Genomic DNA, 57,671 nt, shown 5'->3' with positions numbered 1-57,671 from the left:
CGGGGCTTACTGCCCAGCATGAAAATCGCCGAACCCGTGGCCTGGGGCGACCAGAAGCCGACGGTTCCAGACGGTTTCAAGGTGTCGGCCATCGCCACCGACCTCAAGGTACCGCGCCAGACCCTGGTGCTGCCCAATGGCGACATTCTAGTGGCAGAAGGCAAAGGCGGCAGCGCTGCCCAGCTCAAGCCCAAGGACGTGATCGCTAGCTATATCAAGGCCCAGGGCAACACCAAGGTGAAAGGTGGCAACCGCCTGACCCTGTTGCGGGACGCCGATGGCGATGGCGTGTACGAAATGAACACCGTGTTCGCTGAAAACCTGAATGCGCCCTATGGCCTGGCGTTCGCCAATGGCAAGGTGTACGTGGCCAATCAGGACGCCTTGGTGAGCTTTGATTACACCGATGGCCAGACCAAGGCAGCCAGCGCGCCCACCAAGGTGACGGACCTGCCCTCCCAGATCAACCACCACTGGACCAAATCACTGGCAGCCAGCCCGGACGGCCGCTTCCTGTATGTGGGCATAGGCTCCAACAGCAACGTGACCGAGCGCGGCATGGAAGTGGAAATCGACCGCGCGCAAATCTGGCAGATCGATGCGACCACCGGGGCACACAGGCCCTACGCGACAGGCACACGCAACCCTACCGCCCTGAAGATTCAGCCAGGTACCGAACAATTGTGGGCCGTGGCAAACGAGCGGGATGAGCTGGGCCCGGACCTTGTGCCGGACTACCTGACCTCCATTCGCGAAGGTGCCTTCTACGGCTGGCCGTACAGCTATTGGGGCCAGAACGTAGACACCCGTGCCCAGCCCCAGAACCCTGAAAAAGTGGCTTCGGCCGTGAAGCCGGACTACAGCCTGGGCTCCCACGTGGCGGCACTGGGGCTGGATTTCTCGTTGCCAGCCATGGGTGATAAATATGCCAGCGGTGTGTTTGTAGGCGAACACGGCAGCTGGAACCGGGACAACCCTGTAGGCTACAAGGTGGTCTTCGTGCCGTTTACCAATGGCAAGCCGTCGGGCGACGCTGTCGATTTCGCCACAGGCTTCCGCGGCCAGGATGGCAAGACCCGTGGCCGCCCGGTTGGCGTGACCGTAGACCCTCGTGGTGCCCTGATCGTGGCCGATGACTTGGCCGGTATCATCTGGCGGGTTACCCGCACGCAGTAACGCCCTTGCCTGAACGGGCGCCTATGCGAGGGCTCGTTCAGGCTATTTCCCCATTGCCTCAGCGAGGCCCCTTTGGCTAAAGACGTCGAAAACCCCTGTACCTCCAATTGCAAACTCAGCGACGGTGTATGCCGAGGTTGCGGCCGCTCCAAGGAAGAGATCAAAAGCTGGAAAAGCCTCAAGCGCCCCGACAAGGCTGCCGTGGTCAAGCGCGCCCATGAGCGGATGAAAGCGATGAAGGGCAAGAAAAAAAAGTAGGGCTCACCCGGCCCTACTTTTCGTAGCGCTATTGGCTATAAGATAGCGGGGTCTTCTACCCTACGGGTGCACCATGGCCACCGATACGTCCAAACTCGACCGAATTCTCGCCGAAACCCAGCGTGAGCGCGAAAGCGGCTACCGCGACAAGGCGCTCAAGATGTACCCCCACGTATGCGGCCGCTGCGCCCGTGAGTTCGCCGGTAAACGCCTGAGCGAGTTGACGGTGCACCACCGCGACCACAACCATGACAACAACCCTCAGGACGGCTCCAACTGGGAGCTGCTGTGCCTGTATTGCCATGACAACGAGCACGCCCGCTATACCGACCAGCAGTATTTCGGCGAAGGCTCCCTCAGCACACCGAAAGTGGCCAAAGCCACCCACAACCCCTTCGCCGCACTGGCGGGGCTGATGAAGAAGGACTAACGCCGCCTGTTCCCCGGCCCTGCCAAGGCAAGCCGGTAACAAGGTTCGTCCGCTGCGCGAACTCCCACAGGTGTACGCGTACCCTGTGGGACCGGTCGTAGCCGAAGGCGGAGGCCGGGAACCGGACGGCCTGGGAACCTCGGCTCAGTAACCGCTACCGCCCTGCGCACCGGTCACAATGGCAATGCCTGAACTGGTCCCTAGGCGGGTGGCACCGGCCTCGATCATGGCCTGTGCCGTAGCGGCATCGCGTACGCCCCCAGAAGCTTTCACACCCAGGTCCGGGCCGACCACACGGCGCATCAGCGCCACATCCTCCAGCGTCGCGCCACTGCGGCTGAAACCGGTAGAGGTTTTCACAAAGGCCACGCCCAGGTCGCGGCAGATTTCACAGGCGCGCACCTTCTGCGCCTCCTCCAGCAGGCAGGTTTCCAGAATCACCTTCAGCGGTACCTCGCCGCATGCCTTCAATACGGCAGCAATGTCGTCGCGCACGGCATCGAACAGCCCGTCCTTGAGCCAGCCAATGTTAAGCACCATGTCGATTTCACCCGCGCCAGCGGCAATAGCCTCCTGGGTTTCATAGGCTTTGCTGGCGGACAACCCGGCACCCAAGGGGAAGCCCACCACGGCGCACACCTTTACATCGGCACTCTGAAGCTGCTCGACCGCGTAAGGCACGTTCGCGGAGTTCACACACACCGAGTAAAACCCGTGAGTGCGGGCTTCGTTACACAATGTGGCAAGCTGGGCGCGGCTAGCGTCGGCCGCGAGCAAGGTGTGATCGATCATCTTGGCGAGTTCAGCGGGGGAATGCGTGGTCATCGGGCGGTCCTGATCAAAGGGCGGACGTGCAAGCACGTTATTTGATTAACATAAGATGTTAGTATTACAACATACATGACCTACGGCTGGAATGCTCAATGGACGTAAAAAAAACCGATCGGATTCGCATGATCCAGCAGGCGCTACAGGACCAGAAAGCCATTCATTTACGTGAAATGGCCGCGTTGCTTGAAGTGTCCGAGATGACACTGCGCCGCGACCTGAGCCGCCACCCCGAGCAGCTACGGCTGTTGGGGGGGTATATCACCCGCGCCCATGACGAAGCAGAGCCTGGGGACTACCGTGTCACTGAACAAGGCACACGGCATGTGGAAGAGAAACGCCGGATTGGCAAACTGGCCGCCAGCTTTATTCAGCCCGGCGACACCGTGTTCTTCGACTGCGGCACTACGGTTCCCTTCGTTGTCGATTTCATCCCGGATGACCTGGCCTTCACTGCGGTATGCAACTCCTTGAACGTGCTGCTCAAGCTGCAGCAAAAGCCCAATTGCACCCTTGTGTTGTGCGGGGGCAGCTTCCACCGGCAGAACCAGGTGTTCGAAAGCCGCGCCGAGGCCAGCATCCTCAACGAGCTGCGGCTGAGCTGGGCGTTCATCTCTGCCGCCGGCGTAAGCCTGGACCTGGGCGTAACCTGCTTCAACTTCCATGAAGTAGGCGTCAAGCAGCAGGTGATGCGCCAGGCACGGCAATGCATGCTGCTGGCGGATCACTCCAAGTTCGATGCAGTGCGTACCGCCCATTTCGGTGCGCTGGAAAACTTCCACTGCGTGGTCAGCGACAAGAAAATCCCCCGGGCCTACCGTGAGGCCATTGAAGCCCAGGGGGCGCAGCTGGTTATCTAGCGTTTTAAATTGCCAGGGCTTGCCGCTCGCTGGCACTCAGGTAGCCGGTGGTCAGGCTGAACACCGCCCGCTCCCCTGGCGCCAGGCTGCGTACCGTGCCTTTGGCGCGCTCGGCGTGGTAACCCTCTGGCTCGCAGGTGGCCGGCAGTATGAAGGCGCCCACCTGCTGGTCCACATTGTGCAATACCCAGCGCGTGGCATGGCTGAACTGTTCGGGGCTGTAACGGGTGTAGAACGCGGCGCCGTTGGGGTGCTCCAGGAAGAAATGCGCCTGGCCCTGTGCATCGGCCTGCACCCCTTCGAAGAAGCTCACCACTTCAGGGTCATACAGTGCTGGCGAGTCCAGCACCTGCAGCCTGGCCGGGTCCGCGGTCAAGTCGGCCATGTAGGCCTTCCAGTGCTCTGTAGGGTGTACATGGGCCGGCACGCTGGTACGCATCCGCTGGCGCTCGAACCCCAATGGCTGGCTGAAGCGCCCACCTTCCACATAGGCATAATTCATGTGGGCCATGTACATCAGGTCCATGGGCTTGCCGGCCTGGTTGAGCACCTGCATACCGATCTCGAACAACCCGCTGTCCGGCCGCAGGGTCACGCTGGGGCTGGCGCGGTAACGGTCGCCGAAGCCCTGTACATAGTCATAGTCCCCGGCCAGGCGAAGGTAGGCGCCCGCCTCGTCTTCGCCCACTTCCAGCCAGGCACGGTCCATGGGCGCACAGGGCATTTCGCCATGCAGGGGGTGATCGTCTTCAGGGGCTGGGCAGCCATTGCGCAGCAAGCCGGCATGGAACATGAAGCACCCATAGGTGCCCATGATGGTCGGAGTAGGCCGTGGCTGGTCGAACAGGTTCAGCATGGTCAGGTTCTGGCCGTCAAACTCGGCAGCCCAGATCATCTGGCCCTGCCATGGGAGCACCACCAACCGGCCTCGGCTGTTTTCCAGGGACAGCGCTTTTACGCCGCTGGGGTAGGTAAAGGCGTGAGCGCTCAAGTGTTCCGATTCCAGAACAGGCTTGGTGGTGTCGCTCCAGAGTTGCGGGTACAGGGGCAAGCGCATCATTTCTTGGCTCATTGGGGCAGCGCCGTCGCCGCACGGGCGACACGAGGCTGGGGTTGACGAAGGCACCGCAGCGCATAGGCCACGATCACCACGAAGCACAGCAGCGGCACACTATAAGCGATTTGCATGTTGCCGCCGTTGGCATCGCTGAGCAGGCCCTGGAAGATGGGAATCACGCCACCACCTACGATGCTCATCACCAGCAGCGAACCGCCCACGCCAGTGTCTTCACCCAGCCCGTCGATGGTCAGGCCGTAAATGGTCGGCCAGCACGGCCCCAGGAAAATGCTCACGCCCACGGCGGCGTATACGGCCGTGATGTTGGGCACCAGAATGGTATAGGCCAGCAACACAATGCACAGTACGCCGTAGAGGGCCAGCACCTTGGCGGGGTGCAACTTGCGCATCAGCAGGTTGGCGACCATCTTGCCTACGAAGTAGGCCGCGAACGTGGTCAGCAGGAACCAGGAAGCACTGCGTTCATTCATACCCCCCATCTGCATGGCCAGGCGAATGGTAAAGCTCCATACGCCCACCTGAGCGCCTACGTACAGGAACTGGGTGAGCACACCGAAGCAGAAGCGCGGGTTTCGACGCAGCCGCCCGAGGCTTTCACCGATACTGGCCTTGGGTGTGGCCTCGGTGCGGTTGCCCTTGCACGCGGGGAAGCGCGTGAAGGCAATAAGCACGAACATCAGGGCCAGCACCGCAATCATCCACTGGTACGGCAACAGGGTGGACTGGATCATCTCCAGCTGTTGTACAGCAGCGTCAGCCGGGGTCATCTGGGTGAGTTGTTCACGGGTGGCGTCGGTGTCCTTGAACATCACGAAGCTGCCCACGTACACGCCGGTCATGGCACCGAACGGGTGGAAGGTCTGTGAAATGTTCAAGCGGCGGGTACCGGATTCCCGTGGCCCCATCAGGGTGGAATAGGTGTTGCTGGCCGTTTCCAGGAACGACAGGCCTGCCGCGATCACGAACAGCGCCATCAGGAACATGCTGTACTTGGCCATGGACGCGGCCGGGAAGAACAGCGAGCAGCCGGCCATGTACAGCACCAGGCCCACCAGAATGGTGGTCTTGTAACTGAACCGACGCACCACAATGGCCGCAGGAATCGCCACGAAGAAGTAACCCAGGTAGAACGCCGACTGTACAAAGGCCGTCTGGAAATCACTGAGCAGGAACGCCTTCTTGAAGTGGGCGATCAACACGTCGTTCATGCTGGCCGCCGCCGCCCACAACGCGAAGATGCAGCACAGCAGGAAAAAGGCAAACCAGGGGGTACGGTTCAGGTAGAACCCGTCCGCCGAGGGTTGCAGCGCAGGCTTGTTCATTATTGTTCTCCGCGAAAAGCAGTTGAGAGGTGTTAGCCGGATCAGGCAGGCAAGGGTGCGCTAAAAAGAGCGAAGGCTGCCGTATCCGGATAGGAAGATTGCGTACCTAGGCCGGTGACTGAGCAGGCCGAATAGGCCACGGCCTGTTGCATGGCACGGTGGATATCGCCGTCCCGGCTCCAGTGATGGGCAAAGCAGCCGATGAAGGCATCGCCTGCACCCGACGTGTCCCGTGCATCCACGCGGTGGCCTTCAACACGCCACTCACCCTGCTCGCCCACGTAGAGTGCACCCTGCTCGCCGAGGGTGACGATCACATGGCGTACGCCCTCCTCCAACAGGCTGCGAGCCGCTTTGGCGGCAGCCTCAGCCGAATCCACGGGCTGGCCAGTGAGCAGGGCCAGCTCGCTTTCGTTAGGCACCAAAAAATCCAGCCGCCCCAGGTGCTGGCGGCTCAGCCCCGCCACCGCAGGGGCCGGGTTCAGTAATACGGGCACCCCCAGCCGATGGGCTACGTCAATGGCGTGGTACACACTGGCCAGCTCGATCTCCAGCTGAAGCACGATCAACGCGCAGTCGCGCAGCAGCGGCTCGGCGCGGTCGATGTCTGCCGGCGTCAGGTGGGCATTGGCCCCTTTGACGATCAGGATGCTGTTGTGGGAATTCTCTTGCACGAAAATGGGCGCCACGCCACTGGACACTCCGGGCACGCGCTCCACGAAGCGGGTGTCGATCCCCAGCCGCTGGAAGTTGGCCAGGGTGGTGTCTGCAAAGGCATCGTCGCCCACCTTGGTCACCATCATCACATGGGCGCCCAGCAAGGCGGCAGCTGCGGCCTGGTTGGCCCCCTTCCCACCACACCCCATGGCAAAGCGTGGTGCTTCCAGTGTTTCGCCCTGCGCGGGCATCCGATCGATGTAGGTGATCAGGTCGACCATATTGCTGCCGATGACTGCAATTTTTTTCATTGTTATGAAGCCTCACACGCTCTGGCAGGTGCACCCGAGCATTGGTATTTGTGTTATTTAAATAACATTTAGTGTGAGTATTCAATCTTTATTTTCTGACGCCTTTACATCGTCGTTGCAGACCTGAGCGGCTGGGGCTACTTTTCCTACACCACCTTGGATGTTTCCTTATAAGCCGTCTGGATGCCCCATGATTACCCTTGAAGACCTCAAGCGCTTTATCGCTAACCCTGAGCTGACCGACGACATCGGCAGAATCTGGGACCTGATCGGTGAGCATTACGCGCAAGCACAGGCCTCCCTTCCCCCCGAGCACGCCATGGCCCGGCGAGAACTGTCTTTTCATGACCACGTGCGGCTGCTGGGCTACCTGGCGCTTTTACTAACGGACGTACCAGGCGATGTCGTCGAAATCGGCGTATGGAAAGGCAAATCCCTGGTGCTGATGAATGAGATCTGCAACCACGAGCGGCGGGTGATCGGGATCGACCCGTTCGTGCTGCCGAGGCAGTTCGAGGAATTCAGCCACTACAAAAACCTGCTGCTGCCCGATGCGCATATTCTGCGTGGGTTCTCGGAACTGTGCGCCGAACGGTTCCAGGCGCTCTCACCCAGGGTCGCCTTGTTGCATATCGATGGCGGCCACGAGGGCCGCAATGTGCTGCTGGACTTTTTGCTCTACGCACCCAGCGTGGTGTCAGGCGGGTTTGTCGTGTTCGACGACTACCGGGACTTCACCCATTCGCCAGAGGTAGGCCCTGCGGTGGACCTGCTGCGGGCCGGCGGGTACTTCAAAGGCTTCAACATTCTCGGCGCCGTCAATGGGTTCGAGAACAGCTACTTGATTCAACGGCTATAACCCAAGCCTGGCCCTTGCACGGCGCAAGGGCCACGGTCACCAACGCGTACCGAACTGCTCCTCCAACTCGGCCAACGCCGCGTCACTCAACGGCGCCGGGCGCGGCTGGGTGCTCAACCAGAGCTTGGCGGTTTCTTCCAACTCTTCCAGGGCATAGCTGGCTTTGCTGACCGAGCTTTCCCATACCACCGGGCCCAGCCGCTCCAGCATTACCCCACGGACCCGTGTCGCGACCTGGGCCACCTGCTCGGCGACCAGGGGTGAACCAGGGCGCTGATAACCCACCAAGGGTATCTGCCCTACTTTCATCACCTGATAGGGCGTGATGGGCGGGAGGATACAGCCAGACTGCCACACCCCAGCAAGGGTCAAGGCCACCAAAGCGGTGGAGTGGGTATGCACCACGCCCCCCACGGTGGGGTTGCGGTCGTACACCTGGCGGTGCAGGGCCAGGGTTTTGGAGGGCTTGTCGCCACTGACCCATTCACCGGCCTGGTTCACCTTTGCAATTCGGGCAGGATCAAGCCGGCCCAGGCAGGCATCGGTGGGTGTAATCAGCCAGCCATCCTCCAGTCGCGCACTGATGTTGCCAGCGCTGCCCACTGTGTAACCGCGACCGTAGAGGCTGTGGCCCACCACACAGATTTCTTCGCGCAGCTGTGCTTCCTGGCTCATGCCCAGTCTCCCGCCAGGCGGCGCAGCGCCTTGTCAAAGAAATCCACGCTACCGAAATTGCCGGATTTAAGTGTCAGCGCGAAGGGCGCCTCTGGCCCCAGCGCCAGGGTTACCGGCACACCAGGGTCGATCTGACGTCCGATCTGCAAGGCCTTTACCCCCAATGCCTGCACCACGGCGCCGGAGGTTTCGCCACCGGCCACCACAAAACGACGAATGCCTTGGGCGTACAGGGCACGGGCGATGTCGCCCAAGGCCTGCTCCACCAGTTCGCCTGCTCGGGCCACGCCCAACTGGGCCTGTACCGCTTTCACTTCATCAGGCTGGCTGGTGGCATACACCAGCACAGGCACTTCATGGGCTGTGGCAAAGGCCACGGCCTCGGCGACCGCGGGTTCACCCGCCGCCAGGGCCAGCGGGTCGAGTTTAAAGCCCGGCCGCCCGGCAGCGAGCCAGACCGCGACCTGGCCATTGGTGGCCTTGGAGGCGCTGCCGGCCAGTACCACCCCAGGACCAGTAGACCCTGGCAGCTCAGAGGCCTCGCCGTTGTTGAGCAGCCCTTTACGGCGGAAGTTGGCTGGCAAGCCCAGCGCTACTCCGGACCCACCCGTGATCAGCCTGAACGCCTTGCAGGCTTCCCCCAGGGTCATCAGGTCGGGGTTGCTGATGGCATCGGCAATGGCCACTGCTACCCCTTCCTGGCGCAACTGCTCGAACCGTGCGGCGACGCCTTTCACCCCTTCGGCAATATGGTCGTAACGCACCAGGCCCACGGCGCCTTGGGTTTGCGCCTGCAGCACCCGAACCAGGTTGGCGTCGGTCATGGGTGTGAGTGGGTGGTGCTCCATGCCGGACTCGCTCAGCAGCGCGTCCTGCACAAACAAGTGGCCGCGGAACACAGTGCGCCCCGCTTCAGGAAAGGCCGGGCAGGCGATGGTAAAGCGTTCGCCCAGGGCCTCCATCAGCGCCTCGGTCACCGGCCCGATATTGCCTTGGGCGGTGGAATCGAAGGTTGAGCAGTATTTGAAAAAGAATTGCTGACAGCCTTGGGCTTGAAGCCACTGCAACGCGTGCAGCGCGGCCTCCACGGCATCAGTGGCCGAAACGGTACGCGACTTGAGCGCAACGACCAGCGCCTGGGCATCAGGTGCAAAGGCTTCACCGGGGGCTGGAATGCCAATGGTCTGGACCGTGCGCATGCCGCCACGTACCAAGATGTTGGCCAGGTCGGTCGCGCCGGTGAAATCGTCGGCAATGCACCCCAGCAGGGGTTGGGTGTGACTGGAGGTCATTGGGGGTCCTCAGGTATACGCTAGGCTTTCACAAATATGCACATCACCACAGGTGAAAACGCTGCTGCCAAGTGCTTATGTAAGGCATGCTACCTTATGACGTTATTATTTGTTAAATAATTTGACTTATATGTTAATTCCTCACTATGGTTAGCCATCGGTTGGCCATCCCTTGTGTGGCTGCCTACTACAACAAGCGCCCTAACGAGGATGCCTATGAATTTCCAGCTGCTGTTTGCCGACCATGCCCGCACCCCTGTGCGCTATGCCCTGACGGGCGCCAAGGGCGGCTTTTCCCGCACGCTGCTGGCGCAGACCCGCCTGATGCCCAACCTGGTGCCTGCCGTGCTGTGCGACCTGGACGTACCAGGTTTGCGGGCGTTGTGCCTGGAGCTGGGCTTCAGTGAGACGCAACTGGTTGAATGCATCAGCGCCCAAGCCGTTGCAGCTGCCGCCGAGGACGCCATTGTGCTGGTCGCCGACGTCGCCCTGCTCGACACCGCGCGCTACGACATTCTGGTAGAAGCCACAGGCAACCCGGCCATCGGCCATGCCTGCGCCGTCACCGCGCTCAACGCCAAACGTCACGTAGCCATGGTGAGCAAAGAAGTGGATTCAGTGGCTGGCATTGCCCTGTCACGGCTGGCAGCCAAACAAGGTGTGGTCTACACCACGGCCGACGGTGACCAGCCTGCCAACCTGATCGGCTGGGTGAGCTGGACCCGCACCCTGGGGCTGGAGATCGTCGCTGCGGGCAAATCCAGCGAATATGATCTGGTGTTCGATCCCGCCACGGGCATGATCACGCAGCTGGATGAGACCTTTGCAGCACCCGCCATGGCCAGCCTGCTGACCTTGGGCGACGACATTCCCGCTACCCTGGCCGCACGCCGCGCTGCCCTGAACGGGCGCAAGACCAGCGCCACAGCGGACTACTGCGAAATGAGCGTGGTGGGCACCAACACTGAGCTGGTGACCGATGTGGAGCTGATGCACTACCCCATTGCCCGCACAGCCGAACTGGCCGATGTATACGCGCTGCGCGAAGACGGCGGCATTCTAGGCAGCACGGGTGTAATCGACGTGTTCAATGTGCTGCGCTTGCCCGAAGAAGCCAGCTTTGCTGGCGGCGTATTTGTGGTGGTACGCACCCACGACTCCCCCACCTGGGAACTGCTGGCGCAAAAGGGCCATGTGGTCAGCCGCAACCGCCGCTATGCCTGCCTCTACCTGCCCTACCACTTCATGGGCGTTGAAACGCCCATCACCCTGCTCAATGCAGTGTTGCACAACAGGGCCTCGGGCAGCGCCACCCCTAGCCAGTGCGTGGTGCTGGCAGGCCGGGCCACCTCGGCCATTACCGCCGGCACCGTACTCAACATGGGCGGCCACCACCACGATGTGACCGGCGTACAAGCCGTGCTGCTGCCCAGGGCAGATGCTCCCGATGATGTCGCACCGCTGTACCTGGCCGCACATGCCACGGCAGCCCGGGACATCGCCGCCGAGGCGCTGATCACCCTGGATGACCTCAAGGGCTACAGCCCGGTGCTGCGAGCCGCCTGGGAGGCGGGCCTGCAACCGGCCTGATTCCGCTGCTTCTGCCGGTGCGCACCCCTGGGTGCGCCTACCCACTGCCTTCAGGTTCTACAACAACATGAATAATGAACTGCTTACCCTGGCCCTTGCGGCTGGCGCGATTGTGGTACTGATCCTGCTGATCACCCGCTTCAAGCTCAACCCTTTTCTGGCCCTGACGTTAACGGCGCTGGGCCTGGGGATCGCCGCGGGCGTGGGTGCCAACGACAGCATCGAGCACTTTGCCAAAGGCTTTGGCGCAGCACTGGCCAAAACCGGCCCGGTGATCGGCCTGGGCACGCTTTTGGGCGGGATATTGCTGGGTTCTGGGGGCGCAGACCGTATCGCCAACGCCTTTATCGGCAAGCGCCCGGTGCAGTACGTGCCCTACGCCGTGTGTGCAGCGGCGCTGCTCATCGGCATGCCGCACCTGTTCGACGTCAGCTTCATCATGCTGGCCCCGCTGGTGTACACCGTGGCCAAGCGCACCCACACTCACCTGCTGTACATCGGCCTGCCCCTGGCGGCAGGCCTGTATACGTCTCACGGGTTGTTGCCCCCACACCCGGCGCCTATGCTGGCTGTGACGGCCTACCATGCCAACACCGGCCTGACCATTTTCTACGGCCTGCTGATCGGTATTCCAGCAGCCTTGTTGACGGGGCCGGTGTTTACCAAGCTGATAGCGCCCTGGTTCGGCCCGGCGCCTGACCTGACCTCAGGCCCGGTGGGCACGCGTGACGACAGTGCCACGGCCAACCCGGTGGGCCTATTGCCGGCCATCGTGGCCGTGCTGCTACCTCCTGGCCTGATGCTGATCGGCACCTTGGGCATGGCCTTTACTGTGAAAGGCACCCTGGCCTATTCGGTTTATACGGGGTTGAACAACCCGATCCTGTCCCTGCTGGCCGCCGTCATCTTTGCCTTCTTCGCGTTGGGGTTGCGGTCTGGCTTCGACCTTGGGCAGGTCGGCAAAATGGCCAACAAAGGCCTGGCGCCCCTTGGGGCCATTCTCCTGATCCTGGGCGCCGGTGGCGGCTTCAAGCAGATGCTTAGCGCCATTGAGCTGGATCAGTTGATTACGCATCACGCCTCAGGCTGGCTGATAAACCCGCTGATTCTGGCCTGGGGCATCGCTGCGCTGCTGCGTATCTGCATCGGCTCGGCCACGGTCGCTACCGTAGCGGCTACCGGCATCGTAGCGCCCTTCGCGCTGGCCAACCCGGGCCTGTCACCGGAGTTACTGGTGCTGGCCACAGCCTCGGGTGCAGTGATGCTGTCTCACGTCAATGACTCAGGGTTCTGGCTGTTCAAGGAATACTTTCAGTTGTCCGTGGCCCAGACGTTCCGCACCTGGACGCTGATGCTGTGCCTGCAATCACTGGTCGGTCTGATTGGCGTGCTGACGATCGAAGCCGTGATCGGCTAACATGGCCGCGCCCCGCAACCCGTGGGGCGCAGGAGCCTACCGCACGTGAAAGACCCTTTGCCCGCCCCGTCCTCCGGCCCGATCATTCCTGATCAACGCCGTGAACAGATACTGCGTCAGCTGCGCCGCCACCAGGTGCTGTCGGTCCATCAGCTGATGGACATGTTCGACTGCTCCCACATGACCATCCGCCGCGACATCGCCGTGCTGGAAAAAGACGGCCAGGCCTATTCGGTGCCTGGCGGTGTACGCATTGCCAGTGCCGTAGCCACCGAACCCAGCCACCAAAGCAAGGCCGTTGCCGAGCTGCCACATAAACAGGCCATGGCGGCGCAGGCGGCACAGGCCTTGCACCCGAACATGACACTTTACCTGGACGCTGGCACTACTACGTTGGCGTTGGTGCCTCACATCTGCGCACTGACCGGCATGACTGTGGTCACTAATGATTTCTCCATTGTGATGGCGCTGGCCGAGGCGCAACACGTCACGGTGATCCATACCGGTGGCGTGTTGGACCACCCCAACCTCTCCGGTGTGGGAGACCTGGCCGCCGAAACCCTTTCACGTATCGCCACTGACGTAGCCTTCATGTCCACAGCATCCTGGGACCTCAAGCGCGGCATCACCACGCCTTCACCCGCCAAAGTGGCTGTCAAGCGTGCTGCCATGGCGGGGGCTTCCAAGCGCATATTGATCGCTACCAGCAGTAAGTACGGCACCTTTGGCATGTACAAGATCGCGCCGCTGCAAGACTTTGACCTGATCATTACAGATGTGGGGTTGGCGGAGGCTGCTGCTGGGGGGGTGGCACAGGAGGGGGTAGAATTGGCTCTGGTGAGCGTGCCTGGGCTCGACTGAGTGTACAACTTCAGGGCCTGTTCCCTGGCTTCGCCAGGTCCCACAGGGCAGGCAATGCCTGGCACTGTGGGAGCCTGCGGCAGCGGGCGAACCTGGCAAACAGGGCAGGCAATGCCTAGCACTGTGAGAGCCTGCGGCAGCAGGCGAACCTGGCAAACAGGGCAGGCAATGCCTAGCACTGTGAGAGCCTGCGGCAGCAGGCGAACCTGGCAAACAGGGCAGGCAATGCCTGGCACTGTAGGAGCCTGCGGCAGCGGGCGAACCTGGCAAACAGGTGGTGCGGCTTATTTGTCAGGCAACGCGTAGGCAATCAACGCATCGCCCATCTTGGTGCCAAACGACCCATGGCCGCCCGCCATGATCACGATGTACTGCTTGCCGTTCATCTCATAGGTCATAGGTGTAGCCTGGCCCCCATAGGGCAAACGCTCTTCCCATACCAGGTCGCCATTGGTCACGTTATAGGCGCGAATGTAGTTGTCCTGGGTCCCGGCGATGAACATCAAGTTGCCTGCCGTGGAGATAGGCCCGCCCAACATGGGTACGCCGATCTTCAAGGGTGGCAGCTGGATGCCTTTGAGGCTGTCGCGGATGGTACCGATACGTTTGCGCCACACCACGTCATGGCTCTTCATGTCCACGCCCGCCACGTAACCCCAGGCCGGCTCTTTGCAAGGCAGGCCAAAGGGTGACAGGAATGCATTGATTTCCACACCGAAAGGCACGCCGTATTGGGGCTGAATACCCAATTCGGTGCCAGTACCCGTACCCGTCAGGCCCTCTTTAGGCCACAGCGGGTTGTTCGGCCCACGCGGAATGAGCTTGGACACGAATGGCAACGCCATGGGGTTCATCAACGCCACTTGGCGGTCGCTGTTCACCGAAATACCGCCCCATTCGAACACACCCAGGTTGCCTGGGAATACCAGGGTGCCCTGCTCCGAAGGTGGGGTGTATTGGCCACGGTACGACAGGCGCTTGAAGATCACCCGGCAGACCATCTGGTCAAACATGGTGGCGCCCCACATGTCCTTGTCGGCCAGGGTCTGGATAGACGTTAGGTTCAGCGCAGAACGTGGCTGAGTCGGGCTTACCCGGTCGCCGGGTGCCGCTTCGCCAGCAGGCACAGGCATTTCCGTCACTGGCACGATGGGTTTGCCATCGCGGCGGTCCAGCACAAACAGGTTGCCGGCCTTGGTGGGCACGTACACGGCCGGCGCTGTTTCGCCTGAAGCCGTCTTTACGTCAGCCAGGGTGGGCTGCGCCGGTACGTCCATGTCCCACAGGTCGTGGTGGGTAGTCTGGAAGCTCCACACCAGTTTGCCCGTGGTGGCGTTAAGCGCCAGAACTGCACTGGCATAGCGCTCCATGTTGGGCGTGCGGTTGCCGCCCCAGATATCGGGCGTCGGGTTGCCTGTTGGCACGTACACAACGTCCATTTTGGGGTCGTAGGCCAGCGGTGCCCAGGCATTGGGCGAGTTGTTCACCAGCGTTTGGCCTGGGCCAGGAATGGCATTAGGGTTTTCGGCGCCCGTGTCGAACACCCACTTCAGCTCGCCGGTGTTCACGTCGTAACCGCGCAGCGCACCCGAGGGCTCATGTACAGACAGGTTGTCCGTGACCGAACCACCAATCACGATAGTGGTACCGGTGATTACCGGGGGCGACGTCGGCTCCAGGCCACCTGGGTAGGTGTAGGGGTGCATCTGCTTGAGGTCCAGCTCGCCGTTGTCTGCGAACTCGCTGCAACGCTGGCCATTGTCAGCGTTGATCGCGAACAGGCGGCCATCGTTGACCGGCAGGTAGACCTTGCGTGGGCAACTGGTCTGGGCAGGCGCCACATTGGCCAGGCTGGCCGCAAATTCAGCGGTATTGGCCTGGTCGTAATAGGACACGCCGCGGCAGGTCAAATGCTGGAAGGAAGGGTCTGCCTTGAGCTTGGGGTCAAAGCGCCATTTTTCCTTGCCGGTAGCGGGGTCCAGCGCCACCAGCACTTGGTGCGTGGTGCAAATGAACATGTTGTCGCCAATCTTGATAGGCGTCAGTTCGTTAGTGGTTTCCCCCGAGTCATTGCTGGTCATGAACTCACCACTGCGGTAAGTCCACGCCACTTTCAGGTCTTTCACGTTCTTTTCGTTGATCTGACTAAGCGGCGAATAACGCTCGCCGGCTTGAGTGCGCCCGTAGGCGGGCCAATCAGCTGGGTTGACCCCTTCAATAGGCTGCGCCTGCTGGGGCTGGGCCGCTGCAAAGCTGCCGTTGATTTCCTGAGGGTCATTGAACATGGAATACACCAGCACGCAGATGGCGAATGCCAAGGTAAACGCAAGGAACCCCTTACCTGCCTTAAGCGCCGGGCCAAACCCTCGCGTAATGGCTGGGATCAGCAGCCACAGGCCGAGCACCCCCAGGATGTCCAGCCGAGGCACCAGCGCCCAGAAGTCCGTGCCGGCTTCCCACAGGCCCCAGCCGACCGTAGCCAGCATCAGCAGGCCATACAGCCACAGCGATGCGGGAGAGCGACGCCCTAGCAGCCCTGCAAAGACCAGCAATACCACACCGGCGATCAGGTAGTACGCCGACCCTCCCAATGTGATCAGCCAGCCACCGCCAATCAGCAATGCCAGGCCAAACAAGGCGGCAATAAAGACGGTGAAATTTCTTAAGCCCGATGGGTTTGACACTGTGTTCATGGGTGTTTTCTCTAATAGCCCTGCTGACTGGACTGCCCCACTAAAACTTGGTTCCAATAATCCAGCCGCCACCAAGAAGGTGGCCAAATGCCTATGCCGCCTCGCTCTCACCTGCCAGGCAGCAAAAGGCATATATTTTGAAACATTTTATTTGACACTGAGAATCGTTCTCACTACCGTTTGCGCTCCGCCTGCGACCTAAACGCGCAGGCCTCACTTTTCGAGCAAGGAGCTGGCCATGCATGAACCCCTGTTCTGCACTACCGAAGAGTCTTCCCTGATCCAGGCTTTTCTGGACAACCGTACGACCCTTATCAAAATTGCCGCTCGTATCACCGGGTGCCGGTCACGGGCCGAGGATGTGGTCCAGGACGCCTTCTTCCGCCTTCGACGTTCCCCTTCGGCAGCGTCCATTCGTGGGCATTTGAGCTACCTCTATCAAACGGTCCGCAACCTGGCGATCGACCACTACCGCAAGCAGGTGTCGGAAAAACGCTATTACAGCCCCGAGGAAGACGGCTTCAATGTGGCCCTTCATGGCGCATCCCCTGAAGCCTTGCACCTGAACCAGGCCACGCTGGAAGTGATTGCCGAACAACTGACCCAACTGCCCGAACGTACGCAGTACGCGTTCGAGATGTACTGCCTGCATGGCATCCCTCAAAAGGTGATTGCCAGCGAATTGGGCGTCTCCCCTACCCTGGTCAATTTCATGATTCGCGATGCCGTGCAGCTGTGCCGCCAGGCCGGTGATTGCACGACACCGGCCTGAGCAGTGGTCAGGCAGCGCCCATGGCCCGCCGCAGGCTGGCCGGGCGCATGTCGGTCCAGTGGGTTTCGATGTATTCCAGGCACTGGGCTTTGGGTGCGGCCTCTCCTACCGGGGTCCAGCCTGCTGGCACGGCCTTGAATTCGGGCCAGATGGAGTACTGTTCCTCTTCGTTGATTACCACTAGAAACAATGCGTCGTCGCGATCGAATGCCATGTGTACGTGTCCTGAAACAGTGAGCGTTAGCGGCCATTAGTGGCCTTTCATAAAGGTGACGAACCAGCCTTCGCGCAAATTAGGCCTGTTTATCCCAGCTGTGCCCTTGCGCCATGGCCACTACCACGCGGCGGTCACCGCTGAAGGGCGCACGGCCGTGGGTCATGAGCATATTGTCCAACATCATCACGTCCCCCTGCTGCCAGGGGAAATCCAGCCGGTGGGCGGCATACACCGCACGGACGTGGTCCAGGTCGGCATCGGCAATGGGTTCGCCATCCCCATAGAACACGTTACGCGGAAGGTCTTCCTCATCCACGATCTCTAGCAGCGCCTCACGTGTAGCCGCGTCCAGGGCTGAGATATGAAACAGGTGGGCCTGGTTGAACCACACCTTTTCACCTGTTTGAGGGTGGCGGGTGACCGCTTGGCAGCGCTGGCGAATGCGCAGGCAGTCGTCTTCCAACCATTCCCACTCAATGCCGTGCTCGCGGCAGTAGGCTTCTACCTGGGCAGGGTCTTCGGTGTTGAACACCTGCTCCCAGGGCAGGTCCAGGCCGCTACCGAAATTGCGCACATACATCAGCTCACGGGCTTCGAAGCGTTCGCGCAGGGCCGGGTCCAGGTAACGGAAAATGGCGCGGGAATCGGCGACAGGGGTCTGGCCACGGTCGGTAGGTGCCACGTCGCAGTAAAACCAGATTTTCATGGGCCACTGGGTGGTATAGGCCTGTTCATTGTGCTGCGGAATCCACTGGTGCTTGGGGTACTCGGTCGAAGAGTACACGCCCTTCTCCACCTCGCTCCGGGGGGTAGAGCCGAATTCGTAGGACAGCAGCGGCGCGCCGAACCCTTTGGCGAAATCATGGAAGCGCTGGATGCTCATGGCGCTGAAGCCGCGCAGCAACACACCGCCGTCGCGGGCCAGGGCCGCGTTGATTTGCGTGTGCAGGCCGGGGTCGAGCAGGTCTACCTCCGGGCTTGGCGCGGTGAGCACGGTGAGGCGTGTGCCGCCGTGGCTCAGCTGCTGCTCGGGCAAGGCAGTGGCGGCCACTGGCAACGCCTGGGGTGCGGACGAAAGGGCAACCGACATGATCAGCTCCTGTAAGCGTTCAATAAGGAAGGGGGGGCCGGCCGGGTGCATGTGGGCAGTGCGGCCAGCACATGGGCCAGGACGTCGGCAGGTCGCTCGGTGATAAACAGATGCCCGCCGTCGATTTCCAGGCCCGTGACGGGTTCGGTGGTTTCCTGCGCCCAAGCCGCCTGGGCAGGCGCCAGCGGGCAGCCGGCATCGCCCCCACCGGCCAGCACCAGAATCGGCACCTGCAGCGGCGAGCGAGGTGGGTAGCGGTAATTCGCACACAGCTGGAAGTCGTTGCGCAGAATGGGCAGCATCAGTTCACGCAGTTCAGGGTTGGCCAGGGCCTCACTGGGGCCACTGATCGCGTCCAGTTCAGCCATCAGACAGTCGGTGGAACAGGTCAGCCAAGGGGTGTTTGCCAAGCGATGTGGGGGCCGTGGCGGGCGGCTGGCCGACAGCACCAGCAGCTCTGGAGCAGGCAGCCCACGCTCACGCAGGGCATGGGCCAGCTCGAAGGCCAGCAAGGCGCCCATACTGTGACCGAACAGGACCGAAGGCAGGTCGGCCTGGGCTTCCACCTGCGCCAGCAACAGGTCCAGCACAGGGCCCCACTCGCACAGCAGTGATTGCCCCCACTGAGTACCACGCCCCGGTAGCGCCATAGGGTGTACGGCAATATCTACGGGCGCCAGCCGCTGCCAGGGCTGGAAGATGGCGGCACTGCCACCGGCGAACGGCAAGCAGAACAGGTTGCGTTTGATAGTCATGGCGGGGCCTATCGGGGGCCGTACTCCTGGAAAAAGGTTTCCCGCGCCAGGCTTATGAGGGCGGCGCGCTTGTGGGGGAAGTCGAATTCACGCAGCTTCACCCCTCCCTGCTCCTGCATGTAGGCGATCCACCGCTGGTTATCGACACGCGGCTCGCCATACACCGTCTGGGTACGCGGGTCGTCCAGGAAGGCGTAATGGAACAGGGAACGCAGCCAGGCTTCCAGCTTGGCCGGCCCTTGGTGCCGGCGGTTGCCCACCAGGATGTGGATGCCGCGGTCGTAGTCTCCGGCCTGGCAGAACGGCGCTAGCCGGTCCTCCTTGACCCAGTAGAGTTCGAAGTAGGCAAAGGGCTCGCCATTGAAACAGCCGAACAAGGTCTGGGTGTGGGGGTCGGCCTGCTGGGCGGCCAGGAACTGGGCGTGGGTCTGGGTATCGTCCGCCTGGTCCCACACGCTCGCCACATTGGGCAGGTTCATCCACCGGTTGAAGGTGATCAGGTCTTGCTCAATGTCCAGGGTGCGCAGCGAAAAGGTCAGGTCCAGGTGCGGCAGGTGCCGTTCGTACACCACCCCTTCCGGTTTCGGCGGGCGTACCGGGTGGCGGTGGTTGGCGGTCAGGGTGAAGCGCTGGGCAAAGCCGCTGGCGCCCTGGCGCAGCCATAGGGCGGGGTGCTGCCAGAAGCTGGCACGGCGCACCTGCAGGCGGCAGCCGTCGGCCAGGGGTTCCACCTGGTCGAACACCCCTTCCCGGACAGCCTGCACGGCCCACGCCGGGGTCACGGCCAGCTCCAGTGACAGGGCGTCCAACTGCATGGGGCGGCAGAAGAACTCGGCCAGCACGGGCAGCAGCGCCTGTGCCGGGACAGGTGAGGCCAGCGGATGCGTAGCGCGCAGCCGCACCCGCTGCCCATCCAAGTGCACGTCCAGCCGCAGCGCAGGCTGGCCGCCCACTTCAAGGGTCAACTGAGCCTGGCTCAAGGTCAGCGAGCAACGGCGGCCGTCGCCTAGCACGTAGCTGAACGGTGACCGGTACAGGGCGTCATCCACGTGAGCGGCGGTGTGAATCGCGTGTGTCTGCATGGTCAGGCCACCGCCGTGTCGGGGCGAGCAGACTGCCGGGCGCAGGCGGCCTGTACGGAGTGAGCGATTTCCATGGAACGGGTGGCCAGAATCGACAGCAGCGTATCGCTCAGCCCATGGGTGGCCTCACAGCTGCCTTGCAGCCAGATACCGGGCTGGAACCCTTCGCTGGTTTTTACCCGGTAATCCCGGCCCACCTCGAACTCACCCAGGTGCGGTGCCAGTTCGCCCAACAGGCGGCGATGGTCGTCGCGGCGATAACCGGTAGCGGCCACCACCACGTCGAAATGCCGTGTTTCAGTTAATTGCCGTTCGGTGTCTTCCAGGGTCAGCTCAACGCCTTGGTCACTGGCACGCGCAGCCACCAGGTGGCGCTGGGTCAGCAGCGTGTGGCGAGGCTGGGCGCTCACTTTTTGCATGTAAAACAGGGTGTACAGCCGCTCCAGCAGGTCAACGTCTACTACCGCATAGTTGGTGCCTCGGTATTCGTCGATGAACGCCTGGCGGGACTCGGCATTGCGCTGGTAGATCGCATCGGTGAAGTCGGCGTGGAAAATCTCGTTCACGAAGGGGCTGTCGTCAGCGGGTTTGAGGGCGGACCCGCGAATCACCAGGCTTACGTCCAGTGCATCGTCGGCCCGCTGTACCAGGTCCTGAAAAATTTCCGCCGCGCTCTGGCCACCGCCCAGCACGGCCACGCGCAGGCGCCGGCCTTCGCGGCGGGCCCGTTCACGCCCCGCCGCCAAGGCACCTTCGATCCTGGGCAGGTAGGCCGAAGAATGCACCACGCGCGCTGCGCCCTCGGCGCCTAGTGCCGCCAACGGCTCAGGCAATAGCGGGCGCCCGCCTACGGCCAGCACCAGGTTGCGGGTCACGCGGCGAACCTCGCTGCCGTCTTCACGCTGGGACACCACCTCCAGTGCGCGCACCACGCCATTTTCAGCACGCGGGCGCACCTGTTGAACGGCTTCGCCGTAATGGGTCTGCGGGTCGAAGAACGACGATGCCCAGCGCAAGTAGCCTTCGTATTCGATGCGGGTGGGCAGGAAGCTGCGCAGGTTGGCGAAGTCTTCCAGGCGCCCTTGCACGTGCAGGTACTTGAGGAAAGAGAACGGGCTGCACGGGTCACGCAGCGTGACCAGGTCTTTGAGGAAGGAAATCTGCATGCGGCTGTCGGCCAGCAGCATGCCACTGTGCCAGGCGAAACCTTCGCGTTTTTCCACAAAGGCGGTGTTCAGGCGCCGCTGCGGCGTGCTGCTTTCCTGCAAGGCGATCGCCAGTGCCAGGTTGGAGGGGCCAAAGCCGATGCCCAACAGGTCCAGCGGCTGGGCTGAAGCGAGATGATCGAGTTTCATGTTTAAAAAGTCCTCTTCAAATCGGAGTGCAAGGCCTGGGCAACGGCCTGCAGTACCTGCGGGTGATCGACAATGTCTTCGTGGGTGGTGGCCAGTACATCCACCGCATGGGCGGTGCCGTGGGTGGTCGCGGCCCAGGCAGCGGCGGTGTGCCGCTCGCCGTCGGCCACCCGCCATACGTGAAGGTCATGGGCCAGGCACAGGGGGGTGCGCCCCGGCAGCAGGCGCCGATGTTGCTGTATCACGGCCTGCAAGGCCTGTACGGTGTCACCGCCGCTGCCGTGGTGCGGTGCGAGATAGGCCGCCAGCGTGGCAGGGTCCAGCGCTTGTTCGGCGGGATCCACGGCCAGGGGTTGCGGGTCGCTGTCCAGCACGCCCACCCACGCCACGGATTCACCTTCTGCTGCCAGGGCTTGAGCCAGGTGCGTGGCCAATAGCCCGCCCAGGGACCAACCCAGCAGCCGATAAGGCCCGTGGGGCCGGGCCTGGCGAAGGCGACGCGCGTAGTCCGCGATCCAGGCGGCGAAATCGGCGGGTGCCCAATGAGGGTCGGCATAACGGGGTGACTGCACCCCGATCACTCGCCACTGCCGGCCCAGCGTTTTGGCCAACGGGGCATAGCGGTTGACTAGGCCAAACCCGGGGTGCAGGCAGAACAGAGTCGGCGCGCCGGCGTCGCCCTCCTCCAGCACCACCAGGTTGTCGGGCAAGCCGACGATGGCCTGTTCGATCGCCGTGGCCAGGGCGCTGGGGGTGCGCTGTACGAACAAGGTTTCCAGCGAACCCCCGCGGATGCCGCTGTTGCGCAACTGGGCCATGGCGCGCATGGCCAACAGGGAGTCGCCGCCCAGTTGGAAGAAGTCCTCGTCGATGCCAATGGCGGGCAGCCCCAACAGGGCCTGCCACTGCTCAACGATGCGCCCTTGCAACGCCGTAACCGGTGCGCGGCGCGCCAGGCTGGTAGGCTGTGCCTCGGCCCCTTGCTGCGCCAACGCCCGGCGGTCCAGCTTGCCATTGGGGATCTGGGGAAGCGTGGGGAGCAGGTGCCACAGGCTGGGGACCATGTGCGCGGGAAGTTGCGCGGCCAGGGCCTGTTCAAGGTCTGTAGGCACCGCCGTCACGGGGATGACAAAGGCGGCCAGGCGCGCGACACCGGCGCCAGTGTCTACCACCAGCACGGCCGCATCGGTGACACCTGGCTGCGCACGCAGCACAGCTTCGATTTCGCCCGGTTCGATGCGCTGGCCACGCAGTTTCACTTGCTGGTCCAGGCGGCCCTGGTACTGCAGGCGGCCATCGAGGCCCACCTGGCAGCGATCCCCCGTCCGGTAGCGGCGCGCACCGGGCGCACCGAAGGGGTCTGGCAGGAAATGTTCGGCGGTCAGCGCCGCACGCCCCAGGTAGCCACGGGCCAGGTTGTCACCGCCGATGTACAGCTCACCCACACCACCGGCAGGGACGGCCTGGCCATGGGCGTCCAGCACCTGCAGGCTGTTGTGCGCCACAGCGGTGCCCAAATGAATATCAGCGCCCTGGGCCACCTGAGCCACGCTGGACCACACCGTGGTTTCAGTAGGCCCGTACAGGTTCCAGACCTGCGCGCCACGGGCCTGCAAGGTGGCCGCCAGGTCCTGCGGCAAGGCTTCGCCCCCGCACAGGGCGCGGAAGCCTTCAGGGGCTTGCCAGTCGCTGGCCAGCAACAGCTTCCAGCCGCTGGGCGTGGCCTGCATCAGCGTAGCCCCACAAGCCGCCAGCCGCTGGGCCAGGCGCTCGCCGTCCAGCACGTCGGCGCGCGCCGCGACCTCCACACGGGCGCCTACCAGCAACGGGGCGTAGGCCTCCAATGCGAAAATATCGAAGGACGGCGAAGTGACGCACAGCAGCACATCGTCCGTGGTGATCCCCGGCGCCTGCACCATGGCGCGCAAGAAACGGTCCAGGGCCCCGTGGCTGATGGCAACGCCCTTGGGCGTACCGGTGGAGCCGGAGGTGTAGATCACATACGCCAGCTGCTCCGCGTGCAGCACCGGCAAGGGTGTTGTGGCTGCACCTGGGTTCAGGTCTTCAAGGCTGACTAAAGCGACCTGGGCCGGCAGCGCGTTTTCGTCCAGCAGGTGCTGGCGGCTGGCGGCGTCGCAGATAACCACCTGCACACCGGCATCTTCCATCATCAGTTGCAAACGGGCCGCCGGGTAGTGCGGGTCCAGCGGCACATAGCAGGCGCCGCTGGCCAGCACGCCCAACAACGCCACGGGCAGGCCTACCCCACGGGCCATGCACACGCCGACCCGCGCCTCGGCCTGTACCCCTAGGGCCAGTAGGTGCCTGGCCAACGCGTGGCTGGCGCCCTGCAGTTGCAGGTAGGTCAGGTGTCGCTCGCCGCTGCCCACGGCGACGCGGGTAGGCCAAGCCTGGGCGGCCGTGGCCAGCCGCTGCGGCAGCGCTTCAAAGGGGCGGGCCAGTGCCACAGGCGCAGCAGGCCGGTGAGCGGCAAGGCTCAGCGTACCCAGGGCGCCACACGCAGGCTGGCTCAGTTGGGCCAGCAGGTGCTGGAAATCCTGTGCCAGGCGCTGGACCAGGTCCCGGTCCAGCAGTTGGCTGTCCCAGGCCCACTCCAGTGCCAGGGGCGCGCCGGGTGTCACACTCAGGGTCAAAGGATAGTGGGTGCGGTTAACCGCCTTGGCGGTACGGATACGCAGCGGCTGCCCGTCGCCGTTGGCAGCGTGCTTGGCGGCATCCCCGGTGTCATAGTTCTCGAACACCAGCAGGCTGTCGAACAACGCCTCGCCCCGTAGCCCAACCCACCGTTGCACCTGTGCCAGGGCATTGTGCTCATGGTCGCGCAGCTCGGCGTTGGCCTGTTGCACCTGCCGCAGCCACGCACCTGGCGCGACGGCCGCCGGCACATGAAGGTTCAGGGGCAAGCTGTTGATGAACAGCCCGGGCATGTTTTCAATACCGGGCACCTGCGCCTCGCCCATGCTGCGGCCGGAGGTGGTCACGCCGAACCGCACGCTGTCGCGGCCGCCATAACGGGCCAGCAGCAGTGCCCAGGCGCCTTGAATAAGAGTATTAAGGGTCACCCGTGCCTGTTGCGCCGCTGCACGGGCGGCGTTGTCGAGGGCCGCAGGCACTGCCTGCTCCAAATGGCCGATGCCGGGGCGGGGCTGGGCTGCACTGCCCAGTACCCCAGCCAGCATCGCTGGGGCGTCGGCCTCGGCGAAACGGGCCTGCCAGTAGGCTTCGCCGGTGTTCTGGCGGGCCAGCCAGGCCACGTAATCCCGATAACGCCCAGGGGCTGGCAGGTTCGCGCGCCCCTCGGCCGCATAATGTGCGGCCACTTCGTCCAGCACCCGCGAGCTGCTCCAGCCATCGGTGAGGGCGTGGTGGCTCGTCCACACCAGTTCGTGGGTGCCGTCTGCCAACTGGAACAGGTTCACCCGCATCAGCGGTGCCTGATCGATGGCCACACCTTGAGCCAGGTCGTCACGGCACCACCTGTCCAAGGCCTCGGGCGCTTGCGTTGCCGATGTGCCACGCCAGTCATGGACCTGGGGCGCCCAAGGCACCTCGCGCAGCACCACTTGCAGCAGCTCGCCGTCGGCCCGGTGATGGAAGGCCGTGCGCAGGATGTCATGGCGCGCCACCGTGGCTTGCCAGGCCTGGGCAAGGCGCGCGGTATCCAGTGCCCCTTCCAGGCGCAACTGCAGCTGGTTGACGTACGTGCCGCTGCCCTGGCGACGCTGGGCGTGGTAGATCAACCCCTGCTGAAGCGACGTGGCCGGGTAGATATCGGCCACGTCGCCCAAGGGCAGGTTCAGCGCCTGCAACCCAGCGGCGTCCAGGCCGGCCAGCGGGAAGTCTTCCGCCGTGGCGCCACGGGGCGCCTGAGCACAATGGTCGATCAAGTGACGCAGGCGGGTATCGAAATCATCGGCCAGCACCTGGGCCAACGCGGGCGCCAGCACGGCGGGCAGGTGCCGCCACTCTACAGTCAGCTGGCCTTCCACGATCCAGGCATTGAACGCCAAGGCGTGCTCGCAAGGCTCCGCCCCATTGACTGCCTGCCCCGCCGCTTCGCCGCTGGCAATGCGCATCACGCTCGCGCCTTCCTGGCCTTGGCCGAACTGGCCCAGGTAGTTGAAGCTCACGCTCGGCCGGGGCAGGCGCGCCAGGGCCGCCTGTGTGTCAGGCGTGCCCAGGTAGCGCAGCACCCCGAAATGCAAGCCCTTATGGGGCAGCCCACGCAGGGTGCGCTTGACGTTGGCCAGGGTGTGTACCGGGCTAACGCCGGTGGCCAGCCAGGTGGGGAAGCGGGTGGTGAACCAGCCTACCGTGCGGCTCAGGTCCAGTTCAGCCATCACGTCCTCCCGGCCATGACCCTCAAGCTCTACCAACACACCGGCGGTTTCACTCCAGTGGGTCAGGGCGTCGGTCAGTGCGGCCAGCAACACTTCGTCTACCCGCGTGCGGTAGGCCCCTGGTACGTCAACCAATAGCGCCTGGGTGCGTTTGGCGTCCAGCGTGTGCGTCAGTGTCTGGGTGCTGCTCAACGCATGGGCGACATCAGCCAGGGGCGCTGCCAAGGGCAGGCCGCCGCGTGCTCGGGTGGGGGCGTCCCAGGCAGCGGTGGCCGCCAGGTGCTGCTGCCAGAACGGCAGCTCGGCCTGTACCTCTGGTTGCTGGGCATGGCGTGCCAAGGCCGTGGCCCACTCAGCCCAGGTGGTGCCAGGGGCCGGCACCTGAGGCGCCGCGCCCGTGAGGGCTTGGGTGTAGGCCTGTTCCAGGTCCTCCAGCAGAATGCGCCAAGACACCCCATCGATGCCCAGGTGGTGCACGGCCAACAACAACCGCGAGCTGCCATCCGGCAGGTCGAACAGTGCCCCGCGCCACAAGGGGCCTTTGGCCAGGTCAAGGGAGGCCTGCACCTGTTCGCCCGCCTGCGCCAGGTCGGCACGCCAGTCTTCGCTGGCCCGCAGGTCCACACGCGCCAGGCTCGCGGTTGCCTGAGGCGCCACCTGCTGCTCCCAGCGGCCTTGTAGGCCACGGGAAAAGCGCAGGCGCAGCGCATCGTGGCTGGCCATGACGGCACTCACAGCGACCTGAACCGCATCCCACGACAAGCCGCCGGTAGAGGCCAGCAGCAGCGACTGGTTCCAGTGGCTAGGCGCCTGGGAATGTTCCTCGAAAAACCGCGCCTGGATCGGCGTGAGGGGCTGGCCTTGGTTGACAGTGGGCGCGGCCGCAGCGGTTGGGCGGGTTTTGGCCGTGACAGCCTTGGCCACCGCTGCCGCCCCGGCAATGGTGGGGTGCTCGAACAGCTGGCGTGGCGTCAGGCCGATACCGGCCTGGCGGGCCTTGGCAATGATGCGCAGGCTGAGGATGGAATCCCCGCCGATCTCGAAAAAGTTGTCGTTCACGCCGATGTCGGCCCGGCCCAGCGTGCCTTGCCAGATATCCAGCAGCGCGGCTTCCGTGGCGCTGCCAGGCGCGGCGGGTGCGGCCTGAGGAGCGGCCAGGGTGGGGGCCGGCGCCAGGGCCTGGCGGTCCACCTTGCCATTGTGGGTCAACGGCAGGCTGGCCAGCACCGTAAGCGTGTCGGGCACCCAGGCCGGGGGCAGCAGGGCTTGCAAGGCACTGCGCAGGTGGGCGGTGTCCAGCCCCTGGCCGGTCACAAACCCGTGCAGTTGCATGCGCTCGGCCTCGTCGCAGCGGGCGATCACAACAGCCTCTGTAACGCCGGGCTGGGCGCGCAGGCAGTGGGCAACTTCCTCAGGCTCAACGCGATACCCGCGGATTTTCACTTGATCGTCGCGCCGACCCAGGAACACGAACTGGCCGTCGGCGTCGCGGTAGGCCCGGTCGCCCGTGCGGTAGACGCGGGTGCCCTGGCCCAGCGGGTCGGGCGTGAAACGCTCGGCGGTCAGGGCGGGCTGGCCCTGGTAACCGCGGGCCACACCCTGGCCACCGATGCACAGTTCGCCCCGCGCACCGGCCCCGGCCGGGTTGCCATGGGCGTCTTGCAACTGCACTTGGGCATGGCTCAGGGGCTGGCCCAGGGGCCATTGGCTGGCGCTGCCCTGCACGCGGTGCCAGGTCAGTGCGCCCACTGTGGTTTCGCTGGGGCCGTAGTGGTTCAGCACCTGGCAGTGGGGCGCCAGGGTGTCCAGTTGCGCCAGCAAGGCCGGGCTGGCAGCCTCGCCTCCCAGCACCAGGCAACGGGCCGGCAGTACCTGCGCCGGCTCGGCAGCCTGCAGCAGGCCACCCAAGTGGGACGGCACGATTTTCAGCAGGTCGATCCGTTCACGGGCCATGTACTGCGCACACAGGTCGGCGTCCTGGCTCACCGCCTGAGGCGGCACGTGAAGGGTCCAACCCGCCCACAGCGCACCGAACAGCGTGGTGTGGCCTAGGTCGGCGGCCGGGGTAGACAGGCAGGCTGCCCGCTCGATCCCTTCAGGCAGGCGCGCTATCAGGGCCGCCAGGTAGGCGTCCAGGGCCTGATGAGGCACCGCGACCCCTTTGGGGCGCCCGGTGGACCCGGAGGTATAGATCACATAGGCCAGTTGGCCAGGCAGCGGGCCTGCATCACCTGGGAAGGTATCGGCTGGGAAGGTATCGCCTGGCAAGGTAGTGAGCCACGGTGCGCCAACCGGTGCCTGAAGGTCCAGGCACGCCATGCCCTCGGGCAGCCAGGCCGGCGCGCCCTGTGCCGCCAGCACGCACACGCAGGCGCTGTCCTGGGTTTGCCAGGCCAACCGCTCGCCGGGCGCGTCCACGTCCAGGGGTACATAGGCGCCGCCGGCACGCCACACCGCCACAATGGCAGTAACGAATGCGGGGCCACGGGGCAAGGCCAAGGCCACACGTTGCTCCGGCGCAACGCCCAGGTGGCGTAACTGAGCCGCCAGTTGGCCCGCGCGCTGCCACAGGGTGGCCCAGCCCAGCACCTGTTCACCGTCACTGAGCGCGGCGGCCTGGGGCTGGGTGGCGGCATGGCGGGCGATACGTGCCAATAAGCCTGGTACCGCAGGCGCTTTGGCCACGGCGGGTGCCTCGGCCAACCCCAGGCCCAGCTCGCCAACCGGGGTGTTGCCGTGGGTGACGAAGGCGCGCAGCAAGGCGCCCAGTTGCTCGCCAAGGCGCTCAACGGTGGCGTGGTCCACACGGCGCGTGTCGTAGGCCAGGACATAATCGAAGGTGGCGCCCGCCGCCACGATCAGGCTCAGCGGGTACGGGTTGCGGCCATCGGTGTCGCGCCGGCCCAGGGCGGGCTTATCGCCTAGGCCCAGCAAGCGCACGCGCAGGCCGGCGGCCTGTGCGCCACCGGCTTCCACCGGGTAGTTTTCCACCACCACAATGCTGTCGAATACGGCACGGCCGCCGTTGCTGACGGCCTGAATCTGCGCCAGCGGCACATGCTCCACCGCCCGCAGTGCAAAGGCCTGGGCCTGCACGGCGCGCAGCCACTCACCCAGCGGTTGGGCTGCGGGAATGTGGACGGGCATGGGCACGGTATTGATAAACACGCCGACCATGGCCTGCATGCCGTCCACTTCGGCCGGGCGACCGGAGCCGGTCACGCCGAATACGGCTTCGTCGCGATCCGCATGCCGTGCCAGCAGCAGGCCCCAGGCCGCCTGCACCAGGCTGCCCAGGGTGACCCGCTGTTCGCGAGCAAAGGCTGCAAGTGCCTGGCTATCGTCACCGGCCAGGCGCCAGCGCCATTCGGCGTAGCGGCGCCCGCCCGCTGTGGCGTTACCCGCGCTGACCGGCAGCGGGGTGGGCACCGAGAACGGTGCCAAGGCGTCGCACCAGCGCTGCTCGGCCGCGCCGCGGTCCTGGGCATCCAGCCATTGGCGATAGGCTTTCAGGCGGGGTGCCGGGTGTGCACCAAGGGGTTCATTGCCAGAAGCCTCCCCGACCGCCTGGGTGTACAGCGCCATCACGTCGCGTAACACAATGGGCAGGCTCCAGCCGTCCAGTTGCACGTGGTGCAGGCGCCACACGAACCAATAACGGCCCTCCCCCAGCGCAATCAATTGCAGCTGCAGGTCGGCAGCGTTTTCCAGATCAAAGCCCTGGGCACGGCACTGTGCCCAGGCAGCATCGAGCTGAGCCTGCTGCTGGGCAGCGCCCAGTGCGCTCCAATCCAGGTGCGTGCAGCCCAGGCCGGTATCGCGGTACACCACCATGGCCGGCTGGCTCAGGCCTTGCCAGCGAAAATCTGCCCGCAGGATCTCATGCCGCAGGATCACGTCGCGCCAGGCCGCCTCAAACGCGGCGACGTCCAAGGTGCCGTCCAGCTCGAACACGTATTGGGAAAAATAAGGGTCATCGCCCCCGGCTTGCAGCGCCTGGCTTAACAGGCCCGGCTGCACCCCTACCAGGTGCTGGACGGATTCGATGTTGCTCTTGCGCCGGAACGGGCTGCCCGTGGGCATGGCATCGCTGGTCATAGACATAGTCATTCACTTTAATAATCGGTTGAGCCCCAGCGGGGGCAGCCTGGCTCAGTCGTCCATCGACCCCAGCAGGGCCTCCAGGTCGTCGCCTTGAACGTCACTGGCAAACGTGCCTGGCTGCGCCTGCGGCGGTACCAGCAGGGTGCGCAGCAGCTCCTGAAACTGGGCCGACAACGCCGACGCCTGGGCCGGGGCAATCAGGCCAGGCAGGTAACGCCAGTCCACAGACAGGCAGCCGTCCACGATCAAGGCGTTCATTTCCAAGGCGTAGGAACACAGGGTGTGTGGTCCCAAGGCCGCGCCAGCCTGCTCGCCCGAGGCCAGCCGCAGCGGGCCATCCTGCTCGCCCTGGCCAAACTGCCCCAGGTAGTTGAAGCTCACTTGGGCCTTGGGCAGCGCCGCAATGGCGGCCTGTGTCGAGGCATCGCTCAGGGTTTCCAGCACGCCGTAGTGCATGCCCTTGTGCGCAAGGCCGCGAAGGCTCTGGCGCACCTGTGCCAGGGTCTGTGCGAGCGACGCGTCGCAGGCCAGCCACAGGGGGTAGCGGGTGGTGAACCAGCCCACCGTGCGGGTGAGGTCCAGGCCGTCGATCACTTCCTCGCGGCCATGGCCTTCCAGTTCCAGCAGCACACCCGCCGTGGCGCCCCACCCAGCCAAGGCCTGGGCCAGTGCCGCCAGCAGCAGTTCGTCAACCCGGCACTGCCAGGTGCCGGTGGCTTGGTGGAGGAGTGCCTGGGTGTGTGGCTGATCCAGCTGCCAGCGCAGGACCTGGCTGGCGGCCAGGGTACGATTCACGTCCATAGGGGCTGCCGCCAAGGGTAAGCCGCCCCGTGCCTGTTGCTCGACCGTCCATTGGCGGGTCGGCGCCAACTGTCGCTGCCAGCGGGGCAACTCTTCCTGCACCGCCGGGGACTGCCCATGGGACTGCAGGGCCTGTGCCCATTGGCCCCAGCTCAGGCTTTGGGCCGGCAGCGCGATGGGCGTGCCCGCTTGGGCCTGGCCCCAGGCCTGGGCCAGCTCTTCAAGCAGGATGCGCCAGGACACCCCGTCCACGGCCAAGTGGTGCACCACCAGCAGCAACCGCGAAGCACCGCCCGGCAGCGTGGCCAGCACGGCGCGCCACAGGGGCCCGTTCTGAATATCCAGGGAGGCCTGTACCTCGTCGCCCAAGGCATTGAGGGCCGCTGCGGGTTCTCCGTGCTGGCTCAGGTCAACCTGTTCCAGCGCCGGGGTAGGCGTGTTGGCGGGCAGGCTGTGGGCCTGCCAGTGGCCGTGGGCGTCACGCTGATAGCGCAGGCGCAAGGCATCGTGGCGCTGCATCACCGCGTCCAGGGCCTGGCGCAACGGCGTCACGGCCAGTGCCTGGTCGGCGGCCAGCAGTACCGACTGGTTCCAGTGGTTCGCCCCTTCAGGGTGCTCACTGAAGAACCAATGCTGGATGGGGGTGAGCGGTACAGGCCCCTCTACCGCCTGGTAACGCACGGCAGTGCTGGCCTGGGGCACCTGCTCGGCCAGGGCTGCGACGGTCTGGTGCGCAAACAGGTCGCGTACGCTAAGTGTGAGGCCATTGGCACGGGCCCGGCTGATGACCTGAATGGCCTGGATCGAGTCACCGCCCAAGGCGAAGAAATTATCGTCGATACTGATGTCATCCCGGCCCAGTACCTCACGCCAGATCGCCAGCAAGCTCGCTTCGCGCTCATTGCGCGCTGCCAACCGCTCGCGCTGGTCCTCTACAGGCGCCAGGGTGGGCAGCGGCAAGGCTGCCTTGTCGACCTTGCCATTGGGGGTCAACGGCAAGCTTGGCAGCGGGACAACGGCGGTGGGCATCAAGTAGGTGGGCAGGCGGTCGGCCAATTGCGTCAGTAACTGCGCGCCCGTTATCGCCGCGTCCTCTACCACGGCCCAAGCGTACAAACGGCGGGCTTCGCCTTCACCGCGCACCTGGGCCACTGCATCGCGCACACCTGGCAAGGCACCGACGGCGCTTTCCACGTCGGCCAGTTCGATACGGTAGCCGCGTAGCTTCACCTGGCGGTCACCCCGGCCCAGGTAATCGATCACAGGTTCAGCCTGCTGGCCGGGCCGCACGCGGCACAGGTCGCCGGTACGGTACAGGCGCGCGCCGGGCAGGCCGAAGGGGTCGGGCACAAAGCGTTCGGCGGTGGCTGCAGGGCGCCCTAAATAGCCCCGTGCCAACCCCTCCCCTCCAATGCATAGTTCGCCCGTGGCACCGTCGGGCACCCGGTTGCCCCAGGCATCGAGCACATGAACCGCCCGGCCTGGATAGGCAGTACCCAGGGTGACCACGGCCTCCTGGGTATCGGCAGCACGGGTATGGCGGCTCATGGCTGAAATGGCGGCCTCGGTAGGGCCATAGGTGTTCTCGAAACGGACGTTGCACAGGCCACTGGCACGCCATCGAGCCAAGGCCTGGCCACTTAACGCTTCGCCACCCACGGTCACCAGCCGCAAGGCCGGCAGCGCCGTGGGCAGGTCACCCAGCCACTGCTGCCAGAAGGCCGTGGGCAGGTCCGCAACCGTCACGGCCTCCTCGGCCAGCACCGCATTGAACTCAGGCCAGCTCCACAGCTCGGGGCCACGCAGCACCACACGGGCACCTACGCACAGGGCGGGCAGCAACTGTTCCAAGGCAGCGTCGAAGTTGATGGTGGAAAACTGCAGCACGCGGTCCTGAGCGTTGAGGGCAAAACGCGCGAACACGTCTTCCATGTGCACCGACAAGGCACCGTGGGTCATCGCCACACCTTTAGGCGCGCCGGTGGAGCCGGAGGTGTACATCACGTAGGCCAATGCAGTGGCCGCAGGCGCCTGGCATTCGAGGGGGACGGCTGGCGTAAGGTCGTGGTCTTCGAGCACGTGCAAGGTCAAGCCCTTGAGCACCGTCGATAGCAGGGCTGCGCTGGCACGGTCCACCACCACCTGCTCGATACCGGCGTCCGCCACGATGTGGGCCAGGCGCTCAGGCGGGTAGTGAGGGTCTAGGGGCACAAAGGCCCCACCGGCGCGCCAGATGCCCAGCAAGGCGGCAACCATGGCGGGTGAACGGCTCACACACAGCCCGATCCGGGCTTCGGCCGGGCTGTTGGCGACCATTAACCGTGCGGCAACACGGCCAGCATCGTGGGCCAGTTCGCCGTACGACACGGTGGCCTGGTGTGGCGTATCGGGCGAGCGCAGGGCGCAAGCTTGCGCGTTGGCACTGGCCTGTTCGGCAAACCGGGCCAGCACACACTGGTAAGGTCGGTTGGCCGCAGAGGGGGCCACTGGCGTACCTAGCACCAAGGCCCCAATGGCCCGAGTGGGATGCGCCACGACCTGGCTGAGCAGGTTCACATAGTGGTCGGCCATGGCCTCGATGGTGGAAGGCTCCAGTACATCGGTGGCATAGCCGAAGGACAGGCGCAGGGTGTCGCCGCGGTCGGTGACGTCCAGGGTGAGGTCAAAGGGCGCGGTCTCCCCGCCCATGGCCGGTGACTCGAAGGTGCTCACCCGTAGGCCGCCCAGGGTTGCGAACTGCCCAGGCGGGGTCACTTGCAGGTTGAACATGGTCTGGAACAGGGGGGACAGGCCCAGCTCGCGCTGGGGCTGCAAGGCGTCCACCAGTTGCGCGAACGGCACACTGGCATGGGCCTGGGCGTCGAGCACCTGTGTGCGGGTCTGGTCAAGCAGCGTGGCAAACGGCTGCTGACCTTGCACCTGAGCACGTATTACCAAGGTATTGGTGAAGAACCCGATCAGGCTTTCCACCTCCAGTTGCTCGCGGTTGGCGACCGGAATGCCGATACGCAGGTCAGCCTGGCCGCTGTACCGGTGCAGCAGCGCCTGGTAGGCCGTCAGCAAGGTGCTGAACAAGGTGGTGCCGGCGCCTTGGGCCAGGTGGCGCAAGGCGCGGGTATGCTCGGGGCTGAGGGCATGCACGTAGCGTGCACCAGCGCCGTCACGCACGGCGGGGCGTGGCCGGGCCAGGGGCAGGTCCAATACCGGCTGTTCGGCACCCAGGGTGGCCTGCCACCAGTGCAGGTCCGCCGCTTGCTGGGCCTGCTGCGAACGCTCCCACAGGGCGTGGTCGGCACACTGGATCGGCAAGGCTGGCCATTGTGCACTCATGCCCTGGCGCAGGGCTTCATGACCGGTGCAGAACTCGTCGATCAACAGGTTCATGGACCAGCCATCGGCAATGATGTGGTGCATCACCACCGCCAGCACATGCTCGGTGGGGCTGCTGGACAGCAGGCTCACGCGCAGCAGCGGGCCCTGGGCCAGGTCGAATGGCCGGGTGACCTGCTCGCGCAACGCCTCGTTCAGGGCGCCGGGGCTGGTGGCGTCGAAGGTCGCGGTGTGCCATTGGAAGCGGGTGTCCAGCCCTACCTGCTGGCAGGGCTGGCCGTCTACCAGGTGGAAGGTGGTGCGCAAGGCTTCATGGCGCGCCACCACCTGGGTAAAGGCCTGGCGTATGCGCTGGGCATTCACTTCACCGTACAGGCGAACTGCACCGGGCACATGGTAGGCGCTGCTTTCAGGCTCCAGCTGCCACAGCACCCATAGCCGTGCCTGGGCCTGGGACACCGGCAGCGGTTGTGCGGGATCGAACCCGTCACGCTGGGCCCGTGGCCGCAAGGTGTTGGCAGGGGCAACGTCACTGACAACGCCCTGAAGGTCGGCCAGGGCCGCGGCGAACTGGCGCAAGGTGGGCAGGTTGAACACCTGCTGCAGCGGGAGCGTAAGGTGCAAGCGCTCACGCACACGGGTGGTCACCTTCACGGCGCTGAGGGAGTGGCCGCCCAGCTCGAAGAAGTTGTCATCGCGGCCGACGGTGACGTCGCCCAGCACGTCTTGCCAGATCGCTGCCAGCGCTTGTTCATAGGCGCCTTCAGGGGGCAGGAATGGCCGCTCGGCCTGCTGCGCTTGGGGGTCGGGCAAGGCTTTGGTGTCCAGCTTGCCGTTGGCGGTAAGCGGTAGCGCCTCTAGCCAGACGAAAGCGGCAGGAACCATGTGGGCTGGCAGGCGCGTGGCCAGGTAATCCCGGAGGGATGGGGCGTCCAGTGGAGCGCCCATTGGGGTGCTCTCGGGGCCGGCTACCAGGTAGGCCACCAGGCGCAGGTCGCCCTGCCCGCTTGGGCGTGCCACTACCACGGCCGAACGCACCTGAGGGTGTTCCCGCAACTGGGCACTGATCTCGCCCGGCTCGATACGAAACCCTCGGATCTTCACCTGGGCATCGTTGCGCCCCAGGTATTCCAGTTCGCCGCTCGGCAGGCGCCGGGCCAGGTCGCCGGACCGGTACAGGCGAGCGCCTGGCGGCCCGAAGGGGTCGGCCACGAAGCGGCTGGCGGTCAGCGCCGGCTGCCCCAGGTAACCACGGGCCAGGCCGGCCCCGCCGACGCACAGCTCACCCACGGTGCCCAAGGGCGAAGGGTTCAGGTCCGCATCCAACACGTACAGCTGCAAGTCGGCCAGTGGCTCGCCGATCAGGCTGGGCGCGTGGCCTTGGGTATCGGCCAAGGTGATATCCCTGGCGGTCACATGCACGGTGGTTTCCGTGATGCCGTACATGTTCACCAGCCGAGGGGCGGCCTCGCCTCGCCAGGCCAGCCACTGGGCCAGCGCATGGGGCTCCAGTTTCTCTCCGCCAAAGATCACGCAGCGCAGGGTGTGCAACGGTGCTCGCAAGTCCTGCTCGGCCTGGATCAGCGGCAGGAACGCCGAGGGGGTCTGGTTCAGCACTGTCACGCCAGTGGCGTGCACCAGGGCATGGAACTGTTCAGCTGAACGGGCGGCCCAGTACGGTACGATCACCGCCTGCCCGCCGGAGGATAGCGCCCCGAACAGCTCCCATACTGAAAAGTCAAAGGCGTAGGAGTGGAAGCAGCTCCACACGTCCTTCTCGTTTAAGGCAAACGGCGCCAAGGTGACATCCAGCAGGCGCGCCACATTGCGCTGGGTCACGGCCACTCCCTTGGGTTGGCCAGTGGAGCCGGAGGTGTAGATCACGTAGGCCAGTTGGTCGGGATGGCTGTGCACCGGCGCCAGTGCCCTCGCCTGTTCTGTTTGCTCGACGGTTACGCAGGCCAAGCCGTTGAACAGCGCCACGTGGCGCTGCTGGCACGCTGGGTCTACGACCACGCGTGTGATACCGGCATCGGCGAGGATGTACTGCAAACGGTCCAGGGGGTAGTCGGGGTCCAGGGGCACGTAGGCGGCGCCACTGGCCAGCACACCGTACAAGGCGATGGGCAGCGCTGCCGAGCGCTCCACGCAGACGCCCACGCATTCGCCAGCCTTCACGCCTTGGGCTTGCAAGCGAGCGGCGAGCCCTTGGGCGCCCGTGCTGAGTTGCCGGTAGCTGAGGGCAACGTCACCGGCGACTACGGCGGTGCTATCGGGCCGCTTGCGGGCTTGGTCGAACAGGCGCTCGGCCAGCGACACGAAAGGCGTCGAAGGTAGCTGATGGGTGACCGGGGCCAGCCCGGCCAGCGCCAGGCGGCCCAGCGGCGCCTGGCTATCCAGGATCACCTGTTCCAGCAGGCAGAAGTAATCGTCGGCCAGGCGTTGCACCGTGTCGGCGTTGAAAATGTCCGTGGCGTAGATGAACGCAAACGTCAGGGTGTCGCTCTGGTCGCGGATATCCAGGCTCAGGTCATACCGGGCCACAGGGTGCGCCGGGCTCCACTCGGTAACTTGCACACCGGGCAGTTGCGGCAGGCCGCTGCCCTGCACTTCCAGCACGTTGAACAGGGCCTGGCACAAGGGCGTAACACCCGGGGCCGGCGTGGGCCGCAGGGCCTGCACCAGGTCGGCGAAGGACACGCCACCATGGGCCATGGCTTCACCCAGGCGCTGCTGCACCTGCTGGAGCAAGGCCGTGAACGGCAGCGCACCGGCCAGCTCGGCCTCGATCACCACGGTATTGACCAGGCACCCGATCAAGGGCGCGGTTTCAGAACGGTCGCGGTTAGCCAGGGGCATGCCCACCCGCACCGTGGGCTGGCCGCTGTGCCGGCTCAGGACCAACTGATACACCGCTAGCAGGATGGCCGACAGGGTGCTGCGTTGCGCCTTGGCCAGCGCCCGCAGGCCTGCCAACGACTCGGCCGGCAACCGGTGTACGGTCCGCGCCCCATGGCCGTTGCGAATCTCGGTGCGCGGGCGATCCAACGGTAGCGCCAGTGGCTCCAGCGGTTCGGCGAGGCGTTTACGCCAATAGGCCAGGTCGGCGGCGTGGGCTGCCGGGCTGTGCCAGTCGGCTTGCCACTGCACCCAGTCAGCGAACTGCACGGCCAGCGGCGCGGCAGGCTGTTGGCCGCTGTAGCCCTGGGCGAATTCGCGTACCAGCACCGCCATGGAGAAGCCGTCGGCGATCACGTGGTGCAGGGTCAAGAGCAGAACATGACGCCCTTCGCCCACGGTAACCAATGCCAGGCGCCACAACGGCCCTTGTTCCAGGTCGAAGCGGCGCAGGTAAAAGGCTTCGGCCAGGCCTTCCAAGGCGCCAGCGGGGGCTGTACCGGTCGCGTCACGCAGGTCGTGAAACGCGCACAAGGCCTGGGCGGCTGCCGGGTCAAAGGCATCGATGGCCTGTACCGGCTCCCCGTCCTCTTCAAGGATGCGCGTGCGCAGGGTGTCGTGGCGCTGGGCCAAACCCGCAATCCCAGCCAGCAGCCGCTCGCGGCTCAGCGCGCCGTCCAGGCGCAAGCCACCGGTCATGTGATAGGCACTGCTGTCGCCGTCCAGCCGGGCCAGGAACCACAGCTGCTGTTGCATGGCTGAGAGCGGGCCACGGGCGCTGCCATCCGCTGCTCGCGCCAGCAGCGGCACCGCTGGCAACTGGCTCCCCTCCAGGTTCAGCTCCGCCAGCCGAGCGCGAAACTGGCTGCGTTTGTCCACCGGCAAGGCGGCATAGCGTGCGGAAATGGCCTGGCGATCCCGGGGTGCGGCGGCAGGGGCGGCGGTGTTCGATGAAGTTGACTGGTTCATGGGCGCGTCGTGATAAGTCCATGGGCAGCCACCGCAGGGGCAGCTAAAAGTGTCTTATCTGGGAGACGAAACGCGTGTGGAAATCTTCAGTAATAAAATGCGCCCAGGTTCGAAGCTACTCGCTGCTCGCTGCTTGCTGTGGGACCGGGCGTAGCCGAAGGCGGAGACCGGGAACAGGGCCACGGCGGTGTGCCGGATGTTCGGTTCGTCCGCTACGCGAACTCCCACAGGGGGGTGCGGCGCCTGCTGTTGGACCGGGCGCAGCCAAAGGCGGAGACCGGGAACAGGGCCGACGCGGTGTGCCGGGTGGCCGGTTCGTCCGCTATGCGAACTCCCACAGGGGTGCGCGGTGCCTGCTGTTGGACCGGGCGCAGCCAAAGGCGGAGACCGGGAACAGGGCCACGGCGGTGTGGCCGGGTGTCCGGTTCGTCCACTGCGCGAACTCCCACAGGGGGGTGCGGCGCCTGCTGTTGGACCGGGCGCAGCCAAAGGCGGAGACCGGGAACAGGGCCGACGCGGTGTGCCAGGTGGCCGGTTCGTCCGCTATGCGAACTCCCACAGGGGTGCGCGGTGCCTGCTGTTGGACCGGGCGCAGCCAAAGGCGGAGACCGGGAACAGGGCCGACGCGGTGTGCCGGGTGGCCAGTTCGTCCGCTACGCGAACTCCCACAGGGGTGCGGCGCCTGCTGTTGGACCGGGCGCAGCCAAAGGCGGAGACCGGGAACAGGGCTGACGCGGTGTGCCAGGTGGCCGGTTCGTCCGCTATGCGAACTCCCACAGGGGTGCGCGGTGCCTGCTGTTGGACCGGGCGCAGCCAAAGGCGGAGACCGGGAACGGGGCCACGGCGGTGTGGCCGGGTGTCCGGTTCGTCCGCTGCGCGAACTCCCACAGGGGGGTGCGGCGCCTGCTGTTGGACCGGGCGTAGCCAAAGGCGGAGACCGGGAACAGGGTCGACGCGGTGTGTCGGGTGCCCGGTTCGTCCGCTACGCGAACTCCCACAGGGGGTCGGCGCCAGCTTTGGGAACAGGCCGAACACCTGTGCCTAGCCAGCATGGGCTTCATAGCCACATGGCATCCCATAGGCAATAGTCCCTAGGGGTTTGCACAAGCCCGGCCCTGACCGGGTTGTAGATGATGTAACGGGCGGCGGCCTTGAGGTCATCTTCTCGGCGCATGGCCCTGTCGTGGAAGCCTTTTTGCCAAAGGGGGCCAGACCTGCCTGCCTGTTGATTGAACGACAGTGCCGCGTGCGATTTCACTTGACCGACCAACTGTTCGAGACACCCGGACGTAAGCCTGACCAACCAGTGAATATGATCGGGCATCACGACCCAGGCGATGCTGTCTGCCATTGTCCTGTTGTTGACGAAAAGCCTGCACCACAGGGAGGCCGGTTTGCCAACGATCAAACAAGGGCATACGGCCTAGGGTTGCCGTGGTGATCAGGTAGACCCTACCCACTTCGGACCACCGCCCAGCCCGTAGACGTTTACTGTGATAGCGCTGCATTGAACACCCTCCCTGGTTGAACCCGGAAAGGTACCCGCCCCACTGCTGTGCATGATCGTCAATAGCGTTACACGCTGTGTGGCGAGCGAGCGCGGTAAACCGCCCGCCCCTACAGGCCTCCACCGAACTATCGCAAGCCCGGTAACGCCTGCCCAACACGCCCGGCAAAGGTAGTCATGGCCGTGAGGCCACCGAAGGTCCAGGTATCCCGAGGTAGAAAGCCGACCCGGCCAGCCTTGACCGCAGGTACTTGCTGCCACAAACGCTGCTGGTACAGCGGCCGATCGGGGCGGTCGATCAGCAGCAGCAACCAGTCCGAATGGGCAAACAAGGCGTTCATGGACAGGCGCACGCCCATTTGCCGCTCGGAGGTGGTGGCCCAGGCGTTGCGCAGGCCGACCTTGTCCAGCAACGCACCCACGGAGCTGCGGCGGTCGAACCCCCAGAAGCTGCCGTCCTCGGTGAGCGGGTTGAGCAATGCGGTGGGGCGCTCGGCCAGTTGCAGGCGTTCCACTTGGGCACGTGTGCGGGCCAGGGCGTCGTCCAGGCGGCGGGCCAGCGCCTGGGCAGCGGCGCTGGCAGCCACATGGGTCGCCAAGTCATCGCAGACCGCACGCAGCCGCGTAAGGGCATCGCCCTGCCCCGGCACGGGCTCCAAGTCGTAGACGAGCGTGGGGGCGATGGTCGCCAATTGTTCAGCGATGCGGCTATGGCGTTGGGCATAACCAATGATCAGGTCCGGTTGCAGGGCGGCAATGGCCTCCAAGTCCGGTTGCTGGCGCGTACCCACAGAGGCCACCTGCTCCAGCCGTTGGGCCTCGATACCCACCCAGCGCCGATACACGTCAGGGTCGGCCACACCTACGGGCGTAAGGCCCAGGCTGAGTACCGCTTCGGTGAATACGAACTCCAGGCACACCACCCGCCGGGCCTGGGTGGGCAGGCTGAGCGAGCGCTGACCCAAGGGCGTGTGCAGGACCTTGGGCGCACCACCCCAGCACCCTGCCAACGGCAAGGCCAGGGCAGCACCAAGCAACAGCCGGCGGGTACGGTCCACCTCACGGCTCATGGTGCGGGCCCTCATGGTCATGGTCATGGTCATGGTCGTGGTCATGCTCGGCCAGCCGTTCGAAGTGGGCTTGGCGCTCGGCCATAGGCCGTTTTTTCAGCAAGGGGCAGGTGGTGCAGTATTTGAAATGGTCTTCGAAGGCATAACGCAGGCAGCAGTTGCGCCGTACCCGCAGGCGTTGAGGGGCCAGCGGATGCACGTCCTGGTGAAACAGAAACGCATTGCGGTACGGGTTGGGCGACCGCCCATCAAGGCTGAGCGGCGCTTCCAGCAGTTGCGCCCGTTCGGCCAGGGCCGCCTCGGCCAGGCTGGGCAGGTGCTCGGCCAGGGCCAGGAAGACCGTATCGATACGCGAGGCTATGTTCACCCAGAGGATGTCACGGCTCACGCCACTGGCTTGGTGAAGCCCCTCCACCATCGCTGGAAACACCTCCTCCAGTAACGCGCCGTAGCGGCTGCGCACATCGCTGGCCACCACCAGGGTAGGCGCCAGCAGCACCTGCTTGGGGTAACCCTGGGGATCGAAACGCAGGCTGGCCAGGGACAGGTTCGGTACAGCCCGCACCAGCAGCGCTGGCACGGCCACCAGGTACAACAACGTCCCGGCCAGGTAGATCGACCACTCGGACGCATAAGCCCGGCTGTGCAGGTTGCGGCCCGGAGGCGCTTGGGTAAACGCCGCTAGCGCCGCACCGGTGCTGACCGTGCGCTCGCCGGCCTGATGGTCCAGCTCGGCGCTGCGAGCCAGTTCCAGTGCCAAGGCCTGCGGGTCGAGCAACACCTGGCCGCCGACGCGTCGGCGGCCGTCGTCCTGGAAGGTGCAGTAGGCGCGCAGCTCGGCCAGGGCAGGCCGGGCCAGCAGGGTGGGAAAGTCCATCAGGGTGCCTTGCGCAGGTAACTGCGTGCCAGTAGCCAGAGAAAGTACGGCGCGCCGATGGCGGCGGTGATGATACCCAAGGGCAGGTCTCGGGGGGCGAAGGCCACGCGCCCGACACAATCGGCCAGGCCCAGCAGCAAGGCCCCGATCAGCATGGCCGCGCCTATCTGCTGCCGTTGCCCTTGCAGGCCCAGACGGCGAGCTGCGTGGGGCGCGATCAGCCCGGCAAATGCTACCGGCCCGGTGCCTGCCACGGCAGCAGCGGTCATCAGGCTGGCCACAGCCAACAGCGCCAACCGGGCTTGAGCCACGTTCAACCCGAGCGAGGCGGCGCTGGCATCGCCCAGGGCCAGCAGTTCCAGCCAGCGCCCAGCACGCCAGGCCAGGGGCAGGCTGACCACCGCCCAGGGCAGAATGGACAGCAGTGTGCCCCAGCCCTGCCCGTAAGTGCTGCCCACCATCCAGCTCAGCGCCTGGGTGATGTGCACATGGAATTGCAGCAGTACCAGGTTCAGCGCAGCGGCCAGCAACGCAGCACAGGCCAGGCCCGTGAGGGTGACCCGCATGGGCTCAAGCCCGCCGCGCCAGTTGAGGCCTACCACCACACCCAGTACGCCGGCCGAGGCTGCCCAGGCCAATGGCACCCCCCACCAGGCCATCAGGTCGCTGGCTGCCGGTACCCACAGCAGCATCAGCAACACCGCCAGGCTGGCAGCCGCCGTGCTGCCAAACATTTCCGGGCCTGCCAACGGGTTGCGGGTCATGCCCTGCAATAGCATGCCGCTGGCGGCCAGCAAGGCGCCCCCCAGCATGGCGATCAACACGCGAGGCAGGCGCAGGCCGAGCACCTGCAATGCCTGGGCGTCACCCTGCACACTGCCCTGCATCAAGGACAGCAATGTCGTGCCACTGGAGCCATGGCTGGCCGTGACCAGCACCACGGCCAGCAGCCCCGCGCCCAGGGCCAGAAACAAGCGGCTGGGCCGGGCATGGCGGCGCTGCACCTGCGCAGGGGCCATGGAGAGCCGTGCTGTAGTGGGTGCCAGGGTACGGCGCAAAATCAGTAGCAGCACTGGAGTACCAATCAACGCGGTCATGACGCCCAGGGGCAACAGGCCGTCATCTCCCGCAGCGATCACTACCGCATCGGCCACCAGCAGCAGTACAGCGCCCCATAGCCCGGACAAGGGAATCAAGCGGGACGGCCGGTGAACGCCTGAAAGGCGTAGCAGGTTGGGGGCGATCAGCCCAATAAAGCCCACCGGCCCGGCGCGGCCGATGGCCAGCGCGGTGAGCCAGGTGGCCAGCAGGACACAGGCGGCACGCACCACTGCCGGGCGCAGCCCCAGCAAGCTGGCCTGCTCGTCGCCCAGGCGAATGAGGTTCAGGCCCGGCACCAGCCACAGCACCAGCAGCACGGCGGGCAACGCCAGCAGCCAGGCCAGGGTGACGCCTTCAGTGCCCACCTGCTGCAACGAGCCAGTGCTCCATTGCACCAGGCTGACGGCTGAGTCGTCGCTGACGGTCAGCACCAGCATAAGTAACGCGTTCAGTGCCAGGGCGGTGGCAGCGCCGGCGAGGGTCATGCGCAGTGGTGAGGCTCGCCAGCCACCCGCGACGGCAAAGGTCAGGCCCGCCGCCAGCAAGCCCCCTACGAACAGCGTAGGGGCCAGGGGCAGGCTGCTCCAGATGAAGGTCGCCACCAGGCCCAGCTGGGCGCCGGTGGTCACGCCCAGCAAGTCGCTGGACGCCAGCGGGTTATGGGTGACCGTTTGCAGCAGGGCCCCGGCCAGCCCAAACGCCAACCCGGCCAGCAACCCAGCCAGGGCGCGCGGCAGGTGCAGGTCCGCCCACAGCAGCCAGGCGGGTGAATCAGGGGTAGCCAGCGTGCCAAACGGCGCACTGCCGAAGGCCCATATGCTGTTCCACAGCAACAGAGCCGGCAGGGCCAGCAGGCCCACTGCCAACCAGGCGCGGACCGGCGTGAAGCCAACCCGGCGAGTATCGACGCCCCGGTTCACAGCCGCATCCGGGGCAGGCACACCAGCTCGCCATCCGCGTCGATGCGGCGCATGGGGGTGTCGAATACCGGTTCCAGCACAGCAGGCTGCAGGATGGCCTCCGGTACACCGCGGGCCTGCAAGGCACCTGCCTTCATCAGGATCATGTCGTCGCTGAAAGCGGCCGCCTGGTTAAGGTCGTGCAGCACCCACACCACGGTCAGGCCGATGTCCTGCGCCAGGTCGCGGATCAACCGCAACACGTCCACCTGGTGGTGAATGTCCAGGAAGGTGGTGGGTTCGTCCAGCAGCAGCACCTTGGCCCCTTGGGCCAGGGCCATGGCGATAAAGGCGCGCTGGCGCTCTCCCCCTGACAACTGACTGAGGTCGCGCGTGCGCAGGCCCTGCAAATGTGTGCGCTCGATGGCGGCTTCGATGGCCGCGCGGTCTTCGGGGCCGGGCCGGGCCGCAATACCGGTATGGCAATAGCGCCCCGTGGCCACCAGCTCTTGCACCTGCATGCCCTCAGGCACCAAGGGGTTCTGGGCCAGCATGGCCAGGCGCCGCGCACGCTCGCGCGCCGCGAACGTGTGCAAGGGCTGGCCGTCCAGCCAAACCTCCCCGGCGGCGGGCTTGAGCAGCCCCCCAAGGGTACGCAGCAAGGTACTTTTGCCGCAGCCGTTAGGCCCGCACAGGGCCGTGATGGAGCCTGCCTGAAACGCCACGGACAGGTTGTGCAGCACCGGCCGCTGGCCCAGCTGAACGCTGAGCCCTTCTGCCTTCAATACCGGTGTGAGCGAGGTGGGGTTTACCACGAACGGGTAGCGGTCAACAGCAGCTCCTGGCGATCCCCGTACTGGCAACGGGTGGGGCTGCCGCAGCGGGCCACGAACTGCTTATCGAAGAGGTTGTTGGCCGACAGCACGAAGCGCCAGTCTGGGAGGGTGTAGTGAACGGCAGCGTCGACCACGGCAAAGGAATCCACGTTGAGGGTATTGGTGGCATTAGCATAACTGGCGCCTACATATTGCGCACCCGCACCGAAACCCAGGCCCGAGAGCGGGCCGTCATGCAGGGTGTAATCCAGCCACAGCGAACCCAGGTGGCGCGGCGTAGCTGCAGGGCGGTTGCCCACGGTGGCGTCCGCCGGCCCGCCCTTGGTCACTTCCACGTTCTGCAAGGTGTAGGCCGCCAGCAGCTTGAGGTTGCGGGTCAGTTCGGCCGTGGCTTCCAGCTCCACGCCGCGGCTGCGCACCTGGCCGTTCTGCACACTGCCGATGACGCTGGGGTCGGCGGCGTCGGTCAGGGCGTTGTCTTGACGCAGGTCGAAGGCAGCCGCCGAGAAGGTCGCATTCAGGCCGGGCGGTTGGTACTTGATACCGGCTTCCCACTGTTTGGACTTGAGCGGGACGAAAGCGCTGCCGTTGGCATCAGTGCCCAGCACCGGTTGGAAGGACGTGGAGTAGCTGACGTAAGGGGAGATGCCCGAATCGAACTGGTACATCAGCCCTACCCGGCCGCTGAACGCCTGGTCGCTGGTGTCGTGGCGGGTATCGTTGAGGTTGTCCTCGTTCGTGGTATCTACCCAGTCCTGGCGCCCGCTAACCACCAGCACCCACTTGTCCAGCTTCATCTGGTCTTGCAGGTACAGGCCGGTCTGGGTCTGCACCTGGTGGGTCTGGGTGTCGTTGTAGTCCGGCTTGCTGATACGGTCATGCAACGCAGTAGGGTTGTACAGGTCGAGGGCGTAGCCATAGTCGTAGCCCTCGCTGTCGTAGAAATTCTGGTTGGTGACGTTCAGCCCTACCAGCAGCGTATGGTCCACCTCGCCCGTGGCGAAGTGGCCTTCGACCTGGTTGTCGAAGTCGATATTGTTGAAGCTCGAACCCAGGTTCATGGCCGCACGCTGGATGGTCTGCTGGTCGGCGCTCAGCGCGTAGCCAAACAGCGCCTGGTTGTCCAGGTCCACATGGGAGTAGCGGAAGTTCTGCCGGAAGGACCAGTCTTCGTTGAAGTCGTGCTTGAGCAGGTAGGCCAGGGAATACTGGGTTTTGTCGTAGTTCTCGTAGCTGGGGTTGCTGGTGGCCAGGCTGGTAGGGATACGCTGGCCGCGGTCGGTACGGTGCACCGAGCCGTAGTACGGCAGGAAGTTGTTGGAGTCCATGGTGTTGTCACGCAAGTAGCTGGCCATCACCGTCAGGGACGTGGCCTCGCTCAGGCGCAGGGTCAGCGAGGGTGCCAGCAGCGTACGGGTGCCATGCACCGAGTCTACTTCGTTGCGGCTGGTGGTCTGCTGGGCGATCACCCGGTACAGCAGGTTATCGTTGTCGGCCACCGGCCCGGACAGGTCCACGCCCAACTGGTAGCGGTCATGGCTGCCGGCCTGGGCGTCAATCTGGCCGCGGGTGTAGTCCGTGGGCATCTTGGAGACCATGTTCACCACGCCGCCTGGCTCGCCCTGGCCGTACAGCACCGAGGCCGGCCCCTTAAGCACTTCGATACGCTCCAACTGGTACGGGTCTACACGGAACTGGTCCAGGGCACGGCCTGGCACCGCCGGCAGGCGGGTGCCGTCCAGGTAGAAGAAGTCGCTGCTGAACCCGCGAATCGTGAAGGCATCGTTGCGGGTATCGTTGCTGTAGGAGGTGTTGACCCCGGCGGTGTAGTGCAGGGCCTGGTTCAGGTCCACCACGTTGCGGTCATCAAGCTGCTCGCGGCCGATGACGGAGATGGATTGGGGGGTTTCCTTGATGGGGGTGTCGGTCTTGGTGGCGGCGCCAGCCTGGCGGGCTACGAAGCCAGGGACCGGGCCATCGGCGCGCTCCTGCACCTGCTGATCCTGGACGTTGATCATGGGAAGCGTCACGCCGCTGCTCTGGGCCTCGCCGTTTGCAGGCGGTACCGTGGCGGCCCACACGGGCGCAGCAGCACCCAGGCCTACCCCCATCATTACCGCCAGCGTGTTGCGTTGAAACCCTGCTTTCATGTCCCTCGTTCCCTCAATGTTCCAGGGCGCTCGACCGGCGCCTGAAGTAGTTCGACTGCGTGTTGCCGGCGCTGCTGAAAACGAGACCCCAAGGCAATGGCGGGGGATTTAAATACGAATTGTTATCAAGCGCAATAGAATTCATTCGCATCCCCCGTTTTGTATCGGCTTCACTCCAAGGCGAACGCGTCCAGCAGCGCGTCCATGGCGTCCAGGTCGGAAACCGCCTGTGCAAGCGTTTGCACATGGGCAGTGAACCCCCGCAGCGTGGGCGCTTCGAACACGGCCCTGAGGGCCACTTCCACGTCGAAGGCCTGCGCTACCGCCCCGATCAGCCGCGTGGCCAACAGCGAATGCCCGCCGAGCGCGAAGAAGTCATCGTCCGGGCCTACCTGGGTAACGCCTAGCAAAGGCGCCCACACCGCTACCATGCGCTGCTCCAAGGGCGTGAGCGGGGCCGACGGGGCTACCGGCTCAAGGGCGGGCTCTGGGAGTGCACGGCGGTCCAGCTTTCCGTTGGGCGTCAGGGGCATTTCGTTCAAGGCTTGGAGATGGGCCGGCTGCATGTAGCCCGGCAGCCGACTGGCCAGCAGGTTGAGCAGCGCCGGAATATCCAGCGTTACGCCCGCCCGCGGGCAGGCATAGGCCAGCAGGCGCACGCCCCCTGCCCCTTCTCGGGCCACCACAGCCGCCTGGCGCACTTCAGGGTGCTCGCACAGCACGGCTTCGATCTCGCCCAGTTCGATGCGGAACCCACGCACCTTGACCTGCTGGTCCAGGCGGCTGAGGTATTCCAGGGTTCCGTCGCTGCGCCAGCGCACCAGGTCACCACTGCGGTACATGCGGGCGCCCGGTGTGTGGCGTGCCGCGAAGGGGTCTGGCACGAAACGTTCTGCGCTTAACCCGGGCCGGCGGTGATAACCGCTCGCCAGGCCCGCGCCACCGATGTACAGCTCACCGGCCACATGGGTGGGCGATGGCTGCAGCGCGTCGTCCAGCACGTACAACGTGGTGTTACCAATGGGTCGGCCAATGGTCTGGTTGATGGGCGCCACCTGGGTGATGAGGGCCGCACTGGTCCAGACCGTGGCTTCGGTTGGCCCGTAGAGGTTCCACAGTTCGGCGCCGGGGTGAAGCAACGCCTTGGCCAGGTCCGCCGGCAGGGCTTCACCGCCGCAGAACATGCGCAGGCCTGGCTGAGGCTGCCAACCGGCCTCAAGCAACAGGCGCCAAGTGGCTGGTGTGGCCTGCATGACGTTGCTCGCCCCCGGCTGGGCCACGTCCAGGGCCGCCGAGAGGAAGGCTGCATCACGGGCTTCAAGGTGCCGTGCTATCACCACCTCAGCGCCTGCCACCAGCGGCAGCATCAGCTCCAGCACGGCAATGTCGAACGATAGGGACGTGACCGCAAGCAGGCGTTCGTGAGGGCGCAGGCCCGGTGACTGGCGCATGGCCTCGATAAAATTGGCCAGCGCGCCTTGGGTGACCACTACCCCCTTCGGCCGACCGGTAGACCCGGAGGTGTAGATCACATAAGCGGCCTGCTCAGGGTGCAGGGTGGCAGGCACGAAGGGCTGCACCGCTGCCATTGAGGCGCCTGGCGTGACCTGCGCGACCCCTGGCAACGCTGGCAGCCGGGCATGTCCTTCGGTGTCGGCGATCACGGCGCCCACGCCAGCATCCTCCAGCACGTAGGCAATCCGGTCCAGGGGGTACTCGGGGTCGATGGGCACGTAGGCGGCGCCCACCTGCCACACGGCGAGCATGGCCACCGGCAGTTCCACCCCTCGGGCCAGGGCAATGGCCACGCGGTCTTCGGCCCCAATGCCATGGGCTCGCAACTGCTCGGCCAGGCCGTGGCTGCGTTGCAGCAGCGTGGCGTAATCCAAGGCGGCGCCCGCGCAGCGCACGGCGGTAGCGGCAGGCGTATGCATGGCCTGGCGCGCTACCCGCAGCGCCACGTTTTCTGTAGGGCCAGCCAGCGCCGGGCCTTGGCTGTTGTGCTCGAACCGGGCCTGGCTGGCACGGTCCAGCAGGCTGATATCGCCCAGGCGTAGCGTGCTGTCATCGGTCAGCGCACCCAACACCTGGCGTACCTGGCTGGCCAGGTGCTCGACGCCGAAGGTCTCGAACAGCTGGGTATCGAACGCCAGGCGCAGGTTTAGCGCAGGTTGCAACGTGGCCACACAGGTCAACGGATACCCGGTGGTTTCAGCAATGGCCACGTCGCTGTAGTCCAGGGCCTGGGGGTCGGTTATGGCCCCTGCGGGCGCCGTGTCCAAGGGGTAGTTCTCGAACACCAGTAAGGTATCGAACAGCGGGCCACCGCCAGCGCGCAGCCGCTGCAAGGCGGAGAGTGGCACGTGCTCATGTTCACGCATGGCCAGGTGTTCAGCCTGCAACGCTTGCAACCAAGGGACCGGCGCCAAGGCGGGAGATGGCGCACTCACCAGCGGCAGCGTATTGATGAACAAGCCGACCATTTGCTGGGCGTCGGCCAGTGCAGCGGGCCGCCCGGCGACCGTAGTGCCCAGCATCACAGTCGCGTGCCCCGTACAGCGCTGCAACACTACCAGCAAGGCGCCTTGCACCAGCGTATTGAGGGTGAGCCGATGGTGTCGGGCAAAACGCTCAAGCCGTGCGGTTTCAGCACCGCCCCACTGGGCATCGATGAACCCATGGTGCGCTTCGCAAGCCTGTGCCGTAGCGGGGGCTGTAACGGGCACCGTAACGGGCGCCGGCAAGGCAGCTGCCAGCAAGGTGGGCTCGGCCGCGGCGTTTACACGCGGCTGCCAGAAGGCCTTGGCCTGGGGATCGATATCACCGTCCATGCCCCCCGGCTGGCTCAGCAGCCAGCCGATGTACGCCCGGTAGCGCGGCACGGCGGCCTGCAGGCCGGGTGCGTTGGGCGCCTGATAACGTTGAAGCACCTCGGCCAGCACGGCCGCGCTGCTCCAGCCGTCCAGCAGCAGGTGATGCCGGGTCCACAGGAAGCGGTAGCGGCCACCTGGCAGGCGCACCAGCGCTGCACGCATCAAAGGGGGGCGGGTCAGGTCGAACGGCGTCAGCCGTTGCTGACGGGCCAACGCCTCCAGCCGTTCATCAACGGCCTGAACCGTGCTCAGGTCGTGCTGTTCGATGGCCAGGTGTGCCCGGCGGTCCACCCATTGCAAGGGCGCCTCGCCCGCTGCACTGGCCACAATGGCCGTACGCAGCACCGGGTGGCGTGCGACCGTGGCGGACCAGGCCGCCGTAAAGCGAGGCACATCCAGCTGATGAAGGGTCAGGGCCAGCTGGTTCAGGTAGCGACCTTGCTCGGGCGCATAACGCGCTTCGAACAGCATGCCGCGCTGCATCGGCGACAAGGGGTACAGGTCCTCCAAGCGCGCCGGGGCGATGTCCAGCGCCGCCAGTTGGGGCGCGCTCAAGTGGGCCAGGGGGAAGTCCAGCGGCGCCAAGGTCGCGAAGGCCGTGGGTGTACAGAGCGCGATCAGGCGCTCCACTGCCTGTTCGAAGGTTTGGGCCAGCCCTTGTACACGGGCTGCCGAACACTGATGGGGATCAAACCCCCATGCCAGGTGTAGCTGCCCCCTTTGCACGTGGGCGTCGAAGGCCAGCGTGTGGGTAGGCGGTGCCTGGGGGTCTCGTTCGGCGCCCCGCGGGCCGTCGCTCAGGGCAAACAAGGCTTCCTGTGAGAAGCCAGCATCCAGCACACCGAGGTAATTGAAGCGCAGGTTCGGCGCGGCGATCTGGCCCAAGGCGGCCTGTTGCTCTGCCGTGCCTAGCTCGCGCAGCAGCCCGTAGCTGACGCCCTGGTCGGGCACCGCCAGGCGCTGCTGGCGGTTGGCATCCAGCACGCGCCCCAGGTCGGGGCCCGCCTCTACGGCTACCGGATAGAGGCTGGTGAACCACCCTACGCTGGTGGCCAGGTCACTGTCATCGCCGGCCAGCGGGTCACGGCCATGGCCTTCCATGTCCACCCACAGGCGCGCCTGAACAACGCCTTCCACCTGGGCGAGCGCCTGGGCAAAGGCGGTGAGCAACAGGTCGTCGATGTGCAAGCGTCGCTGGGTACCTGTCAGGGCCAGCAAGGCCTCGGTAACGCTGCGGCTCAGCTGGCTGTGCCAGTGGCCAGTGCCGCTGTGTGAAGGTGCTGCGGTGCTCGCCAGGCCAGCCAGGGGCCAAGGCTGCAGCCCTTGGGTGTGTGCTTGCCAGGCCGTTAACGAATCGGCCAGCGCGCCTGTGGCCAACGCCTGCTGCCAGCGCCCGGCCCAGGCCTGGGCGCTCGGGCCAGGTGCAGCCAGCGGCACAGGTTCGTTGGCCGCCAGGTGCTGGCACTGCTGCTGTAATTCGTCAATCAGCACGCGCCAGCTCATACCATCCACGGCCACGTGGTGGATCACCAGCAGCAGCTGCGGACCATCGGCCAGGGATGGCGCGTACAGGGCCTTCACCAGTTGGCCAGCGGCCAGGTCCAGGCTGCGCTGAGCCTGTTCACAGGCGTCCGCGAACGCCTGTGTGTCAGTGACCGGCACGACCTGCAACAGGTCGGCGGGTGCAGCGTCACACACCGCCAGGCCCGTGGCCGTGGTGTGCAGGCGCAAGCTGGGGTGTCGGGCCACCAGGGTGTTCAGCGCAGTGCGCAGGTGCTCAGCCGGAATCGGCTGCTGGCAGGTGAGCAACACGGACTGGTTCCAGTGGGCCGGGTGCGCCAGGCCCAGGCGCAGGAAGCGCGCCTGGGCAGGCGTGGCGGCATGCACAGGCGCGGCTGACGGCGTGGGTGCAGCTTTCAAGGGCTTGGCCACTTGGGCCAGCTGGGCCAGGGTGGCTTGCTCGAACACCTGCCGTGGGGTGAGCTTGTACCCGGCACGGCGGGCGCGGCCAATGATCTGCAGGCTGAGGATAGAGTCGCCACCCAGGTCAAAGAAGTTGGCATGGCGACCAATGTGCTCCTGACACAACACCTGCTGCCAGATGTCGGCCAGCAGGCACTCCACGTCGCCCTGGGGCGGTTCATCGCTGGCTTGGGGAACCACGGGCTTGGCCGCCGGCAGCTGTTGCCGGTCGAGTTTGCCATTGGCGGTCAGCGGCAGGTTGGCCAGCTGCACGACCTGAGCCGGCACCATGTAATCGGGTACGTGCTCGGCCAGCCAGGCCCGCAAGCCGGCCGTGTCGGCCACCGGTGTACGGCACACCACATAGGCCAGCAGTTGGGTAGCGCCATCCTCGCGCAAGGCCGCGATCACTTCGGCTTGGGCGACCTCGGGGTGCTGGCGCAGCAGCGCGCTTACTTCGCGCGGCTCTACGCGGTAGCCACGGATTTTTACCTGCTCGTCCATGCGCCCGAGGAACTGCACCGTACCATCGGTGTTCCAGCGGCCTCGGTCGCCGCTGCGGTACAGCCGCTGGCCGGGCAGGTGGGGGTCTGGCACAAAGCGTTCGGCCGTCAGCCCAGGCCGGTCGAGGTACCCCCGCGCCACCCCAGGGCCGCCCAGGTACAGTTCACCGGCCACCCCGGCCGGAACCGCGCGCAACTGCTCGTCCAGTACCTGTACACGGGCATTGGGCAAGGGCAGGCCCAGCGGAATGTCAGCGCCCTGCCCGCTTACCTGGCAGGCCAGCACGCCGACCGTGGTTTCCGTTGGGCCATAGTGGTTAAACACCTTGCATTCGGGTGCAAGCTCCATGACCTCGGCAGCCAGGGCCGGCGACAGGGCTTCGCCGCCCGTCACCAAGGCATACCGGGGCAGCACTGCCTCGGGCGCCTCCCCCTGGAGCATGGCCGCCAGGTGGCTAGGCACCATTTTCAGCACGTCGATACAGTGGCGCTGCATGAAGTCGCCCAACCGCGAGGCGTCGAATGCACAGTCTGGGCCGGGCAGGTACAACGATGCGCCGCTACCCAATGCCCCAAACAGCACCGTGTGGCCCAGGTCTGCTGCCACGGTGGACACAAGCGCCATGCGCAGCGCGGGTCGCCAGCCGAACTGCTCGATGATGCCTTGGGTGTAGTCGGCCAGGGCCAGGTGGCTGACCACCACGGCTTTGGGCTTGCCGGTGGAGCCGGAGGTGTAGATCAGGTAGGCCGCCTGGTCCGGGAACACCGGCGTTGGGGACAGCGCGACATCGACTGCGTCCACGCCTGCCAGAGGTTGCGTCACGCTACCGGTGAGCGTGGTCACCTCCCAGCCCGCTGCTTGTAAGGCGTTGACACCTGCGCCATGGCCCAGGGCGATCACGGCGCCACAATCCTGCCGTACTTCTGCCAAGCGTGCAGCCGGCGTGGCGGGATCGAGCGGCACATAGGCTGCACCGGCCTTGAGTACCCCCAGCAAGCCCATGACAAAAGCGGGTGACGATGGCGCGCACAAGGCCACACGGGTTTCGGCACCTGCGCCGAGGCTGCGCAGGTGCGCGGCAATGCGTTCGCTGGCCTGGTCCAGTTCCTGCCGGTTCACCGCACCGCCTGTGTCGCTGAACACGGCCAGTGCGGTAGGGTCGGTGGTCACATGTTGGTGCCACAGGCTCAGCAGGGTGTGGTGCGGCCATGAGCGGGCCACCCCACAGGCGGCTGGGCGGGCGCCGGGCAAGGTCAGCTCGGCAACGGGCTGGTGGGGGGCACGAACGGCTTGCTCGGCGAAGGCGGCGAAGGTGGTGGATACCCGCTCGATGGTCTGCCGCTCGAACAAGGCCGTGGCGTAGGTAAACACCGCCTCGATGCCCTCAGGCCAGTCGGTGACGTCCAGGCCCAAGTCAAAGCGGGTGGCCGCATCATCCAGGGCCAGCGGGGTAACGCGCAGGCCGCTGGCAAGGGTTTGGGTGAGCAAGGGCATCTGCTGCGTGAACTTGACCTGGAACAACGGGTTGGCGGCCAGGCTACGCTCAGGTTCAAGCGCCTCGACCAATTGCTCGAACGGCACGTCCTGGTGAGCGTGGGCGCCCAGCATGGCCTGTTCCAAGGCGCCGAGCACCTCGGAGAACGTTGCCGTGGGCGCGGCTTTGGCGCGAATCACCAGGGTATTGACGAAAAAGCCCACCACGGGCGCGACTTCCTCACGCGCCCGGTTGGCACTGGGCACCCCAATGCGCACATCTGGGTTACCGCCCAACCGGGCCAAGGTGCAATGCAGCACCGCCAGCAACAGGTTGAACAGGCTGGTGCTACGGGACCGGGCCAGCGCCCGCAAGCCTTGAGACACCTCTGGGGACAGGGACAGCCGCAGGCGCTCGCCGGCAAAGCTCTGGGCAGCGGTACGGGTATGGTCCGTGGGCAGGGCAAGGCTGGCCTGTACGCCAGAGGGGCTTTTATCGCTACCCAGTTGCTGACGCCAGTAGGTGAGTTGTTCCTGGAACAGGCCGGTGGCGGCCAGGTCGCGTTGCCAGGCGGCATAGTCGTGATAGCCGATCACCAGCGGTTTGAGCGGCTGTTCCGGCTCAGGTCCGCGGGATGTCGCCTCGTAGTGGGCGCAGAGCTCGCGCAGCAGCAACTCGCCCGACCAGCCATCGGAAATCAAGTGGTGCTGGGTGAGCGCGAGCCAGTGGTGGGTGGTGTCCAGGGCGATCAAATGCAAGCGAATCAAGGGCGCCGTGGCCAGGTCGAACGGGCGGTTGGCTTGCTGCTGCGCCAAGGCCAAGGCGGCCGTTTCGCGGGTAGCCGCCGGCTGGCCAGTGAAGTCGGCAAAAGCCATGGGCACGCTGGCCAAGTCAGCCACAGCCTGCCAGGGCACGCCCTGCTCGTCTTCGCCAAAGTGGGAACGCAGGGCAGGATGGCGCGCCACTAAGGCATCAAGGCTGGCCTGGAGGCGCGCCCGGTCCAGTGTCCCTTCCAGCCGGAGCAGGCCGCTGATGTGCAGGGCGGCCTCGGCACCGCCCAGGCGTGACACGAACCAGAGCCGTTGCTGCTGGAACGACAGGGGCCAGCGCTCACGCCCAGGGGCCGGGACAATGGGCAGGCGGCTGAAGTCCACGCCCTGGCTGGCCAGGGTAGGCAGCAGGCCCGCCTTGGTGGTTTCAGGAAGGGCCGCCAGCCGGCGGGCCAGGGCGACTTTATCGGGCGACGACATCGGTGTGCTCCTCTGCCAGGTCCAGCATGGCTTCAAGACGGCTCAAGGCCTGGGCTTCATCGTGCTCGGCGGCCTGTGCATCGCGCTCGATCAGCTCAGCCAGGTCGGCCAGGCGCGGGGCTTCAAACAGCAGTGCCAGGCGAAAATCGGGGTGCAGGCGCTCGCGCACCTGGGCTTGAACGCTGGCCGCAATCAGCGAGTTGCCACCCAATTCGAAAAAGTGGTCGTCCAGCCCCACGTCGATCACGTGCAGTTGCGCTTCCCAAATGGCGGCCAGTGCCTGTGCCACGTGCCCTTCGGGCGCTCGCCAGGCTGGGCGGTGCCCACGTGGGGCCGTCAGTTGCCCGCGGTCGAGCTTGCCAGTGGGCAAGCGCGGCAGCGCCTCAAGGGCCACCAGGTGCGCGGGCACCATATGGGCCGGCAGCCGTTGCTCCAGTGCTTGGCGCAGGGCATCGATGCGGTCATGGCCGCCTTCGGCACTGAAGAAGCCCACCAGCTGAGGCCCTGCTTGGGTCTGGCATAGCACCACGGCGGCTTCACGCACCCCTGGGCAGTCCAGCAGGCAGCGTTCGATTTCCCCTGGTTCGATACGCAGGCCGCGCAGCTTGAGCTGGTCATCGGTGCGGCCCAGGTAAGCGTAAGCGCCGTCGCTCAGCCGCCGTACCCGGTCACCCGTGTGGTAGCGCCGGGCGCCGGGCAGCCCGTCTGGGTCTGGAAGGAAACGCTCGGCGGTGAGCGCCGGCCGGCGATGGTAGCCCCGCGCCAGCCCGTAGCCACCGATGAGCAGTTCACCCTCGTCAGCAGGCCCGTCCGCATCCAGCGTCTGCAGTGCCACATGGCGCGCGCCGACCGGCGTACCGATCGGCAGCCAGGCCAGGTCGCCCAGTTCGGTAGGGTCGTCGCTGGTCCAGAGCAACGGCGTGATGACGGTTTCGGTAGGGCCATAGCCGTTGACCAGGCGCTGTGGCGCCAGTGCGTCCTGGATCACGGCACAGGCCTGGCGAGACATGGCCTCACCACCGGTGGTCCAGGAGCGCACCCCTGGGAGGCGTACCTGGTGGTCAGCGCACCAGTGGGCCAGCGTGCGCAGGTAGGCCGGCGGGAACGCCGCGATGGTGACGGCTTCGCGCTGCAGGGTGGCCACCGTCTGCTCCGGGTCCCAGAGGGCGTCGCCGGTGACCACGATGGCCGCGCCAGCGATCAAAGGCGCCAACCAGCCTTCATGGGCGCCGTCGAAATTCACCGAGGCGAAGTGCAGTACCACATCACCTTCCCGTACGCCGTAGCGTTCCACGATGGCTTGGCAATGCATGGCCAGCGGCCCATGCTCCACGGCAACGCCCTTGGGTGCACCCGTGGAACCAGAGGTGTAGATTAGGTAGGCCAACTGCTGAGGGTGCACGGCGGCCGGTGCCAGGGGTTTGGCGGAAGCCGCCATGGCCTGGCCCATCACTATTACGTGGGCGGGATCGAAACCTTCCAGCGGTTCGACGCCCTGCCCCATCAGCCAGACCGCAATGCCGGCATCCTCGACCATGTAGCGCAAGCGCTCCACCGGGTAGGTACGGTCCAGCGGCACGAAAGCAGCGCCCGCCTTGAGCACGGCCAGCAGCGCCACGAATAGGTCGGTGGAGCGCGCCACGCTGACCCCGACCAGGGTTTCAGGGCCGGCGCCTCGTCGCTGAAGGTCTGCGGCCAGTTCGCAGGCCGCCTGGTCCAGCTCGGCAAATGTCAGCCGGGTACTGCCGTCACTGATGGCCAGCGCCTGGGGGTGGGCCTTGGCGCGTTGCTGAATAAGGCCGTGGACAGGCAAGCTGGCGTGGTCGGCACCCGAGAACGCGGCGGTCGAGGATGCGGCGAAGGGGTGCATGTGGTGTGTGGCCATAGTGATCCGGCCCCCGGCCGGCAAGAAAGCGGGATATGCCAAGGGGACGATTTGCAGGCCAAAAATTTAAGGGTACCGGGCAGTTTTTTCGGAGAGGGTTTCCCTGTTTGTTTTTTTCGTGCCTGATTCGTCATTACAGATAGCCCGCCGCACCGCCCTGCGGCCCTTATCCTTTTTCATGCCGATAGGTACGTCATGCACTCGACCCACACCCCGCCCCGGCGCGTTCTGGCCACCCTTCTGGGCCAAGTACGCGGCCCCTTGGCCATGGCCACCGTTGCCAGCATCCTTAGTGGCCTGGCCGGGGTCGCCCTTGTCGCCCTGCTCAACGCCGCCCTGAATGCTGCTCCCGAACAACTGCCCGGGCTGGGCTGGCAATTCCTGGGCCTGTGCCTGGCCGCCTTATGCCTGCGCCTGGTGGCCAGTTCGATCTTTATCAAGCTGACCCAAGCCACCCTGGCGAACTTGCGCCGGCACCTGGCACGCAAGATTCGGGGCGCGCCCTACCGGCAGCTGGAAAGCATAGGTGCAGCGCGCCTGCAGTCACTGGCCAGCGACGACGCCACCTTGGTGGCTACGCTCTTTGCCAGCCTGCCCTTGATCGCCATGAACGGTGCCATTGTGGCAGGTAGCCTGATCTACCTGGGCATGCTGTCCTTTACCACCCTGCTGTTCGTGGCCGTGGCACTGGGCCTGGGCTCCCTGGCGTTTCACTTGGCCCATGGGCGGGCGATGGTTCACCTGCGCGCCGCCGGCCGCCAGCAGGATGCTGCCTTGGGCAATTTCAGCGCGCTGATCGCCGGGGCCAAGGAACTGAAGCTGAACCGTGCCCGCGGCGATGATTTTGTCGACCAGGTGCTGAGCCCTACCCTGGACTCGGTTCGCAGCATTCGCGTGCGCGGCATGATGATCTACACCGGCGCCAGCAATTTCGGCCTGTTCCTGCTGTACGTGATCATTGGCGTGACCACCTTCTTCTTCACCCGTTATGCCGGGCTGGATGCACACATCAGCTCAGGCTTTGTGGTGGTGTTTCTCTACCTGATGGTGCCGCTGGACAGCCTGCTCAATAACCTGCCCCAGGTTCAGTTGGCCCGGGTGGCGCTGGAACGTATCGAAACCGCCGTGGCGTCCATGGCCAACGACGAAACCCCCAGTGATGGCCCAGCACCCGCCAGCTTCAAGCGGATCGACATTACGGGCCTGCGTCATCGCTACTACCATGAGCGCAGCGAGGGGCTG

General features: G+C 65.3%; 31 protein-coding genes and 1 pseudogene (2 of these 32 cut by a window edge). 10 read left to right on the top strand and 22 right to left on the bottom strand.

Translation table 11 applies throughout. The features are described 5' to 3' along the window. The 3 genes from HBH25_RS00425 to HBH25_RS00415 all read left to right on the top strand — a co-directional run. Positions 1-1,176, top strand: partial view of a PQQ-dependent sugar dehydrogenase gene (locus HBH25_RS00425; RefSeq protein ID WP_168080410.1) — the 3' portion only. 117 nt of this gene lie to the left of the window's left edge; 1,176 of the gene's 1,293 nt are visible here — the last part of the coding sequence; its start codon lies beyond the left edge, outside the window; its stop codon occupies positions 1,174-1,176. A 72-nt stretch (positions 1,177-1,248) separates the two neighbouring features. Further along, positions 1,249-1,434: a DUF1289 domain-containing protein gene (locus tag HBH25_RS00420; RefSeq protein WP_168080408.1), complete on the top strand. Its 186-nt coding sequence runs from the start codon at positions 1,249-1,251 to the stop codon at positions 1,432-1,434. Positions 1,435-1,507: 73 nt separating this feature from the next. Further along, positions 1,508-1,864 carry a YajD family HNH nuclease gene (locus tag HBH25_RS00415; RefSeq protein WP_168080406.1) on the top strand — a complete coding sequence of 119 codons (357 nt, stop codon included), beginning with the start codon at positions 1,508-1,510 and terminating at the stop codon, positions 1,862-1,864. A 144-nt stretch (positions 1,865-2,008) separates the two neighbouring features. Here HBH25_RS00415 and deoC read toward each other — a convergent pair whose 3' ends face one another. Next, positions 2,009-2,689 carry a deoxyribose-phosphate aldolase gene (gene deoC / locus HBH25_RS00410; RefSeq protein WP_168080404.1) on the bottom strand — a complete coding sequence of 227 codons (681 nt, stop codon included), beginning with the start codon at positions 2,687-2,689 and terminating at the stop codon, positions 2,009-2,011. A 98-nt stretch (positions 2,690-2,787) separates the two neighbouring features. Here deoC and deoR point away from each other — a divergent pair, with 98 nt between their 5' ends. Beyond that, positions 2,788-3,552, top strand: a complete 765-nt coding sequence (gene deoR / locus HBH25_RS00405) for a DNA-binding transcriptional repressor DeoR (RefSeq protein ID WP_168080402.1) — start codon at positions 2,788-2,790, stop codon at positions 3,550-3,552. A gap of 4 nt (positions 3,553-3,556) precedes the next feature. Here deoR and HBH25_RS00400 read toward each other — a convergent pair whose 3' ends face one another. The 3 genes from HBH25_RS00400 to rbsK are packed head-to-tail and all read right to left on the bottom strand — an operon-like array spanning position 3,557 to position 6,920. Further along, positions 3,557-4,624, bottom strand: coding sequence for an aldose 1-epimerase family protein (locus HBH25_RS00400; protein WP_168080400.1), 1,068 nt, complete (start codon positions 4,622-4,624; stop codon positions 3,557-3,559). Then, positions 4,621-5,952 (bottom strand): L-fucose:H+ symporter permease, encoded by a 1,332-nt coding sequence (gene fucP, locus HBH25_RS00395; protein ID WP_168080398.1) that lies wholly within the window; start codon positions 5,950-5,952, stop codon positions 4,621-4,623. The genes HBH25_RS00400 and fucP overlap by 4 nt, the downstream gene beginning before the upstream one ends. Positions 5,953-5,993: 41 nt before the next feature. After that, positions 5,994-6,920, bottom strand: coding sequence for a ribokinase (rbsK, locus tag HBH25_RS00390; protein ID WP_168080396.1), 927 nt, complete (start codon positions 6,918-6,920; stop codon positions 5,994-5,996). A gap of 190 nt (positions 6,921-7,110) precedes the next feature. On the opposite strand from rbsK, the gene HBH25_RS00385 reads away from it, so the two are divergent. Continuing rightward, entirely contained in the window at positions 7,111-7,779 is a 669-nt protein-coding gene (locus HBH25_RS00385) for a class I SAM-dependent methyltransferase (protein ID WP_168080394.1), read from the top strand. A 36-nt stretch (positions 7,780-7,815) separates the two neighbouring features. On the opposite strand, the gene otnC is transcribed toward HBH25_RS00385, so the two are convergent. Both otnC and otnK read right to left on the bottom strand, forming a co-directional pair. Next, positions 7,816-8,454: a 3-oxo-tetronate 4-phosphate decarboxylase gene (gene otnC / locus HBH25_RS00380; RefSeq protein ID WP_168080392.1), complete on the bottom strand. Its 639-nt coding sequence runs from the start codon at positions 8,452-8,454 to the stop codon at positions 7,816-7,818. Continuing rightward, positions 8,451-9,746: a 3-oxo-tetronate kinase gene (gene otnK, locus HBH25_RS00375; protein WP_168080390.1), complete on the bottom strand. Its 1,296-nt coding sequence runs from the start codon at positions 9,744-9,746 to the stop codon at positions 8,451-8,453. The genes otnC and otnK overlap by 4 nt, the downstream gene beginning before the upstream one ends. A gap of 216 nt (positions 9,747-9,962) precedes the next feature. On the opposite strand from otnK, the gene HBH25_RS00370 reads away from it, so the two are divergent. From HBH25_RS00370 to HBH25_RS00360, 3 genes are all read left to right on the top strand, one after another. Beyond that, entirely contained in the window at positions 9,963-11,336 is a 1,374-nt protein-coding gene (locus HBH25_RS00370) for a homoserine dehydrogenase (protein WP_168080388.1), read from the top strand. Between the two features lie 67 nt (positions 11,337-11,403). After that, positions 11,404-12,753 (top strand): GntT/GntP/DsdX family permease, encoded by a 1,350-nt coding sequence (locus HBH25_RS00365; RefSeq protein WP_168080386.1) that lies wholly within the window; start codon positions 11,404-11,406, stop codon positions 12,751-12,753. Between the two features lie 45 nt (positions 12,754-12,798). Next, the gene (locus HBH25_RS00360; RefSeq protein WP_324616838.1) at positions 12,799-13,614 is read left to right on the top strand and encodes a DeoR/GlpR family DNA-binding transcription regulator; all 816 of its coding nucleotides are present in this window, start codon (positions 12,799-12,801) and stop codon (positions 13,612-13,614) included. A gap of 284 nt (positions 13,615-13,898) precedes the next feature. On the opposite strand, the gene HBH25_RS00355 is transcribed toward HBH25_RS00360, so the two are convergent. Next, the gene (locus HBH25_RS00355) at positions 13,899-16,307 is read right to left on the bottom strand and encodes a glucose/quinate/shikimate family membrane-bound PQQ-dependent dehydrogenase (protein WP_168080384.1); all 2,409 of its coding nucleotides are present in this window, start codon (positions 16,305-16,307) and stop codon (positions 13,899-13,901) included. Positions 16,308-16,545: 238 nt separating this feature from the next. On the opposite strand from HBH25_RS00355, the gene HBH25_RS00350 reads away from it, so the two are divergent. After that, positions 16,546-17,079, top strand: coding sequence for an RNA polymerase factor sigma-70 (locus tag HBH25_RS00350; protein ID WP_168080382.1), 534 nt, complete (start codon positions 16,546-16,548; stop codon positions 17,077-17,079). Between the two features lie 7 nt (positions 17,080-17,086). Here the strand turns inward: HBH25_RS00350 and HBH25_RS00345 are convergent, their stop codons facing one another. From HBH25_RS00345 to HBH25_RS00275, 15 genes and pseudogenes are all read right to left on the bottom strand, one after another. Further along, complete coding sequence (locus HBH25_RS00345) at positions 17,087-17,293, bottom strand: MbtH family protein (RefSeq protein ID WP_168080380.1); 207 nt, start codon at positions 17,291-17,293, stop codon at positions 17,087-17,089. A 79-nt stretch (positions 17,294-17,372) separates the two neighbouring features. Next, positions 17,373-18,386 (bottom strand): TauD/TfdA family dioxygenase, encoded by a 1,014-nt coding sequence (locus HBH25_RS00340; RefSeq protein WP_168080378.1) that lies wholly within the window; start codon positions 18,384-18,386, stop codon positions 17,373-17,375. Between the two features lie 2 nt (positions 18,387-18,388). Continuing rightward, a complete protein-coding gene (locus HBH25_RS00335; protein ID WP_168080376.1) occupies positions 18,389-19,141 on the bottom strand; it encodes a thioesterase II family protein in 753 nt (250 codons plus the stop codon). A gap of 8 nt (positions 19,142-19,149) precedes the next feature. Next, on the bottom strand, positions 19,150-20,223 hold the full coding sequence (locus HBH25_RS00330) for a GNAT family N-acetyltransferase (RefSeq protein ID WP_168080374.1): 1,074 nt from the start codon (positions 20,221-20,223) through the stop codon (positions 19,150-19,152). Between the two features lie 2 nt (positions 20,224-20,225). After that, positions 20,226-21,578 (bottom strand): lysine N(6)-hydroxylase/L-ornithine N(5)-oxygenase family protein, encoded by a 1,353-nt coding sequence (locus HBH25_RS00325; RefSeq protein ID WP_168080372.1) that lies wholly within the window; start codon positions 21,576-21,578, stop codon positions 20,226-20,228. A gap of 2 nt (positions 21,579-21,580) precedes the next feature. Continuing rightward, positions 21,581-30,043 (bottom strand): non-ribosomal peptide synthetase, encoded by an 8,463-nt coding sequence (locus HBH25_RS00320; protein WP_168080370.1) that lies wholly within the window; start codon positions 30,041-30,043, stop codon positions 21,581-21,583. 48 nt (positions 30,044-30,091) lie between these two features. Beyond that, on the bottom strand, positions 30,092-38,041 hold the full coding sequence (locus HBH25_RS00315; protein WP_168080368.1) for a non-ribosomal peptide synthetase: 7,950 nt from the start codon (positions 38,039-38,041) through the stop codon (positions 30,092-30,094). A 1,057-nt stretch (positions 38,042-39,098) separates the two neighbouring features. Then, a pseudogene (locus HBH25_RS00310) lies at positions 39,099-39,549 on the bottom strand (REP-associated tyrosine transposase). Between the two features lie 127 nt (positions 39,550-39,676). Then, positions 39,677-40,663 carry an ABC transporter substrate-binding protein gene (locus tag HBH25_RS00305; protein ID WP_168080366.1) on the bottom strand — a complete coding sequence of 329 codons (987 nt, stop codon included), beginning with the start codon at positions 40,661-40,663 and terminating at the stop codon, positions 39,677-39,679. Continuing rightward, positions 40,608-41,495 (bottom strand): siderophore-iron reductase FhuF, encoded by an 888-nt coding sequence (fhuF, locus tag HBH25_RS00300; protein WP_168080364.1) that lies wholly within the window; start codon positions 41,493-41,495, stop codon positions 40,608-40,610. The genes HBH25_RS00305 and fhuF overlap by 56 nt, the downstream gene beginning before the upstream one ends. Beyond that, entirely contained in the window at positions 41,495-43,537 is a 2,043-nt protein-coding gene (locus tag HBH25_RS00295; RefSeq protein WP_168080362.1) for an iron ABC transporter permease, read from the bottom strand. Before HBH25_RS00295 ends, fhuF begins: the two co-directional genes overlap by 1 nt. Continuing rightward, entirely contained in the window at positions 43,513-44,310 is a 798-nt protein-coding gene (locus HBH25_RS00290) for an ABC transporter ATP-binding protein (protein ID WP_168080360.1), read from the bottom strand. The genes HBH25_RS00295 and HBH25_RS00290 overlap by 25 nt, the downstream gene beginning before the upstream one ends. Beyond that, positions 44,304-46,481, bottom strand: coding sequence for a TonB-dependent siderophore receptor (locus HBH25_RS00285; protein ID WP_168080358.1), 2,178 nt, complete (start codon positions 46,479-46,481; stop codon positions 44,304-44,306). Before HBH25_RS00285 ends, HBH25_RS00290 begins: the two co-directional genes overlap by 7 nt. A gap of 170 nt (positions 46,482-46,651) precedes the next feature. Further along, complete coding sequence (locus HBH25_RS00280; RefSeq protein WP_168080356.1) at positions 46,652-54,544, bottom strand: non-ribosomal peptide synthetase; 7,893 nt, start codon at positions 54,542-54,544, stop codon at positions 46,652-46,654. Then, positions 54,528-56,429 carry a non-ribosomal peptide synthetase gene (locus HBH25_RS00275; RefSeq protein WP_168080354.1) on the bottom strand — a complete coding sequence of 634 codons (1,902 nt, stop codon included), beginning with the start codon at positions 56,427-56,429 and terminating at the stop codon, positions 54,528-54,530. The genes HBH25_RS00280 and HBH25_RS00275 overlap by 17 nt, the downstream gene beginning before the upstream one ends. Before the next feature lie 195 nt (positions 56,430-56,624). Between HBH25_RS00275 and HBH25_RS00270 the strand changes: the two genes are divergently transcribed. Then, positions 56,625-57,671 carry the 5' portion of a cyclic peptide export ABC transporter gene (locus HBH25_RS00270; RefSeq protein WP_168080352.1) on the top strand. 621 nt of this gene lie beyond the right edge of the window, so the window shows 1,047 of its 1,668 coding nt (coding positions 1-1,047); it begins with the start codon at positions 56,625-56,627; its stop codon lies beyond the right edge, outside the window.

It is taken from the genome of Pseudomonas quercus (assembly GCF_012033695.1).
GTDB classification, from domain to species: Bacteria; Pseudomonadota; Gammaproteobacteria; order Pseudomonadales; family Pseudomonadaceae; genus Aquipseudomonas; species Aquipseudomonas quercus.
Note: the sequence above shows the minus strand (reverse complement) of the source record. Positions and strands in the feature narration are given on the sequence as shown.

What these genes read in the sequence shown, in the direction of transcription:
- HBH25_RS00325 (WP_168080372.1), bottom strand. Translation starts at nt 21,578, where the DNA reads ATGAAACTCGATCATCTCGCTTCAGCCCAGCCGCTGGACCTGTTGGGC.
- HBH25_RS00415 (WP_168080406.1), top strand. Translation starts at nt 1,508, where the DNA reads ATGGCCACCGATACGTCCAAACTCGACCGAATTCTCGCCGAAACCCAG.
- HBH25_RS00280 (WP_168080356.1), bottom strand. Translation starts at nt 54,544, where the DNA reads ATGTCGTCGCCCGATAAAGTCGCCCTGGCCCGCCGGCTGGCGGCCCTT.
- HBH25_RS00320 (WP_168080370.1), bottom strand. Translation starts at nt 30,043, where the DNA reads ATGTCTATGACCAGCGATGCCATGCCCACGGGCAGCCCGTTCCGGCGC.
- otnK (WP_168080390.1), bottom strand. Translation starts at nt 9,746, where the DNA reads ATGACCTCCAGTCACACCCAACCCCTGCTGGGGTGCATTGCCGACGAT.
- HBH25_RS00315 (WP_168080368.1), bottom strand. Translation starts at nt 38,041, where the DNA reads ATGAACCAGTCAACTTCATCGAACACCGCCGCCCCTGCCGCCGCACCC.
- fucP (WP_168080398.1), bottom strand. Translation starts at nt 5,952, where the DNA reads ATGAACAAGCCTGCGCTGCAACCCTCGGCGGACGGGTTCTACCTGAAC.
- HBH25_RS00305 (WP_168080366.1), bottom strand. Translation starts at nt 40,663, where the DNA reads ATGACCACGACCATGACCATGACCATGACCATGAGGGCCCGCACCATG.
- HBH25_RS00275 (WP_168080354.1), bottom strand. Translation starts at nt 56,429, where the DNA reads ATGGCCACACACCACATGCACCCCTTCGCCGCATCCTCGACCGCCGCG.
- HBH25_RS00345 (WP_168080380.1), bottom strand. Translation starts at nt 17,293, where the DNA reads ATGGCATTCGATCGCGACGACGCATTGTTTCTAGTGGTAATCAACGAA.
- deoC (WP_168080404.1), bottom strand. Translation starts at nt 2,689, where the DNA reads ATGACCACGCATTCCCCCGCTGAACTCGCCAAGATGATCGATCACACC.
- HBH25_RS00335 (WP_168080376.1), bottom strand. Translation starts at nt 19,141, where the DNA reads ATGACTATCAAACGCAACCTGTTCTGCTTGCCGTTCGCCGGTGGCAGT.
- HBH25_RS00355 (WP_168080384.1), bottom strand. Translation starts at nt 16,307, where the DNA reads ATGAACACAGTGTCAAACCCATCGGGCTTAAGAAATTTCACCGTCTTT.
- HBH25_RS00385 (WP_168080394.1), top strand. Translation starts at nt 7,111, where the DNA reads ATGATTACCCTTGAAGACCTCAAGCGCTTTATCGCTAACCCTGAGCTG.
- otnC (WP_168080392.1), bottom strand. Translation starts at nt 8,454, where the DNA reads ATGAGCCAGGAAGCACAGCTGCGCGAAGAAATCTGTGTGGTGGGCCAC.
- HBH25_RS00285 (WP_168080358.1), bottom strand. Translation starts at nt 46,481, where the DNA reads ATGAAAGCAGGGTTTCAACGCAACACGCTGGCGGTAATGATGGGGGTA.
- HBH25_RS00365 (WP_168080386.1), top strand. Translation starts at nt 11,404, where the DNA reads ATGAATAATGAACTGCTTACCCTGGCCCTTGCGGCTGGCGCGATTGTG.
- HBH25_RS00340 (WP_168080378.1), bottom strand. Translation starts at nt 18,386, where the DNA reads ATGTCGGTTGCCCTTTCGTCCGCACCCCAGGCGTTGCCAGTGGCCGCC.
- fhuF (WP_168080364.1), bottom strand. Translation starts at nt 41,495, where the DNA reads ATGGACTTTCCCACCCTGCTGGCCCGGCCTGCCCTGGCCGAGCTGCGC.
- HBH25_RS00350 (WP_168080382.1), top strand. Translation starts at nt 16,546, where the DNA reads ATGCATGAACCCCTGTTCTGCACTACCGAAGAGTCTTCCCTGATCCAG.
- HBH25_RS00330 (WP_168080374.1), bottom strand. Translation starts at nt 20,223, where the DNA reads ATGCAGACACACGCGATTCACACCGCCGCTCACGTGGATGACGCCCTG.
- HBH25_RS00370 (WP_168080388.1), top strand. Translation starts at nt 9,963, where the DNA reads ATGAATTTCCAGCTGCTGTTTGCCGACCATGCCCGCACCCCTGTGCGC.
- HBH25_RS00400 (WP_168080400.1), bottom strand. Translation starts at nt 4,624, where the DNA reads ATGAGCCAAGAAATGATGCGCTTGCCCCTGTACCCGCAACTCTGGAGC.
- deoR (WP_168080402.1), top strand. Translation starts at nt 2,788, where the DNA reads ATGGACGTAAAAAAAACCGATCGGATTCGCATGATCCAGCAGGCGCTA.
- rbsK (WP_168080396.1), bottom strand. Translation starts at nt 6,920, where the DNA reads ATGAAAAAAATTGCAGTCATCGGCAGCAATATGGTCGACCTGATCACC.